Annotated in this window: 49 protein-coding genes; 23 read left to right on the top strand and 26 right to left on the bottom strand. The window is 70.6% G+C overall.

What is annotated here, in order from left to right:
- Window positions 1-88: 88 nt before the first annotated feature.
- Window positions 89-295, top strand: a complete 207-nt coding sequence (locus G4Z16_RS13135; protein WP_197350958.1) for a hypothetical protein — start codon at window positions 89-91, stop codon at window positions 293-295.
- 87 nt (window positions 296-382) lie between these two features.
- On the opposite strand, the gene argS is transcribed toward G4Z16_RS13135, so the two are convergent.
- A complete protein-coding gene (gene argS, locus G4Z16_RS13130; RefSeq protein WP_197350957.1) occupies window positions 383-2158 on the bottom strand; it encodes an arginine--tRNA ligase in 1776 nt (591 codons plus the stop codon).
- Window positions 2159-2810: 652 nt separating this feature from the next.
- Here argS and lysS point away from each other — a divergent pair.
- Window positions 2811-4556, top strand: a complete 1746-nt coding sequence (gene lysS, locus G4Z16_RS13125; RefSeq protein WP_197350956.1) for a lysine--tRNA ligase — start codon at window positions 2811-2813, stop codon at window positions 4554-4556.
- Between the two features lie 25 nt (window positions 4557-4581).
- Here lysS and G4Z16_RS13120 read toward each other — a convergent pair whose 3' ends face one another.
- The 3 genes from G4Z16_RS13120 to G4Z16_RS13110 all read right to left on the bottom strand — a co-directional run bounded on the left by G4Z16_RS13120 (window position 4582) and on the right by G4Z16_RS13110 (window position 8001).
- Window positions 4582-6204, bottom strand: coding sequence for a DUF2637 domain-containing protein (locus tag G4Z16_RS13120; RefSeq protein ID WP_197354477.1), 1623 nt, complete (start codon window positions 6202-6204; stop codon window positions 4582-4584).
- Between the two features lie 109 nt (window positions 6205-6313).
- A complete protein-coding gene (locus tag G4Z16_RS13115; protein WP_197350955.1) occupies window positions 6314-7027 on the bottom strand; it encodes a DUF3558 domain-containing protein in 714 nt (237 codons plus the stop codon).
- Between the two features lie 26 nt (window positions 7028-7053).
- Complete coding sequence (locus tag G4Z16_RS13110; protein ID WP_197350954.1) at window positions 7054-8001, bottom strand: hypothetical protein; 948 nt, start codon at window positions 7999-8001, stop codon at window positions 7054-7056.
- A gap of 199 nt (window positions 8002-8200) precedes the next feature.
- Here G4Z16_RS13110 and G4Z16_RS13105 point away from each other — a divergent pair, with 199 nt between their 5' ends.
- A complete protein-coding gene (locus G4Z16_RS13105; protein ID WP_197350953.1) occupies window positions 8201-9394 on the top strand; it encodes an RtcB family protein in 1194 nt (397 codons plus the stop codon).
- A 179-nt stretch (window positions 9395-9573) separates the two neighbouring features.
- On the opposite strand, the gene G4Z16_RS13100 is transcribed toward G4Z16_RS13105, so the two are convergent.
- From G4Z16_RS13100 to G4Z16_RS13080, 5 genes are all read right to left on the bottom strand, one after another.
- Window positions 9574-10368 carry an SDR family NAD(P)-dependent oxidoreductase gene (locus G4Z16_RS13100; protein WP_197350952.1) on the bottom strand — a complete coding sequence of 265 codons (795 nt, stop codon included), beginning with the start codon at window positions 10366-10368 and terminating at the stop codon, window positions 9574-9576.
- Between the two features lie 56 nt (window positions 10369-10424).
- On the bottom strand, window positions 10425-10760 hold the full coding sequence (locus tag G4Z16_RS13095; protein WP_197350951.1) for a YnfA family protein: 336 nt from the start codon (window positions 10758-10760) through the stop codon (window positions 10425-10427).
- 70 nt (window positions 10761-10830) lie between these two features.
- Entirely contained in the window at window positions 10831-12417 is a 1587-nt protein-coding gene (locus G4Z16_RS13090) for an FAD-dependent oxidoreductase (protein ID WP_197350950.1), read from the bottom strand.
- A 319-nt stretch (window positions 12418-12736) separates the two neighbouring features.
- Window positions 12737-13441, bottom strand: coding sequence for a helix-turn-helix domain-containing protein (locus G4Z16_RS13085; RefSeq protein WP_197350949.1), 705 nt, complete (start codon window positions 13439-13441; stop codon window positions 12737-12739).
- A 55-nt stretch (window positions 13442-13496) separates the two neighbouring features.
- Window positions 13497-15278 (bottom strand): L-lactate permease, encoded by a 1782-nt coding sequence (locus G4Z16_RS13080; RefSeq protein ID WP_197354475.1) that lies wholly within the window; start codon window positions 15276-15278, stop codon window positions 13497-13499.
- Between the two features lie 207 nt (window positions 15279-15485).
- Here G4Z16_RS13080 and G4Z16_RS13075 point away from each other — a divergent pair, with 207 nt between their 5' ends.
- The 3 genes from G4Z16_RS13075 (at window position 15486) to G4Z16_RS13065 (ending at window position 17636) form a co-directional block, all read left to right on the top strand.
- The gene (locus G4Z16_RS13075) at window positions 15486-16229 is read left to right on the top strand and encodes a FadR/GntR family transcriptional regulator (protein WP_197350948.1); all 744 of its coding nucleotides are present in this window, start codon (window positions 15486-15488) and stop codon (window positions 16227-16229) included.
- A gap of 85 nt (window positions 16230-16314) precedes the next feature.
- Entirely contained in the window at window positions 16315-16965 is a 651-nt protein-coding gene (locus G4Z16_RS13070; protein ID WP_197350947.1) for a TetR/AcrR family transcriptional regulator, read from the top strand.
- Between the two features lie 227 nt (window positions 16966-17192).
- Complete coding sequence (locus tag G4Z16_RS13065) at window positions 17193-17636, top strand: SRPBCC family protein (RefSeq protein ID WP_197350946.1); 444 nt, start codon at window positions 17193-17195, stop codon at window positions 17634-17636.
- Window positions 17637-17846: 210 nt separating this feature from the next.
- Here the strand turns inward: G4Z16_RS13065 and G4Z16_RS13060 are convergent, their stop codons facing one another.
- A complete protein-coding gene (locus G4Z16_RS13060; RefSeq protein ID WP_197354473.1) occupies window positions 17847-18401 on the bottom strand; it encodes a hypothetical protein in 555 nt (184 codons plus the stop codon).
- Between the two features lie 198 nt (window positions 18402-18599).
- Between G4Z16_RS13060 and hemL the strand changes: the two genes are divergently transcribed.
- The 6 genes from hemL to ccsB all read left to right on the top strand — a co-directional run bounded on the left by hemL (window position 18600) and on the right by ccsB (window position 25283).
- On the top strand, window positions 18600-19916 hold the full coding sequence (gene hemL, locus G4Z16_RS13055; protein WP_197350945.1) for a glutamate-1-semialdehyde 2,1-aminomutase: 1317 nt from the start codon (window positions 18600-18602) through the stop codon (window positions 19914-19916).
- A gap of 107 nt (window positions 19917-20023) precedes the next feature.
- Entirely contained in the window at window positions 20024-20668 is a 645-nt protein-coding gene (locus G4Z16_RS13050; RefSeq protein ID WP_246531284.1) for a histidine phosphatase family protein, read from the top strand.
- A gap of 150 nt (window positions 20669-20818) precedes the next feature.
- Window positions 20819-21421 (top strand): TlpA family protein disulfide reductase, encoded by a 603-nt coding sequence (locus tag G4Z16_RS13045; RefSeq protein WP_197350943.1) that lies wholly within the window; start codon window positions 20819-20821, stop codon window positions 21419-21421.
- A gap of 7 nt (window positions 21422-21428) precedes the next feature.
- A complete protein-coding gene (locus G4Z16_RS13040) occupies window positions 21429-22241 on the top strand; it encodes a cytochrome c biogenesis CcdA family protein (protein WP_197350942.1) in 813 nt (270 codons plus the stop codon).
- 1 nt (window position 22242) lies between these two features.
- Window positions 22243-24141 (top strand): cytochrome c biogenesis protein ResB, encoded by a 1899-nt coding sequence (gene resB, locus G4Z16_RS13035; RefSeq protein WP_197350941.1) that lies wholly within the window; start codon window positions 22243-22245, stop codon window positions 24139-24141.
- A complete protein-coding gene (ccsB, locus tag G4Z16_RS13030; protein ID WP_197350940.1) occupies window positions 24138-25283 on the top strand; it encodes a c-type cytochrome biogenesis protein CcsB in 1146 nt (381 codons plus the stop codon). Before resB ends, ccsB begins: the two co-directional genes overlap by 4 nt.
- Window positions 25284-25367: 84 nt before the next feature.
- On the opposite strand, the gene G4Z16_RS33255 is transcribed toward ccsB, so the two are convergent.
- Window positions 25368-25913, bottom strand: coding sequence for a PLD nuclease N-terminal domain-containing protein (locus G4Z16_RS33255; protein WP_425508073.1), 546 nt, complete (start codon window positions 25911-25913; stop codon window positions 25368-25370).
- Between the two features lie 220 nt (window positions 25914-26133).
- Between G4Z16_RS33255 and G4Z16_RS13020 the strand changes: the two genes are divergently transcribed.
- Both G4Z16_RS13020 and mqnP read left to right on the top strand, forming a co-directional pair.
- Window positions 26134-27585: a menaquinone biosynthesis decarboxylase gene (locus tag G4Z16_RS13020; protein WP_197350939.1), complete on the top strand. Its 1452-nt coding sequence runs from the start codon at window positions 26134-26136 to the stop codon at window positions 27583-27585.
- Window positions 27582-28508: a menaquinone biosynthesis prenyltransferase MqnP gene (gene mqnP, locus G4Z16_RS13015; protein WP_425508072.1), complete on the top strand. Its 927-nt coding sequence runs from the start codon at window positions 27582-27584 to the stop codon at window positions 28506-28508. Before G4Z16_RS13020 ends, mqnP begins: the two co-directional genes overlap by 4 nt.
- Window positions 28509-28568: 60 nt before the next feature.
- Here the strand turns inward: mqnP and G4Z16_RS13010 are convergent, their stop codons facing one another.
- From G4Z16_RS13010 to G4Z16_RS13000, 3 genes are all read right to left on the bottom strand, one after another.
- Entirely contained in the window at window positions 28569-29201 is a 633-nt protein-coding gene (locus G4Z16_RS13010) for a rhomboid family intramembrane serine protease (protein ID WP_197350938.1), read from the bottom strand.
- A gap of 116 nt (window positions 29202-29317) precedes the next feature.
- Complete coding sequence (locus G4Z16_RS13005; protein ID WP_197350937.1) at window positions 29318-30565, bottom strand: hypothetical protein; 1248 nt, start codon at window positions 30563-30565, stop codon at window positions 29318-29320.
- A 50-nt stretch (window positions 30566-30615) separates the two neighbouring features.
- Entirely contained in the window at window positions 30616-31299 is a 684-nt protein-coding gene (locus G4Z16_RS13000; protein ID WP_197350936.1) for a UbiX family flavin prenyltransferase, read from the bottom strand.
- Between the two features lie 196 nt (window positions 31300-31495).
- Here G4Z16_RS13000 and G4Z16_RS12995 point away from each other — a divergent pair, with 196 nt between their 5' ends.
- From G4Z16_RS12995 to G4Z16_RS12985, 3 genes are all read left to right on the top strand, one after another.
- Window positions 31496-31951 carry an Lrp/AsnC family transcriptional regulator gene (locus G4Z16_RS12995; protein WP_197350935.1) on the top strand — a complete coding sequence of 152 codons (456 nt, stop codon included), beginning with the start codon at window positions 31496-31498 and terminating at the stop codon, window positions 31949-31951.
- Between the two features lie 115 nt (window positions 31952-32066).
- Window positions 32067-33233 (top strand): aminofutalosine synthase MqnE, encoded by a 1167-nt coding sequence (gene mqnE, locus G4Z16_RS12990; RefSeq protein ID WP_197350934.1) that lies wholly within the window; start codon window positions 32067-32069, stop codon window positions 33231-33233.
- A 73-nt stretch (window positions 33234-33306) separates the two neighbouring features.
- Window positions 33307-34008: a UdgX family uracil-DNA binding protein gene (locus G4Z16_RS12985; protein WP_197350933.1), complete on the top strand. Its 702-nt coding sequence runs from the start codon at window positions 33307-33309 to the stop codon at window positions 34006-34008.
- An 86-nt stretch (window positions 34009-34094) separates the two neighbouring features.
- Here the strand turns inward: G4Z16_RS12985 and G4Z16_RS12980 are convergent, their stop codons facing one another.
- Window positions 34095-35444 (bottom strand): NAD(P)-binding domain-containing protein, encoded by a 1350-nt coding sequence (locus tag G4Z16_RS12980; RefSeq protein ID WP_197350932.1) that lies wholly within the window; start codon window positions 35442-35444, stop codon window positions 34095-34097.
- The gene (locus G4Z16_RS12975; RefSeq protein ID WP_197350931.1) at window positions 35429-36829 is read right to left on the bottom strand and encodes a carboxylate--amine ligase; all 1401 of its coding nucleotides are present in this window, start codon (window positions 36827-36829) and stop codon (window positions 35429-35431) included. The genes G4Z16_RS12980 and G4Z16_RS12975 overlap by 16 nt, the downstream gene beginning before the upstream one ends.
- 143 nt (window positions 36830-36972) lie before the next feature.
- Here G4Z16_RS12975 and G4Z16_RS12970 point away from each other — a divergent pair, with 143 nt between their 5' ends.
- Window positions 36973-38292 carry a glycoside hydrolase family 26 protein gene (locus G4Z16_RS12970; protein WP_197350930.1) on the top strand — a complete coding sequence of 440 codons (1320 nt, stop codon included), beginning with the start codon at window positions 36973-36975 and terminating at the stop codon, window positions 38290-38292.
- A gap of 65 nt (window positions 38293-38357) precedes the next feature.
- Here G4Z16_RS12970 and G4Z16_RS12965 read toward each other — a convergent pair whose 3' ends face one another.
- The 9 genes from G4Z16_RS12965 to G4Z16_RS12925 form a co-directional block, all read right to left on the bottom strand.
- Entirely contained in the window at window positions 38358-39515 is a 1158-nt protein-coding gene (locus G4Z16_RS12965) for a GNAT family N-acetyltransferase (protein WP_197350929.1), read from the bottom strand.
- Complete coding sequence (locus G4Z16_RS12960; protein WP_197350928.1) at window positions 39512-40975, bottom strand: hypothetical protein; 1464 nt, start codon at window positions 40973-40975, stop codon at window positions 39512-39514. The genes G4Z16_RS12965 and G4Z16_RS12960 overlap by 4 nt, the downstream gene beginning before the upstream one ends.
- Before the next feature lie 8 nt (window positions 40976-40983).
- Window positions 40984-42177 (bottom strand): glycosyltransferase, encoded by a 1194-nt coding sequence (locus G4Z16_RS12955; RefSeq protein ID WP_197350927.1) that lies wholly within the window; start codon window positions 42175-42177, stop codon window positions 40984-40986.
- Window positions 42174-42974, bottom strand: coding sequence for a polysaccharide deacetylase family protein (locus tag G4Z16_RS12950; RefSeq protein ID WP_246531282.1), 801 nt, complete (start codon window positions 42972-42974; stop codon window positions 42174-42176). The genes G4Z16_RS12955 and G4Z16_RS12950 overlap by 4 nt, the downstream gene beginning before the upstream one ends.
- Before the next feature lie 109 nt (window positions 42975-43083).
- Window positions 43084-44988: a lipid II flippase MurJ gene (locus G4Z16_RS12945; RefSeq protein WP_197350926.1), complete on the bottom strand. Its 1905-nt coding sequence runs from the start codon at window positions 44986-44988 to the stop codon at window positions 43084-43086.
- On the bottom strand, window positions 44985-46340 hold the full coding sequence (locus G4Z16_RS12940) for an O-antigen ligase family protein (protein WP_197350925.1): 1356 nt from the start codon (window positions 46338-46340) through the stop codon (window positions 44985-44987). The genes G4Z16_RS12945 and G4Z16_RS12940 overlap by 4 nt, the downstream gene beginning before the upstream one ends.
- Window positions 46341-46552: 212 nt before the next feature.
- Window positions 46553-48094, bottom strand: coding sequence for a sugar transferase (locus tag G4Z16_RS12935; protein ID WP_197350924.1), 1542 nt, complete (start codon window positions 48092-48094; stop codon window positions 46553-46555).
- The gene (locus tag G4Z16_RS12930) at window positions 48091-49257 is read right to left on the bottom strand and encodes a glycosyltransferase (protein ID WP_425508071.1); all 1167 of its coding nucleotides are present in this window, start codon (window positions 49255-49257) and stop codon (window positions 48091-48093) included. Before G4Z16_RS12930 ends, G4Z16_RS12935 begins: the two co-directional genes overlap by 4 nt.
- A 63-nt stretch (window positions 49258-49320) precedes the next feature.
- Window positions 49321-50409, bottom strand: coding sequence for a DUF3344 domain-containing protein (locus G4Z16_RS12925; protein ID WP_197350922.1), 1089 nt, complete (start codon window positions 50407-50409; stop codon window positions 49321-49323).
- A 176-nt stretch (window positions 50410-50585) separates the two neighbouring features.
- On the opposite strand from G4Z16_RS12925, the gene G4Z16_RS12920 reads away from it, so the two are divergent.
- The 3 genes from G4Z16_RS12920 (at window position 50586) to G4Z16_RS12910 (ending at window position 53143) form a co-directional block, all read left to right on the top strand.
- Window positions 50586-51110, top strand: a complete 525-nt coding sequence (locus G4Z16_RS12920; RefSeq protein ID WP_197350921.1) for a GNAT family N-acetyltransferase — start codon at window positions 50586-50588, stop codon at window positions 51108-51110.
- 185 nt (window positions 51111-51295) lie between these two features.
- Window positions 51296-51586 carry a DUF4229 domain-containing protein gene (locus G4Z16_RS12915; RefSeq protein ID WP_246530824.1) on the top strand — a complete coding sequence of 97 codons (291 nt, stop codon included), beginning with the start codon at window positions 51296-51298 and terminating at the stop codon, window positions 51584-51586.
- Window positions 51587-51796: 210 nt separating this feature from the next.
- Window positions 51797-53143, top strand: coding sequence for a dicarboxylate/amino acid:cation symporter (locus G4Z16_RS12910; RefSeq protein WP_197354461.1), 1347 nt, complete (start codon window positions 51797-51799; stop codon window positions 53141-53143).
- Window positions 53144-53393: 250 nt separating this feature from the next.
- Here the strand turns inward: G4Z16_RS12910 and G4Z16_RS12905 are convergent, their stop codons facing one another.
- Window positions 53394-54077: a GntR family transcriptional regulator gene (locus G4Z16_RS12905; protein ID WP_197350920.1), complete on the bottom strand. Its 684-nt coding sequence runs from the start codon at window positions 54075-54077 to the stop codon at window positions 53394-53396.
- 101 nt (window positions 54078-54178) lie between these two features.
- Here G4Z16_RS12905 and G4Z16_RS12900 point away from each other — a divergent pair, with 101 nt between their 5' ends.
- Window positions 54179-55345, top strand: a complete 1167-nt coding sequence (locus G4Z16_RS12900) for a mandelate racemase/muconate lactonizing enzyme family protein (protein WP_281393688.1) — start codon at window positions 54179-54181, stop codon at window positions 55343-55345.
- A gap of 157 nt (window positions 55346-55502) precedes the next feature.
- On the top strand, window positions 55503-56846 hold the full coding sequence (locus G4Z16_RS12895; protein WP_197350919.1) for a cation:dicarboxylate symporter family transporter: 1344 nt from the start codon (window positions 55503-55505) through the stop codon (window positions 56844-56846).
- Window positions 56847-56863: the final 17 nt, after the last annotated feature.

Genomic DNA, 56863 nt, shown 5'->3' with positions numbered 1-56863 from the left:
TCAGCTTTCGGCCTCGCCGCCGCCGGGAACGCGTGGTGAAGAGTCCGGAACGACCAAGGACCAAGAAGTACCCAGGGGGAATGAACAGATGGTCGTGTTCGTCGCGTTGGTTGTCTGCGTAGCGCTTCTCATCGGCATGGCCGCCGTCGTCTCCAGGCGGAGGAAGCGGGGGACCGGTCTGAGCGCGGATGGACGGGTCGCCGCCGGCGTGGACCCTTACAGCAACCAGTGGAAGTACAAGGCCCAGATGGGCGGTGGCGGAGGCCACCAGGGCGACAACCTTCCCTACAGCTGAAGCATTTCGCACAGCAGGAACGCCTCCGCCCCGGCCGTCGGCCGGCCGCCTCCGCCCCGGCCGTCGGCCGGCCGGGGCGGCGCGTTCTCAGAGCCGCTCGGGCGTGCGGATGCCGAGCAGCGACATGCCCTGGCGGAGCGTGCGGGCCGTGAGGTCGCACAGGAACAGCCGGTTCTGCACCAGCTGCGGCGTCTCCGCCTTCAGCACCGGGCAGTTCTCGTAGAACGGGCTGTAGAGCGTGGCCAGTTCATACAGGTACGCGGCCAGCTTGTGCGGCTCGTAGCTCTCGGCCACAGCCGCCAGGGTGTCGCCGAACTCGTCCAGGTGCAGCGCCAACGCGCGTTCCGGCGGCTCGAGTTCCAGCGTCGGGTGCACCTGTGGCTTCTCGCCGCCCGCCTTGCGGAAGATGGACTGGATGCGCGCGTAGGCGTACTGGAGATACACGCTCGTGTCGCCCTGGAGGGAGACCATCCGGTCCAGGTCGAAGACGTAGTCGCGCGTCATCGAGTTGGACAGGTCCGCGTACTTGACCGCGCCGATGCCGACCTGGGCGGCCCGCTCCTGGATCTCGTCCTCGCTGAGGTCCTGGGCCTTCTCCCGTACGACGAGGGCCGCGCGCTGCGTCGCCTCCTCCAGCAGGTCCACCAGCCGCACCGACGCGCCGGCCCGCGTCTTGAACGGCTTGCCGTCCTTGCCGAGGACCGTGCCGAAGGCGAGCTGCCGGGCCGCGCCCTCGGGGAGCCAGCCGGCACGCTGCGCGGTCTCGAAGACCATGCGGAAGTGCAGGGCCTGCCGGGCGTCCACGACGTACAGGACGGTGTCGGCGCCGAGTTCGCCGATGCGGTCCCGGATCGCGGCGAGGTCGGTCGCGGCGTAGCCGAAGCCGCCGTTGGACTTCTGCACGATCAGCGGTGTGGGCGTGCCGTCGGGGCCCTTCACGTCGTCGAAGAAGACGCACAGGGCGCCCTCGGAGCGCACCGCGACGCCGGAGGACTCCAGATCCTTCACCACGGCCTGCAGACCGTCGTTGTAGGCGCTCTCGCCGACGATGTCCTCGTCCCGGATCTCGACGTCGAGCACCTCGTAGACGCCCTGGAAGTACGTCTTGGACTCGTCGACGATCTTGTGCCAGAGAGCGAGGGACTCCTCGTCGCCGGACTGGAGCGAGACCACCCGGTCCCGGGCCCGCGCCTTGAACTCCTCGTCCGTCTCGAAGACCGAATAGGCGGACTTGTAGAGCCGGTTGAGGCGCGTCATCGCGGCCTCGCCCTCGTCCTTGGCGTCGGCCGAGTCCGACTCGTGGTCCAGCTCGTGCGGGTGCTCGACCAGGTACTGGATGAGCATGCCGAACTGGGTGCCCCAGTCTCCGATGTGGTGGCGCCGGATCACCTTCTCGCCCTGGTGTTCCAGGATCTGGGTGATCGCGTCACCGATGACCGTCGAGCGCAGATGGCCGACGTGCATCTCCTTCGCCACGTTCGGCTGCGAGTAGTCGATCACCGTGGTGCCGGGCTGCTCGCCGTACGGGACGCCCAGCCGCTCGTCGTCGCGCCGGGCCGCGAGATTGCGGAGGACGGCGGCGTCGGTGACGTCGATGTTGAGGAAGCCGGGGCCCGAGACCTCGGCGGAGGCGATCTCCTCGTTCGGCGGCAGACTTTCCACGACCTTGCCCGCCAGATCACGCGGGTTGGCCTTGACGCGCTTCGCGAGCGCGAGGACGCCGTTGGCCTGGAAGTCAGCCCTGTCGCTGCGTCGCAGCATGGGGTCGATCCACTCTCCGGGAGTGTCCTCCGGCAGGGCAGCCGAGAGGGCCTCCGCGAGGCGCTTGTGGAGCGTGGCGGCGAGCGACGGGACCGAGGGCATGAATGCGAGCCGTTCCGTACGTGGGTGTTGGGTCGGAATACGAGTATTTCACGCGGGCCCCCCGGCCGTCGCCGCGGTATTACGTGTCAACTTCCCGGCCCTGAAGGGTCGGGGCTGGTCCGCCCGGTCGCTGCAAGCCGGGTCGTGCGCGCAAGCCTGCGGTCGGCCGAGCGCGTGCGCCTGGCTTGCGACCCGGCTCGCGTAAGGAAACCGCGCAGCCGTCCTGGAACCGTCCAGACACTCACCGTGCATGCGTCGTGCTGCCACGACGAACACCGGTCGTCAAAGGGCTGAGCTGCCTGGCTGCGGAAGGTGATCGGCTTCGACCCGGCTTTCACTCGCCGCTCGGATGCGGGCTTGCCCAGGTCCCCCGCAGGCACGATTGCCTCCAGCCGCTGCTTGTTCCGGCGACGGAAGAAGCTTCACGTGCACGACCGGCTTCACCCCGCGAACCTGGCTGAGGCCACTGGCAATCGCCCTGACCTGCGATACAGCGACACGACGGCCGTACGCCCCGCCGACCTCAGGAGTCGATTCCTCCCTGGCGTGGACGCCCGGGCTTCCTTGCCATAAGCCCCGTGAAACCGTGCTCGGCGCAGTGGGAGAATGGGCCCCGCAGACATGGCAGCGCAGAGAGAAGGAAGTGCCGGACGTGCCTCAGACCGCCGTCGAGACCGACTGGGTCTCCCGCATCGCCGATGACGTCATCGCCGAAGCGGAGCGTCGCGCGCCCGGGAAACCAGTCGTCTGCGCGTCCGGGCTCTCACCGTCCGGCCCGATCCACCTGGGCAACCTGCGCGAGGTGATGGTGCCGCACCTGGTCGCCGACGAGATCAAGCGTCGTGGCGTGGCGTGCGAGCACATCATCTCCTGGGACGACTACGACCGGTTCCGGAAGGTGCCCGCCGGCGTCGAGGGCGTCGACGCCTCCTGGGACGAGCACATCGGCAAGCCCCTGACCTCCGTGCCGGCGCCGCCCGGCAGCCCGCACGGAAGCTGGGGCGAGCACTTCAAGGCGGCGATGGCGGACTCGCTCGCCGAGCTCGGCGTCGAGTACCGGGGCATCAGCCAGACGGAGATGTACACCTCCGGCGCGTACCGCGAGCAGATCCTTTTCGCCATGCGCGAACGGGAGCGCATCGACGCGGTGCTGGACCGCTACCGCACGCTCGACAAGGCCGCCTCCGCCTCCGGCGGGAAGAAGCAGAAGCAGAGCGAACCGGACGCCGCGGAGATCGAGGCCGAAGAGGGCTCGGGCGCCGCTGCCGAGGACGACGGCTCGGGTGCGGGCGGCGGCGCGTACTACCCGTACAAGCCGTACTGCACGGCCTGCGAGCGTGACACCACCACGGTCACGGCCTACGACGACGCGACGACCGAGCTGACGTACACCTGCGGCAGCTGCGGGCACAGCGAGACCGTGCTGCTGCGCGAGTTCGACCACGGCAAGCTGGTGTGGAAGGTCGACTGGCCGATGCGCTGGGCGTACGAGGGCGTGATCTTCGAGCCCAGCGGCGTCGACCACCAGTCGCCCGGATCGTCCTTCGTCGTCGGCGGGCAGCTCGTGAAGGAGATCTTCGGCGCCGAGCAGCCCATCGGCCCGATGTACGCGTTCGTGGGGATCAGCGGCATGGCGAAGATGTCGTCGTCGAAGGGCGGTGTGCCCACGCCGGCCGACGCGCTCGGGATCATGGAGGCTCCGCTGCTGCGGTGGCTCTACGCGCGCCGCCGGCCGAACCAGTCCTTCAAGGTCGCCTTCGACCAGGAGATCCAGCGCACCTACGACGAGTGGGACGCCCTGGAGCGCAAGATCGCGGCCGGCACCGCGCAGCCCGCGGACCTTGCCGCGCATCTGCGCGCCTCCTCCACGGCCGCCGGGCCGCTGCCCTCGACGCCGCGCCCGCTGCCGTACCGCACGCTCGCGTCCGTGGTGGACGTGACCGCGGGGAACGACCAGCAGACGCTGCGGATTCTGAGCGAACTGGATCCTGAGCGTCCCGTGCGCTCCCTCGACGAGGTCCGCCCGCGCCTGGACCGCGCGCAGCGCTGGATCACCACACAGGTCCCGGCGGAGCAGCGCACGCGGGTACGGGACGAGCCCGACACGGTGCTGCTGGAGTCGCTGGAGGACGAGCAGCGCGAGTCGCTGCGTCTGCTGCTGGACGGGCTGGAGGACCACTGGTCGCTCGAAGGCCTGACGCAGCTCGTCTACGGGGTGCCGAAGGTGCAGGCGGGCATCGATCCGGACGCCAAGCCGACGCCCGAACTGAAGGTGGCGCAGCGGTCGTTCTTCGCGCTCGTCTACAAGCTGCTCGTGGGCAGCGAGACGGGGCCGAGGCTGCCGACGCTGCTGCTGGCGGTGGGGTCGGACCGCGTGCGCAAGCTGCTGGGCGCGTGACGCGGGGCTGCCCTGAGCGGGGCGTTCAGCCCGCGAGCCCCATCTCCGTGTTGTAGCGCTCCTTGAACTCCCGCATGTAGGTGCGCAGATAGGCCTCGCTGAGGAGCGATCCGTCGACGTTGGTCACGCCGTGCCGCTCGTGCAGGGCACGGGAGAGCTGCCGCGCGTTCGGGAAGCTGGCCTGCGCGGCGACGAACTGGCGGTAGGCGAGGAAGTAGAACTCGTCACGGGGCACGCCGTCCGGTATGCCCACAGGCTCGGCCTCGTCGGAGGCGGAAGGCGCGGGTGGTGCCGGATCGCGCTCGGGTACGAAGTCGTACTCGTCGCCCGCGCCGCCCGCCGGCGGCGGTTCCATGAACAGCTGCTGTTCCTGGGCCCGTTGGGGAGGGAGATAGGCGGGGCCGCTGCCGCCGCCGGGCGCGTTGGAGTTGCCCAGCGCGCGGCGCCGGCCGGGGCCCACGGGGACGGTGACCTGGGGGCCGGAGGGCTGTGTCTCCGAGGCGTAGGTGTAGTCGCGGGAGGGTTCGGATTCGCGGGCGGCGGCCGGTTCACGGGCGGACGCAGGTTCACGGGCGGGGCCGTCGTCGGCCTGCGTCCGCTGCTGTGCCTGCTGTGCCTGATGGGGCTGTGCCGGTGCGGCGCCGTCGTTCCGCTGCTGCGGCTGCTCCGGTTCCACCGCCCCGAACTGCCCGTACTGAGCCTGCTGTTCGTACCCGTGCTCGCCGTACCCGTCCTGCTGCTCGTACGCGTACTCCCCGTACCCGTCCTGGTCCTCGTGCGCGTGCTCCACGTACTGCTGCGGCGGTTGCGACTGCCCCTGTGCGACCCCCGCGGCGCGTCCGTCATGGCGCTCCCTGCGGCTCTCCGCGCCCTCCGGCTGCTCGGCGCCCGCGGTGAGTTCGGCGCGCTGCCGCCCCTCGGCCTTGGACGTGAGTGCCGGCGCCGCGCCGCTCGTACGCGTCAGCGTCGCGGGTGCGTCGATGCCGGCAGCCGCCAGACCCGAAGGCCCGGTCTCGGAGAGCGGCACGCCGTAGCGCGCGAGCTTGAGCGGCATCAGCGACTCGACGGGGGCCTTGCGCCGCCAGTTGCGCCCGTAGTGGGCATGCAGCCGGGCCTCATAGACGAGCCGCTCCTGTTCCATGCGGATGACCTCGTCGTAGCTGCGCAGCTCCCACAGCTTCATCCGGCGCCACAGCCGGAAGGTGGAGGGGAAGGCGAGCAGCCAGCGCGAGATGCGCACGCCCTCCATGTGCTTGTCGGCGGTGATGTCCGCGATGCGTCCGATCGCGTGCCGCGCGGCCTCGACCGCCACGACGAAGAGGACGGGAATCACCGCGTGCATCCCCACGCCGAGCGGGTCGGGCCAGGCGGCGGCGCCGTTGAAGGCGATGGTGGCCGCGGTCAGCAGCCACGCGGTCTGGCGCAGCAGCGGGAAGGGGATGCGGATCCAGGTGAGCAGCAGGTCCAGCGCGAGCAGCACGACGATGCCCGCGTCGATGCCGATCGGGAAGAACGGCGCGAAGGCACCGAAGCCCTTCCGTTCGGCGAGGTCGCGCACGGCGGCGAAGGACCCGGCGAAGCCGATGGCGGCGATCGTCACGGCACCGATGACGACCACCGCGACCAATATGCGGTGTGTACGAGTCAGTTGAACGGCCTGCACTGGAGTTGTCCCCCACCCTTGGAAACCTGCGCGGCGCACCAGACTGGCACATGCGTCAAGTCCTTGCCGCACGGGTGCGCCGCGGGGCGGGGCGTCACTTCAGGGAAGCGACCGCTTCCTTGGCCGCCTTCTCGGCGTTCTTCTTCAGGTCGTCGGCCTTGGGGGTCTTGCCGCTCTCGAAGCCGGCACCGGCGTAGTCGACCGTCACGACGACGTTGGCGCTGCGCGCCACGATTCTGTGCTCACGGAAGTCCTCGGACTTCTTGCCGTCCTTCTTCTCGACCTTGTAGCTGAGGGACGTGGCCTTGTCGCCGATCCCGGATGCGGCGGAGGACTTGACGTCGGAGATGGTCTTCTCCGCCTTGACCGCGTCGGCCTGTTGCGTCAGGAAGGTGCCGGCCAGCTCGTCGCCGGAGCCGCGCGAGGCGTCGGACTCGAAGCGCTTGAGGGAGACGGTCAGCTGCTTGTAGTCGAACTTGTCCAGGCCGCTCCACAGGCAGCTGCCGGAGTCCTTGGTGTTGCCGGAGCCGATCCGCTTGCCGGAGGCGTTGTCCGTCTTCGGGGTCAGCTTCTTGACCGTGTCACGGGAGACGGTCTTGCAGGCGTCGGGCAGCTCCTTGATCTTCACCGGAGCCGCGCTCGCCTCACCGCCGCCGTCGTCGGAGGAGGCCGAACCGCCGGTCCCGCCGCCGGAGTCGGAGGAGCAGCCCGCCACCAGCAGCGCGGGGACCGCCACTGCCGCGCAGGCAAGCGTCCGGGCGAGACGCGGTGAGCGTCGCTGTGATGTTCGCTGAGTGCTACGGGACATGATTCCTTCGCTTCCAGTCGTTTGCGTCAGTTGTCGTCGAAGTCCCCGGCGAGTTCCTCGGCCACGCTGCGAGCCTTCTCCTGCAACTCGGCGCTGTCCGGGGTGCGCCGCTTGTCCGTGAGCCACTGGTCGTACCGGATCGTGGCGATCACGTTCGCGCTGCGGAAGACGAGCGTGATGTCACGGTGGACACCTGAGTCCGCGGTGTCCAGTTGGTCGTCGATGTAGGCGTTGTCGCCGATGCCGTCGAGAGTACGAGGAGAGAGATCCTCATCCGGGGACTGGGACGCGTCGGGGTCCTTGTCGGATTCGCCGTTGGCGCCGCTGTCGGATTTCTCACTCCCGTCGTCGCCCTTGTTCTCCGCGTCCTGGCTCCCGGCGTCCTCGCTCTTGTCGCCGCCCTTGGCGTCGCCGTTCGCGTCGCCGTTCTCGCCCTCGTCGCCGTTGCCGTCCTCGGACGGTGAGCCGCTGTCCTCGCCGGTCGGGATCTCGGCCTGGCCCGCGCGCTCGTCGTAGAGGAGCTGCGCGCGCTTGTCATCGCTCACGGCCGGGTCGTAGGAGACGACGCGTTCCAGGTCGACGGCGAGATGGCGGGTGGCGAGGCTCGTCGCGCTCTTCCAGCGGCAGCCCACGCGGCGGTCGGTGTCGTAGGTGACCGTGGCCTCGCCCTTGTACGGGGAGGAGTCCGGACCGGCCTCGGCGTTCTTGCCCGACGTGGTGCTTCCGGAGGTGCTCTCGGCGGCCTCCGCGCCGGGGAGCAGCTTCTTGAGGGTCTCGATGCCGACGGCTCCGCAGGGCTCGGGGAGCGTGCGGTACTTGCCCGGTTCGGCCGGAGGCGGGGCGGAGGAGGAGTTGCCTGCCTTGGTGTCCTCGCCGTTGCCCTCGTCGGGCGATCCGGTGCAGGCGGTGAGACCTCCGGAGAGCATGACGGCCAGCGCGACGCCGGTCAGATACGTCCTTGCCCTCCGCTGCACTGTCTGCCTCCTGCTCGGCGCTTCTGCCGCCGGGTCGAAAACGAGTTGAAGCCGTGACGGGGCCACGGAAGACAATGTCTACCGCACGCACGCCTGGGCCGTCCGTCCAGGGGGTGCATATGTTGCGCGAAGTCCAGCTTTTCCGTTTCGTGGAATCGGTGGGCCTTTTTGTTTTCCGTCCATGGGGGAGTCGAGAAACATGCCTTACACCGAGGTGCCGGGCGCCCGCGTCCCGATCCGCATGTGGGCCGATCCGGCGGGCGTCGAGGACGTCGCCATGCAGCAGCTCCGCAACGTCTCCACGCTGCCGTGGATCGAAGGGCTCGCGGTCATGCCTGACGTGCATTACGGCAAGGGGGCCACGGTCGGTTCGGTGATCGCCATGAGGGGCGCGGTGTGCCCGGCCGCGGTCGGCGTCGACATCGGCTGCGGCATGTCCGCGGTGAAGACGTCCCTGACCGCGAACGATCTGCCCGGTGATCTCTCCAGGCTCCGCTCGAAGATCGAGCAGGCGATCCCGGTGGGGCGGGGGATGCACGACGAGCCGGTGGACCCGGGCAAGCTCCACGGGTTCCCGACCGCGGGCTGGTCCGACTTCTGGAAGCGCTTCGACGGCGTCGCCGAAGCGGTCAAATTCCGTCAGGAACGGGCCACAAAGCAGATGGGAACGCTCGGCTCGGGCAACCACTTTGTCGAGCTGTGCCTCGATACCGACGGCGCCGTGTGGGTCATGCTGCACTCGGGCTCGCGGAACATCGGCAAGGAGCTGGCCGAGTTCCACATCGGTGTGGCGCGGGAACTCCCGCACAACCAGGGCCTGGTCGACCGCGATCTCGCCGTCTTCGTGGCGGACACCCCGCAGATGGAGGCGTACCGGCACGACCTGTTCTGGGCGCAGGAGTACGCGAAGCACAACCGCGACGTGATGACGGGCCTGCTCAAGGACGTGCTCCGCAAGGAGTTCAAGAAGGCGAAGCCCCGGTTCGATCCTGTGATCTCCTGCCACCACAACTACGTGGCGGAGGAGAGCTACGAGGGCATGGACCTGCTGGTGACGCGGAAGGGCGCCATCCGGGCCGGTGACGGGGAGTACGGCATCATCCCGGGCTCGATGGGCACCGGCTCGTACATCGTGAAGGGGCTCGGCAACCCGGCCTCCTTCCAGTCGGCCTCGCACGGCGCGGGCCGGAAGATGAGCCGGAACGCCGCGCGGAAGCGCTTCTCCGCCCGTGACCTGGCGGAGCAGACGCGGGGCGTGGAGTGCCGCAAGGACTCGGGGGTCGTGGACGAGATTCCCGGTGCCTACAAGCCGATCGAGCAGGTCATCGACCAGCAGCGCGACCTCGTCGAGGTCGTGGCGCAGCTGAAGCAGGTCGTCTGCGTCAAGGGGTGAGCGGGCCGGGTGGTGCCGCGGGCCGTCGAGGCCGGCGGTACCGCCCGGTCGTGGCCGCCCGTGCCCGCTCGTGGCGGGACGTCCGGACGGCCGTCACGGCGGACCGGACGGGCCCTCGCGGCAGGCACGACCAGGGCACGGGCCGGGACGTGTCCGCCCGCGCGGCTCCGGGGCTCGCGTCAGCGTTCGCGGTGGACCTTCGTGTTCGAGGCCTGGGCGCGGGGACGGAGGACCAGGAGGTCCACGTTGACGTGCTTGGGGCGGGTCACGGCCCAGGTGATCGTGTCAGCCACGTCCTCCGCGGTGAGCGGCTCGTCGACGCCCTCGTAGACCTTGGCGGCGCGCTCGGCGTCTCCGCGGAAGCGGGTCAGCGCGAACTCGTCGGTCTTCACCATGCCGGGCGCGATCTCGATGATGCGTACGGGCTCCCCGCACAGCTCCAGGCGCAGCGTCTCGGCCAGCACGTGGGCGCCGTGCTTGGCTGCCACGTAACCGCCTCCGCCCTCGTACGTGGCCAGGCCCGCGGTGGAGGAGACGACCACGACCGTCCCCTCGCCGGAGTCGGGGGTACCACCCTGGCCGTCAGGCCCAGGGGGAGACTGGCACAGCGCCGGCAGCAGCGCCTGCGTGAGGTGCAGTACGCCGAGGACGTTGACCTCGTACATGCGGCGCCAGTCGGCCGGGTCGGCGGTGGCGACGGGGTCCGTGCCGAGCGCGCCGCCCGCGTTGTTGACCAGGACGTCGCAGCGGTCGAGCCCGGCGGCGAAGGCGTCGACGGCGGCGCGGTCGGTGACGTCGAGCGTGTGGGCCACGGCTTCGTGGCCCGCGTCGGTCAACTCCGCGGCCAGGGCGTCGATGCGGTCCTGGCGCCGGGCTGTGAGCACGACCCGGTAGCCGGCGGCGGCCAGTTGGCGTGCGGTGGCGGCGCCGATACCACTGCTGGCGCCGCTGATGACGGCAGTACGGATGCTCATGGCGCAAAGGCTACGTCGTACGGGCCACTTGTCTCCGGGGCGGTCGCGGGCCCCGCTCATTCACCACGGGGTGCATACATGATCAGCGCGACTCCGGCGAGGCAGACCAGCGCCCCCGTCACATCCCAGCGGTCCGGCCGGAAGCCGTCGACGACCATGCCCCAGGCGAGCGAGCCGGCGACGAAGACGCCCCCGTAGGCGGCGAGGATGCGGCCGAAGTGGGCGTCGGGCTGGAGGGTTGCGACGAATCCGTAGACGCCCAGGGCGATCACACCGGCGCCGATCCAGGCCCAGCCGCGGTGTTCGCGCACTCCCTGCCAGACGAGCCACGCTCCGCCGATCTCCATCAGCGCCGCGAGCGCGAAGAGGGCGACGGAGCGCGCGATCAGCATGTCCGCAGGGTACGTGAGAGCGCCGCGCGTGGACGGGGTGCCGGAGCACGGGCGCCGCCGCCCGCAGGCCTCAGTCCGCCACGCGCAGGGCCGGTGATCCCGTCCACTCGGCCAGCGCCTGGCGCATCCCCCGCGGGTCGGGCCTGTCGCTCGCCCAGGCGATGTAGCCGTCGGGGCGCACCAGCAGGGTCCGCTTGCCGACGGCTGCCGAACGGACGTGCACCGTACGGTCGTCGGCCTCCTCGCTCGTGTTCGGGGGCGGAGCGGCGAGGGGCGAGACGAGGACGAACGCGCCCTTGCGCAGCGTCTCGTAGAGCCGTCCCGAGGTGAGCGGCAGATCGGGCGCGCGCTTCCCGGCGAGCGGGTGGGAGCCGCGAGGCGACGGGTAGGAGATGCCGATGCCGGAGACCATGCGCACCGCGCGGTTCGCCAACGGCCGTACCCGGTTGACGACTTCGGCGCCGGTGGAGCGCAATGCGCGGCCCGCGGCGGAGCGGGCGAGGGCGAGCCTGATGATCGCGCCGCTCATGCGCAGCACGAGGGTGCCGACCGGGTGCCGTTCCTTGTCGTACGTCTCCAGCAGCGTGACGGGGGAGTGGCCGCGCAGCACCGCCGAGAGCTTCCAGGAGAGGTTCGCGGCGTCCTGGAGCCCGGTGTTCATGCCCATCCCGCCGGCCGGCGAGTGGACGTGCGCGGCGTCGCCCGCGAGGAAGACGCGGCCCACCGTGTAGCGCGGCGCCTGCCGTTCGTCGCTGTGGAAGCGGGAGATCCAGCGGGGGTCGTGCATCCCGTGGTCGGAGCCCAGCGCGTTGAGGGTGAGCTCCCGGACCTCTTCGAGGCCGGCGCTCTCTCCATCGGGCCGCTGCCGGTGGCGGTTCCAGCCCATGACCCGGTACCAGCCGCCGCCGAAGGAGGCGATGAGCGCGAAGGCGTCCTCCGTCGCGTTGACGAGGAAGGGCGTGTCAGGGGGGTCGGACAGCCGCACATCGGCCAGCACGATGGAGCGGATGACGGACTTGCCGGGGAACGGCAGCCCGAGGAGGCGTCGGACGGTGCTGTGAACGCCGTCGGTGCCGATGAGATACGGGGCGCGCAGCGTGCGGACCGCTGCGGGGACCTTGTCTTCCGCCGGGCGGTCGTCGTGGGTGGGTGCGTCCGGGTCCTGGCCGGGCCGCCGTGCCTCGGTGACGTCCAACTCGACGCCGGCCGCGTCCTGTCGGAGACCGAGGACCTCCGTGCCGTACAGGAAGGTCACTCCGGCCTTGCGGGCGCGCCGCTCCAGCAGCCTCTCCACCTCGAACTGGCCGGTGATCAGCACGAACGGGAAGCGCCCCGGCAGCTGCCCGGGACGGAGCACCGCCCGTCCGAAGAAGCCGAGCGTCTCCATCCGCGCGCCGGTGCCGATCAGCTCGTCGGCCAGCCCGCGGGCGTCCAGCTGCTCGAGGGTGCGGGCGTGCACGACGAGCGCGCGGGAGAGGTTGCTGATCGACTCGTCGCGTCGCTCGACGAGGGTCACCCTGTGGCCCGCCTCGGCCAGGTCGCCGGCGGCCATCAGCCCTGTGGGCCCGGCGCCGACGACGAGCACGTCCGACGTGCCGGGGGTCTCTGCGTGCGGGGTGCCGGTGGGAGCCGTGCCGTCCGTGCCGCTGCGAGCCATGGAATCCTCCCGGGAATGCGGATGCCGGCGCACGTTGGTCAACGCCCGTTGGCACAACGGTAGGACGGCCCGCAGGGGGTGTCAACGCACGTTGGCCTACGGGTGTTGGCATGACTGTGAAGGGGTGCGAGGTCGCCCTTTGAGGTGCGAGGTCGCCCTTCGAACGGCCGCGGGTCAACGAGGTCGGCATGGGAACGAGGTCGGCATGGGCGGGCCCCGTCCTCACGCGGCCTCTCACGGGAGTCTCCGGCGTGCCGGCTCGGGTCAGGCCCGGACGCGGGGCCGTCCGCCGGCGGCGCCGCTCGCGGGAGGTGCGCGCTCAGGCCTCCAGCCGCGCGCAGAAGACGTCCACCAGGCGCTCGAGGAAGGCGTGCCCCTCCTCGCCGGGCTCCATGGAGATCGTTCCGCCGCCCCAGTCCACTGTGCCGACCATGTCCTGGTACTCGGAGTGCAGGTGGTGCAGGATCCCGCCGACGCGTGCCCTGGGCAGGTCGAGCAGCTTGCACACGGGCTGCACGTACGGCTGCCAGCGGGTCGTGACCGCACGGCGCAGCAGCTCGCCGACCTGGGCGTCCCTCCCGGTGATGTCCAGCCGGGCGCGCAGCGGCAACGCCAGCGCGTCCCCGAGCAGTTCGGCCTGCCGCTTGGTCAACTGCCAGCGCCCGCTCCGCTCCATCTCCTCGTACTCGGCGGGGGAGAGGCCCAGGCGCAGCGCCATGTCGAAGGTGGAGACCCCGCGGGCGAGGCGGTGCTGGTGCACGTTGCTGAGCGACCCCATCAGATCGCCGACGGAGCACCACAGCACGCCGGCCAGGGCGGTCAACTCCCGCTCCCCGGGGCTCTGGTCGCCGGACTCCCAGCTCAGGACGGTCAGCGGAGTGACCTGCACTCCGTAGGCGCTGAGCATGGTCGACGCGACGTCCTCGGCCCGCATCCCGAGCGCCTGGCGCGTGCTGCGCGCCGCCTCACGGTTGAACGCGGGCCTGCGGGGGTCGGATGACGTGTACGGGGACAAGCGGTCCACTTCTCAGGTCTTCCTCACGGCAAGCCACGGGCCGGGGCAAAGAATGTCAAACGACCTAGGGCAGCGTCCAGGCCAGGATGCCCGACTGTGCATAGATCAACACGCAGAGAATCAGCAGCAGTCCGAGGCTCCACTTGAGTGTCGAGCGCAGCAGCTCGGACTCCTGGCTTGCACAGCCGACGGCCGTGGCGGCGATGGTCAGGTTCTGCGGGCTGATCATCTTGCCCAGCACACCGCCCGAGGCGTTGCCCGCGACGAGCAGTGACGGATCGAGACCCGCTCCCTTGGCGGCGGTGTGCTGAAGGCTGGCGAACAGCGCCTGCGAGGACGTGTCGGACCCGGTGACCGCCGTTCCGAACCAGCCGAGCACCGGCGAGAGCAGAGCGAGCGCGCTCCCGCTCCCGGCTATCCAGGTGCCGATGGTGATGGTCTGGCCCGAGAGGTTCATGGCGTAGGCGAGTGCGAGCACGGCCGCGACGGTCAGGAGGGCCGTGCGCAACTTGACGATCGTGGCCCCGAGTTCCCTCAGCGCCACCTGCGCGTCGATGCGGAGGACGAGCGCGGTGAGCACCCCGGAGAGCAGCAGCAGGGTCCCGGGCGACGACAGCCACGCCAGGTTGTAGACGGTGGCGTCGACCTCGTCGCCCGCGACGGTCAGGAGCTTCCCGTCCAGTCCCGGCCAGGGGACGGAGATGCTCATGCTGCCCAGGAACTCCTTGGCGGGGGTCCACAGTTGGGCCACGGAGAAGACGGAGATGACGATGATGTACGGGGCGAAGGCCGTGGCCAGCCGCTTGCTGTCGGTCTCCGGCCGTGTCTCATGTCCCGCGTGCCCGGCGTGCGTCGATTGGCCGGCCTGATCCCCGCCGTGGGCGGCCCGCGACGCCGGCACCGACTGACCCCCGTGGCTGCGGCCGCCATATGTGCGCCCGCCGGGACCTGGCTGCCCCTGGCCCCCGGGGCGGCCGCCGGCTCCGGATCCGCCCCCGGCGGCGAGCAGTTCCGCCCTCGCCTGCTCGCTGCCGCGCGGCTGCCAGAACCGCAGGAAGACGACGGCGGCCACCAGGCTGGCGAGGGAGGTGATGATGTCCGTGAGTTCGACGGATATGTAGTTGGAGCTGACGAACTGCACGACGGCGAAGGTCACTCCGCACACCACCGCCACGGGCCAGACCTGGCGCAGCCCGCGGAAGCCGTCCACGAGCACCGTCAGCAGCAGCGGAACGATGAGCGCGAGAACGGGCACCTGGCGGCCGACGTACGAGCCGAGCTCGGTGTACGGGATCTTCGTCAGCTCGCCTGCCGTGATGACGGGAATGCCCATGGCGCCGAAGGCCACGGGAACGGTGTTGGCGACGAGCACCGTCACGGCCGCGCGGAACGGCGGGAACCCCAGGGCGATGAGCATGATGCCGGTGATCGCCACGGGTGCGCCGAAGCCGGCGAGCGCCTCCAGCAGGGCGCCGAAGCAGAAGGCCAGCACGACCGCCAGGACGCGCGGATCGTCGCTGATGAGCCGCAGCGACCGGCGCAGGTCCTCGAACGTGCCGCTGACGACGGTGAGTTGGTACAGCCAGATGGCCGTGACGAGGATCCAGCCGATGGGGAAGAGGCCGAAGACCGCGCCCTCGCTCGCCGACAGGGCGGCCAGCTTGAACGGCATCCCGTACACGAGGACGGCAATGCCCAACGCGACGGCCAGTGCGGAGAGGCCGGCCCAGTGCGCCTTGACCCGTGCCGCTCCGAGCAGAAGGAAGAGAGTCACCAGCGGCAGAGCGGCGACGAGGGCCGAGAGGGCGAGGCCGCCGGCGAGAGGGGAGAGGGCGGGCTGGTACAAGGGCATCCCCGTACGGATTGGTCAGACCATGCGTTCGAAGCTGCCACACACTATGAAGAGCCCAACTCCCTGTCCAGAGACAGCACATGACTGCCAAAACTTGGTCGGACCAAAGTACGGGCGATTGGGTTACGCTCACCGCCACCGCGTGATCCCCTGTCAGCTGCACCGGGGAGCGGACCGACGTCGCGGATCTGGGAGGTTCTCATGGCCGGACCGGACGACTGGGAACCCGTGACCCGCTCACGTACGTACGAGCTGGTCCTCACGCGGATCGAGCAGCTCATCCTCGACGGAAGGCTCAGGGTGGGCGACCGGCTGCCGCCCGAGCGGGAGTTGAGCGAGATGCTCGGCGTGAGCAGGGCGGCGATCCGGGAGGCGCTGCGCGTGCTGGAGGCCCAGGGAGCGCTTCGCCCCCGGGTCGGCACCGGCCCGGACTCGGGAAACGTGATCGCCGCGATGCCCGGCGCCGGGCTCACCCAGTTCCTCCGGCTGCACATCGCGCTCGCGCACTTCTCCCTCGACGACGTGGTCGAGGCCCGTGCCGTCCTGGAGCGGTCGAGCGCCAGGCTGGCGGCCGAGCGGGCCGGGCCGGAGGACCTCGCGCGGATGCGTGAACAGCTGGACCGCATGGACGAAGTGGGGCTCCCGCGCGAGGCGTTCAACGACTACGACACCGACTTCCACGTCGCGATCGCCGAGGCGGCGGGCAACCCTCTGGTGGCCGACCTGACCGTCTCCGTGCGCAACGCGGTCCGGCAGACCCTGCTGACGGTCTTCCACCGGGTGGAGGACTGGGAGGCGGTCGCCGCCAGGCTCCGCGCGGAGCACCGCGCGATCTACGACGCGGTGGAGGCCGGGGAGGCCGAACGCGCGGGTGAGGCGGTCGAGACGCACATCCGCTCCGTGCACCGGGACATCGTGCTCCCCTCCCTGGCCCCCGTCCCCTGAGGGCAGGCCGCAGGCGTCGCATCACCGTCCAGCGGTTCACCCGGTCGTCTGGTGCGTCAACGCACGTTGGCCTACATTCGTTGGCATGGAAGACCGAGCAGAGGCCGGTTCCGCCGCCGGAGACGGCACGGGGGAGGCCACGCACCTCGCGGCCTCCCAGGGGCAGGCGACGGAGGGCCGGGCCCCGCGCCGCTCCGACGCGACGCGGGCCGCGATCCGCCGCGCCGCCCGCGAGCGCTTCGCGACGGACGGATACGAGCGCGCGACCATCCGCGCCATCGCGCGGGACGCCGGCATCGACCCGTCGATGGTCATGCGCTACTTCGGCAACAAGGAGGGCCTGTTCGCCGCGGCCTCCGAGATCGACCTGCGGCTGCCGGACCTGACCGGCGTCCCCGCCGAGGAGGTCGGCACGCGCCTCGTACGTCACTTCCTGGACCGCTGGGAGGGCGACGAGACGCTGAACGCCATGGTGCGCGTCGGCGTCACCAACCCCGCGGGCGCGGACCGCGTGCACGCGGTCTTCCGCGACCAGGTCGCGCCCGCGGTGGCCGCCGTGTGCCCGGACCCGGCGCAGGTCCCCGCGCGCGCCGCCCTGCTTGCCTCACAGATCCTGGGCATGGCGGTGAGCCGGTACGTGCTGAGGCTGCCACCCGCGGTGTCGCTGACCCACGAGGAGATCGTGAACTGGCTCGGGCCCACGGTCCGGCGCTACTTGACGGCCGAGAGCCCTTAGGCGGCCGGAGCGCGCTGCAACCGGGCGACCACGCCCGGCGCGGAAGGCTCAGGCGGCCGGGCTCCGGCGAATCCGGCTCCGAACCCGGTTCCGGCGAACAGAGGTTGGGCGGAAAGCCCCCGCGACCAGGGACCCCGCGAATCGATGCCCGCGAACATGCCTTGGATCTCCGTCCACGGGTACTCAGCGCGCCGTAACGAGCCCCTTTCCCTGAGAGGTGACGAAGAGTGTCGTCCTCCCTCGTAGAGACCGTGGACGTCGAAGCTCCGCTCGCGGTGAGCTGGGCGCTGTGGAGCGACGTGGCCGAGTGGCCGAAGTTCCTGAGCCACGTGAAGGACGTCGTCCGTATCGACAACCGGTCCTTCTCCTGGTGGCTCTCGCTCCCCGGAGCCGAGAAGAGCTTCACCGCCGAGGTCACGGAGCTGATCCCTCAGGAGCGCATCGCCTGGAAGACGACGGACGGCGTCGAGCACGCCGGAGTGGTCACCTTCCACAGGCTCAGCGACACGACGAGCCGGGTGACGCTGCAGATCGAGTACAACCCGCAGGACTTCGTCGAACGCCTGGGAGCCCTGACCAAACTGGACTCCACGCTCACCAACTACGACCTGGGCGAGTTCAAGAAGGCAGCGGAGAACGCGTCCGGCAGGAACGGGACTTCGGGCGCCTGAACGAGGGCGCCATACCGAGGGCGCCTGACCGAGCCGGCCCCGCGCTCCTTCCGCCGGAGCGGGGCGGCTGCGCCCGCGTCGCAGCAGGGTTCGCGCAGCGAGTGCATGAGGGTGAGCCGTGGTCGACGGCGCGGGCCCGGCCGGGCCGCAGCGTCGGGGCCGCAGCGCCGGAAGGTCTTCAGGGCAGCACCGGACGGTACGGACGGTGGCTCAGGGCCACACCAGGCAGTACGGCTGGTGGCCGGCCATGTGCAGGCGGTCGGAGAAGTCCTGCCATTCATGGAGAAGTTGGTACACGTTGAACGCGTCCTGAGGGCCGGACCGGTCCGGCACCGTGGACCAGATGAAGGCCGCCGCGCCCACCGACTCCTCGCCGATGCCCCGCAGCGGGTCCACGACGGTCATCGGCAGCTTCACGACGGCGTAATCCGGGTGCAGCACGACGAGTTCCAGGGGCGGCACCCGGTGGAGAGGTATGCCCTCGATGCCCGTGAGCACCATCGCGGCCATGGTCTCCGGCTTGATCTTGGTGAACATGCCGTGACCCAACTCGTCCCCGCCGAGCTCTTCGGGGCGCATGGAGACAGGAACCCGGGCCGCCGTAGCGCCGTCCGGGGCGCCGAAGTACTTGTAGGTCACCCCCACTCGGCCGCCACCCTTGCTGTTCCCGAAGTCTCTTTCCACCGCGTCTCTGCGATGGCGTCCCCGTGCGCGCTCCGGACCGAGGTCCCCGGTACCCTCTCCCAGTCCACCACCGCGCTGCATGTCACCACCCGACCACTCGCGGCCGCCGCCGCGCAACCCGATCATCGTGTCAGAGACCTCCCCGTCCTGCCGGTCGTGAAACGCCCCGCAGCGCCCGGGTAATCCCCGTGTTACCGGGCCGGTATCCGACCGGCTCCGCATGTCCCGTATACCCACCGACGGGACGACGACGCCGTGCCGTGGGAATGCTCTGACACCATGGCCCTCGTGACTTACTCGTACGAGGCCCCAGTATCGCAGTCGCTCTACGACCGCGCCTCCGTCGTGACGCCTGGAGGCGTGAACTCTCCCGTCCGCGCCTTCCAAGCCGTGGGTGGTACGCCCCGGTTCATGGTGTCCGGTGCCGGTCCGTACCTCATGGATGCCGACGGACGTGAGTACGTCGATCTTGTCTGCTCGTGGGGGCCGATGATTCTGGGCCATTCCCACCCCGAGGTGATCGCCGCCGTACAGGCCGCGGTGAGCCGGGGCACGTCGTTCGGCACGCCCGGCGAGGACGAAGTCGCGCTCGCGGAGGAGATCGTGGACCGGATCGGGCCGGTCGAGCAGGTGCGGCTGGTCTCCTCCGGTACGGAGGCCACGATGTCCGCGATCCGCCTGGCGCGCGGCTTCACTGGGCGCGCGAAGGTCGTGAAGTTCGCGGGCTGTTACCACGGTCATGTCGACGCGCTGCTCGCCTCGGCGGGTTCGGGCGTCGCGACGTTCGGCCTTCCCGACACACCGGGCGTGACGGGCGCGCAGGCGGCGGAGACGATCGTGCTGCCGTACAACGATCCCGAGGCCGTACGTGCCGCGTTCGCCGCGCAGCCGGACGAGATCGCGTGCGTCATCACCGAGGCGTCCCCCGGCAATATGGGGATCGTGCCGCCGAAGCCGGGCTTCAACGAGCAACTCAAGGAGATCTGCCGGGAGTACGGGGCGCTCTTCATCTCGGACGAGGTGATGACGGGCTTCCGCGTCAGCAAGCAGGGCTGGTACGGGATCGACCAAGTCGTCCCCGATCTGATGACGTTCGGCAAGGTGATGGGCGGCGGCTTCCCGGCCGCGGCCTTCGGCGGCAGGCGTGACGTGATGGAGCGCCTCGCCCCGGCCGGCCCCGTCTACCAGGCCGGGACGCTGTCCGGGAACCCGGTCGCCACGGCCGCCGGGGTCGCGCAGCTGCGGCTGCTGGACGACGGGGCCTACGCGGCGGTGGACGCGGCCTCCGAGCAGCTGCGGGGTGCCGTCACCGAGGCACTGAGCAAGGCAGGTGTCGCGCACCAACTGCAGGTCGCGGGCAACATGTTCTCCGTGTTCTTCACCGACGAGCCGGTCACGGACTACGAGGGCGCGAAGGCCCAGGAGGCGTTCCGCTTCAAGGCGCTCTTCCACTCGATGCTGGAGCAGGGCGTCTATCTGCCGCCGTCCGCCTTCGAGTCGTGGTTCGTCTCCACGGCACATGACGACGGCGCGCTGGAGCGCGTAGCCGACGCTCTGCCCGCCGCCGCCCGCGCCGCCGCGGAGGCGACCGCATGAGCGCCGCGGACCGTACGGGTCCGGAGTACGAGGCCGGAAGACGCGAGGGTGCCAGCAGCTTCCGCGATGGCGCCGGCGGCGACGAGACCGTCACCGTCGTGCACGTCATGCGCCACGGTGAGGTCGCGAACCCGGGCGGGGTCCTGTACGGACGGCTGCCCGGCTACCACCTGTCCGAGCTGGGCCGCAGGATGGCCGACCGGGTGGCCGAGCACCTCGCCGACCGCGACATCACCCACGTCGTGGCCTCGCCGCTGGAGCGTGCCCAGGAGTCCGCGGCACCCATCGCCAAGGCGCACGGGCTGGACGTCGCCAGCGACGAGGATCTGATCGAGGCGGACAACGTCTTCCAGGGCCGGACCGTGGGGGTGGGGGACGGCGCGCTGCGCAGGCCCGCGAACTGGCGCCACCTCTTTAACCCTTTCCGGCCGTCGTGGGGCGAGTCGTACGTCCACCAGGTGCAGCGGATGCGCACCGCCCTGGACGCCGCGCGCGACGCCGCGCGCGGCCACGAGGCAGTCTGCGTCTCGCACCAGCTGCCGATCTGGACGCTGCGCAGCTTCGTCGAGCGCCGCCGGCTGTGGCACGACCCGCGCCGGAGGCAGTGCACCCTCGCCTCCCTCACCACGTTCACCTTCAACGGGGACAAGATCGTCTCCGTCGGCTACTCGGAGCCGGCCCGCGACCTGGTGCCTCCCCATCTGCGCGCGGGAGCCAAGTCGGCGAGGGGCGGCGGAGGACGCGGGGCCTGACGTGGCGCTGCGGCCCACCGCGTGCCGCCCGGCCGCCACCGCCGGCCGCGCCCGCCCGACGCCGGGCCGCCGCAACTGCGGACGCCCTGTGCGTTACGGGCACAAGGGGGGCGCGGAAGATCAGCCCCGGGCCCATGCGAAACTTTTCACATGAGTCAGACCCGTGCCTTCCGGCACCGCCCCGCACTGCTGATCGCGTTGCTCGCGGCGGGTGCGTCGGTGCTGGCCGGGTGCACCGACGACAAGGCCGGTTCGTCGTCAGGAGACACGAAGTTCGTGCAGGGCACCGGGAAGATCACCAAGGTCAAGAGAGGCGAACGGCAGAAGGCGCCGGACATTTCGGGCAAAGGTGTCGACGGGAAGCGCCTGGAACTCTCCGACTACAAGGGGAAGATCGTCGTCCTGAACGTCTGGGGCTCCTGGTGCGCGCCCTGCCGCGCGGAGGCACCCAACCTCGCCAAGGTCGCCCAGGACACCGAGGGCAAGGACGTGCAGTTCGTCGGGATCAACACCCGCGATCTGGACCGCGCCAACGCCAAGGCGTTCGAGCGCAACTACGGCATCGACTACCCGAGCTTCTACGACCCCAGCGGCAGGCTCATCCTGCGCTTCCCCAAGGGCAGCCTCTCCCCGCAGGCCATCCCGTCCACGCTCATCCTCGACCGCGACGGGAAGATCGCCGTGCGGGCGCTGAAGGAGCTCGGCGAGAAGGAACTGCGCTCCGCGCTCGACCCGTTGACGGCGGAGAAGTGACCCCGGCATGAGCGCGCTCGCCACCGCCGCGGCATCCCCCGCCGGCGCCGCTCTGGCGGCCGGTCCGGCGGAGGTGAACCACACGGTTCTCAGCGGGGCTCTGCTGCTTGCCGTTCCCGTGGCCGTTCTGGGCGGTCTCGTCTCCTTCTTCTCCCCGTGCGTCCTGCCGCTCGTGCCCGGCTACCTCAGCTACGTGACCGGCGTCAGCGGGACGGACCTGGCGCAGGCGAGGCGCGGCCGGATGTTCCTCGGGGCGGGCCTCTTCGTCCTCGGCTTCACCGCGGTCTTCGTCTCCGGCGGCGCCCTGTTCGGGGGCTTCGGCGCGACGCTGCAGGAGCACCGGGCGGTCATCTCCAGAGTGCTGGGCGCGCTGACGATCCTGCTGGGGCTCGCGTTCATGGGAGCGCTCGGCCCGCTGTCCCGTCTCACCTCGCGCGAACTGCGCATCCAGCGGCGCCCGTCCGTCGGCCTCGCGGGCGCGCCCATGCTCGGCGTGCTGTTCGGCATCGGCTGGACGCCGTGCATCGGGCCGACCCTCGCCGCCGTGCAGACCCTGGCGTTCAGCGAGGCCAGCGCCGGGCGGGGCGCCCTGCTGACGGTTGCGTACTGCCTCGGGCTGGGGCTGCCGTTCGTCGTCGCCGCCGTCGCCTTCCGCCGCACGCTGGGTGCCTTCGGCTGGGTGAAGCGGCACTATGCGTGGGTGATGCGGGCCGGCGGCGTGATGCTCGTCGCGGTCGGCCTGCTGCTCGTCACCGGGGTCTGGGACCGGATCGTGTACGACCTTCAAGTCTGGTCGTCCGACTACACCGTGGGAATCTGAGATGCGTACGACGGACACCGGATCGGACACCGCCGCCGGAGCCGGCACAGGCGGCGGGAACGGCAACCCCGCCGCCGGGGGCCCGGCCTCGGAGGAGGCGCGGCTCGCGCAGGAGGCCGAGTCCCAGCTCTCCTCGCTGTCCACCGCGCCCGGCGAGGAGAAGCTCAACGTCCCCTCGATCGGCGTCATCGGCTGGGCGCGCTGGTTCTGGCGGCAGCTGACCTCCATGCGTGTCGCGCTGATCCTTCTCTTCCTGCTCTCCCTCGCGGCGATCCCCGGCTCGGTGATCCCGCAGAGCAACGTCGACAGGGTCAAGGTCGAGGACTTCCAGAAGAAGCACGACGTGCTCTCGCCCGTCTACGAGAAGCTCCAGCTCTTCGACGTCTACACGTCGGTCTGGTTCTCGGCGATCTACATCCTGCTCTTCGTCTCGCTCGCCGGCTGCATCGTCCCCCGCACCTGGCAGTTCGTGGGACAGCTGCGCAGCAGGCCGCCCCGCGCGCCGCGCCGCCTGGAGAGGATGCCGGCCTACACGACCTGGCACACGGACGCCGCCCCGGACGAAGTGCTCGGCGGGGCCAGGAAGTTGCTGGCGGGGCGGCGCTTCCGCGTCGAGCGCGAGGGTGACGCCGTCGCCTCGGAGAAGGGCTATCTGCGCGAGGCGGGCAACCTCCTCTTCCACATCGCCCTGATCGTGCTGCTGCTGGCGTTCGCCGCCGGCCAGTTGTGGAAGTCCGACGGCGGCAAGCTGATCGTCAAGGGCGACGGCTTCTCCAACACCCTGCCGCAGTACGACGACTTCAAGTCCGGGTCCCTGTTCGAGCCGGACGACCTGGAGTCGTTCGGCTTCAGCCTCAAGGACTTCCACGCCACGTACGAGGAGTCCGGTCCGCAGAAGGGCACCGCACGCAGCTACCGCGCGGACGTCTCGTACTGGAAGGGCGCCGACGGCAAGGAGAAGCAGGACTCGATCAAGGTCAACCACCCGCTGCAGATCGGCGATTCGAAGGTCTTCCTGAACGGCAACGGCTACGCACCCGTCGTCTCCGTCAAGGACGGCGAGGGCCGGACCGCGTACCGCGGCCCCGTCGCCTTCCTCCCGCAGGACGGCAACCTCACCTCCTCCGGGGTCGTCAAGGTCACCGACTACCGGAACGCAAAGGGCCGCAAGGACCAACTCGGCTTCCAGGGCTTCTTCGTGCCGACCTTCGGCGGCTCGGGGACGGGCACGATGTTCTCGCAGTCGCCGTCCCTGAAGTATCCGGTGCTCTTCCTCACCGCCTACCACGGCGATCTCGGGATGGAGTTCGGAGCCGCGCAGAGCGTCTACCAGCTCGACACCAAGCGCATGAAGCAGTTCAAGAAGGCCGACGGAAGCCCGCTGGCGAAGAAGATCCTGCCGGGCGAGACGATGAAACTGCCGGACGGCGACGCCGAGTTGAAGTTCGAAGGCGTGCGCCAGTGGGCCCAGTTCCAGATCGTCCACGAGGTCGGCAACGGCTGGGCGCTGGGCGGTGCGCTGGCCGCGATCGGCGGCCTCGCGGGCTCGCTGTTCATCCAGCGCCGGCGCGTGTGGGTGCGGGCGGTCGCCGGGCCCGACGGACGTACGGTCGTGGAGATGGCCGGGCTCGGGCGCAGCGAGTCGGCCAGACTCCCCGAGGAGCTGGGCGACTTGGCGTACGCCATGCAGGCGGAGGCCCCGCCCGTTCAGGACGGGCCACCGGCCGGCGAGTCCGCGGCCGGTGAGTCCCCGGCTGACGGGGACACGCAGGCGGGGAACGAGCCCGAGAACGAACACCAGAAGGACGACAAGGACAAGGCCGAGAACGAACACCAGAAGGACGACAAGGACAAGGCCGAGGACGGCGCCGAAGCCTCGCCGCGAGGAGACCGCAAGTGAACATCGCCGCTGCCGGAACGAACGAGAATCTCGCCGAGATCAGCAACTACCTGATCTATTCGGCGATGGCCGTCTACACCCTGGCCTTCGTCGCGCACATCGCCGAATGGGTCTTCGGCAGCCGAAGCAAGGTGGCACGTACGGCTGCCGCGCTGAGCCCCGGCCGCGAGAAGGAGGGGGAGAAGGGCGAGGACGCCGCCGGTTCGGAAGCGGGTGCGGCCACCGGGAAGTCCTCGGCGGCGAAGGGCGCGGCGGCCGGCGGCACGTCGGTGCTGGAGCGTCCGCGTCCCAAGGTCGTCGTCCGCTCCTCCGCGGGCCGCCGCGGCGAACTGCCGGACGGCCCCGGTGCCGCCGCCGGCGACGAACAGGGCGACCTGTACGGCCGGATCGCGGTCTCCCTGACGACCCTCGCGTTCCTGCTGCACGTCGCGGGCGTGCTGGCCCGCTCGCTCTCGGTGCAGCGTGCCCCGTGGGGCAACATGTACGAGTTCTCGACGGCCTTCTCCATGGTCGCCGTCGGCGCCTACCTCGCCTTCCTCGTCGCGAAGAAGAACGTCCGCTGGATCGGGCTTCCGCTGGTGGCGACCGTCCTGCTCGACCTCGGCCTGGCCGTGACGGTGCTGTACACCGAGAGCGACCAGCTCGTGCCCGCGCTGCACTCGTACTGGCTGTGGATCCACGTCTCGCTGGCGATCACCTGCGGCGCGCTGTTCTACCTCGGCTTCGTCTCGACGGCGCTCTACCTCTTCCGGGACCGGTACGAGACGAAGCTGCTGAGCGGCGGCACCCCGGGCGGCTTCGCCACGTCGGTCCTGGAGCGGCTGCCGTCCTCGGCCTCGCTCGACAAGTTCGCCTACCGCATCAACGCGGCCGTCTTCCCGTTCTGGACCTTCACCATCGTCGCCGGGGCCATCTGGGCGGGCGACGCTTGGGGCCGCTACTGGGGCTGGGACCCCAAGGAGGTCTGGTCGTTCATCACGTGGGTCGCCTACGCGTGCTACCTGCACGCACGAGCGACCGCCGGCTGGAAGGGCCGCAAGGCCGCCTACCTGGCGCTGATCGCCTTCGCGTGCTTCCTGTTCAACTACTACGGCGTGAACATCTTCTTCAACGGCAAGCACTCGTACGCGGGCGTCGGCTGAGGAACCGGGACCCGTTCGTCCCGCCCGTCCACGCCCCGTCCGCGGGGTTCCGGGCGCCCGCTGGGGTACGGACCTCCTCGGTGCTCAGCTCTTCGGCGGGGTCTCGTCCGGACCGCCCTGGCCGTTGTCGCGCCGCCTCGACTCCTCGTCGCGGCGGCGCAGTTCGGCCTCCTGCGGCTCGGCCCCGGGACGCGGCTCGTGCCCTGCCTCGTCCGTGCTGCCCGTGCCGCCCTCCGTGCCGTCCGTGACGCCGCCCTCGCCGGAGCCCGGGCGGGCGTCGGCTCCGCCCGTGCCGCCCGTGACCTTCCGCTCGTCGCCGGCCTCGCCGTCGTCCTGCGATCCACCGGGCTGCGAACCGCCCTTGATGGACTTGAGGAACTCGGGGTTGTCGTCCGGCGCGACCCAGCGGCGCTCGTCGGGACGCGTCGCACCGTACGGTGCGTTCCTGCGCGGCCGTCCGACGACGAACCATGCGACGGGGCCCAGCAGCACCTGCCCGAAGAGCAGGATGATGATGACCCACACCACCTTCGGCAGCTTCCGTACTTCCTTCTCAGGAGTATTGAGGCAGTCGATGAAGGCGTAGATCCACACCGCCAGGACGAGAAGGAACGGCAGATACCTGAGCATGTGGGACGCCCCCTAGGCGAGCCGACTCGGCACGGTGGGCCGGAAGTGCGGTTTGTGCGGTTCGTCTTGCTTGTCTTCGTTTGTGCGTCCGCGTTCGCGTTCGCGCGGGAGCACGTGCCACGGCTTGCGCGCCGTGCGTACGTAAGCCAGCGTAACGGTGTCCGGAAGGGCCCGGGGGCGGCCGGTGAAGCGGGGGGACCCATACCGGATACTGGGGCGCATGGCATACGACGATCTCCGCTCGCTGCTGCGGGCGCTGGAGCGTGACCGGGACCTGAAGCGGATCAAGGCAGAGGTCGATCCGTACCTCGAGATCGGTGAGATCGTCGACCGGGTTCAGAAGTCCGGCGGACCCGCGCTGCTGTTCGAGAACGTGAAGGGCTCCTCCCTTCCACTGGCGATGAACGTCTTCGGGACGGACCGCCGCCTGCTGAAGGCCCTCGGCCTCGAGTCGTACGACGAGATCAGCGAGAAGATCGGCGGGCTGCTCAAGCCCGAACTGCCGCAGGGCTTCGTCGGGATGCGGGAGGCGTTCGGCAAGCTCGGCGCGATGACGCACGTACCGCCGAAGAAGGTGAAGGGCGCACCCGTCCAGGAGGTGGTCCTCGAGGGCGACGACGTCGACCTGGAGGCGCTGCCCGCGCTGTTCACCTGGCCCGAGGACGGCGGCTCCTTCTTCAACCTCGGTCTGACGCACACCAAGCACCCCGAGACGGGCGTGCGCAACCTCGGCCTGTACCGCCTCCAGCGCCACGACCGCCGCACCATCGGAATGCACTGGCAGATCCACAAGGACAGCCGGAACCACTACCAGGTCGCCGCGCGGCGCGGCGAGAAGCTGCCGGTCGCCATCGCCTTCGGCTGCCCGCCCGCCGTGACGTACGCCTCGACGGCTCCGCTGCCCGGCGACATCGACGAATACCTCTTCGCGGGCTTCACGCAGGGCAAGCGCGTCGAGATGACCGACTGCAGGACCGTGCCGCTCCAGGTGCCCGCCCACGCGGAAGTGGTGCTGGAGGGCTGGCTGGAGCCCGGAAAGACGCTGCCCGAGGGGCCGTTCGGCGACCACACCGGCTTCTACACGCCGCAGGAGGACTTCCCCGCGCTGACGATCGACTGCGTGACGATGCGCAAGCGCCCGGTCTTCCAGTCGATCGTGGTGGGCAGGCCGCCGACGGAGGACGGGCCGCTGGGGCGCGCAACGGAGCGGTTCTTCCTGCCGCTGCTGAAGATCATCGTCCCGGACATCGTGGACTACCACCTGCCCGAGGCCGGCGGCTTCCACAACTGCATGATCGTCTCCATCGACAAGAAGTACCCGAAGCACGCCCAGAAGGTCATGCACGCCATCTGGGGTGCACACATGCTCTCCCTGGAGAAGCTGATCGTCGTCGTCGACGCGGAGTGCAACGTGCGTGATCTGCACGAGGTGGCGTGGCGGGCCCTCGGGAACGTCGACTACTCCCGCGACCTGACGGTCGTCGAGGGGCCGGTGGACCACCTCGACCACGCCTCGTACCAGCAGTTCTGGGGCGGCAAGGCCGGCGTCGACGCGACCACGAAGCTGCCGGAGGAGGGCTACACGCGCGACGGCGGCTGGCCGCACGCCATCGAGTCCGATCCGGACGTCGCGCGGCTCGTCACCGAGCGCTGGAAGGAGTACGGGCTTTGAGCGGCGATGCCGTGACCGGCGACGGCGCACGGGCCGATGTCAGCCCGCCGCGCGGAGGCGTGAAGGCCTTCCTGCGGCTGGTGATGATCGAGCACTCCGTCTTCGCGCTGCCATTCGCCTACATCGCGGCGCTCACGGCGATGTTCCGCGGGAGCGGTGCTGTCCAGTGGCGGGAGCTGCTGCTCATCACCGTCGCCATGGTGGGGATGCGCACCTTCGCCATGGCCGCGAACCGGATCATCGACCGGGAGATCGACGCACGCAATCCCCGCACCGCCGGACGCGAACTCGTCACCGGTGCGCTCTCGGTGCGGTCCGCGTGGACGGGTGCGCTGGTCGCGGTCGCGGTCTTCCTGGGCGCGTGCGCCCTGCTCAACCCGCTCTGCCTGGCGCTGGCGCCCGTCGCGGTGGTGCCGATGGTGGTCTATCCGTACGGGAAGCGCTTCACGGACTTCCCGCACGCCATCCTCGGACTCGCCCAGGCGATAGGGCCGGTCGGCGCCTGGCTCGCCGTGACCGGCGCCTGGTCGTGGGAGGCCGTGGTGCTGGGCCTCGCGGTCGGCGTGTGGATCGGCGGCTTCGACCTGATCTTCGGCTGCCAGGACGTCGCGGCGGACCGTGCGCACGGGGTGCGTTCCGTCCCGGCGCGGTTCGGCATCGCGGCGGCGCTCCACGGGGCGCGCGGCAGCCATGTCGTCACGGTGGCGCTGCTGGCGTGGTTCGGGGTGCTGACCGGGGCGGGCGTCTTCTGGTGGCTGGGCCTGCTGATCGTCGCGGTCGCCTTCGTCTACGAGCACTCCATCGTCAGGCCGGGCGACCTCTCCCGGCTCAACCGGGCCTTCTTCACGGTCAACGGGTTCATCGGCATCGCGCTGTTCGTCTGCGCGCTGCTGGACCTGTCGGTGCGGGGCCTGAGCGTCTGACCATGCCGTCGGGCACGCGTACGGCCGGGCGGTGCTGCGCCGGCAACGAGACGGCCCAGGTCAGTGCCAGGCCGGCTTGCCGCCTCCCGCCGCACGGGCCGTCGAGGTCATGAAGGCTGCCACGATGCCGCCGACCAGGCCGAAGAGGTGGCCCTGCCACGAGATCCCGGCCTCCGTCGGCAGCACGCCCCACAGGATCGAGCCGTAGAACACGGCGACGACACCGCCGAGCGCGACGTCCGTGATCCGCCTGTCCACGAAGCCGCGCACGAGCAGATAGCCGAAGAGCCCGAAGATCAGGCCGGAGGCACCCGCCGTGTTGCTGCCGTCGGGCGCGACGAGCCACACGCCGACCCCGCTCACCACGATGATCGTGAAGGCGACGGCCAGGAAGCGCCCGGTTCCGCGCAGCGCCGCGAGAAAGCCGAGCACGAGCAGCGGCACCGTGTTCGCGATGAGGTGGCCGAAGCCGAAGTGCATGAAGGCCGCGGGGATCACGTCGACCAGCTCGCCCTGCCTGCGGGGGACGATGCCGAAGGTGTCCAGAGCGTTGCCCGTCGCCTGGTCGACGGCTTCGAGGAGCCACAGCAGCCCCGTCCAGAGCAGGATCAGCTTCGCGGCGGGCTTGGCGCCCTGCCGCGGCGATCTGTCACTGTTCGTGCTGTTTATGCCGGAGCCTGATCCGTACGCCATCGAGTCTCCCCCTGAGAGACAGTCGCGGAGCCGATGCCTGTGACCTTGAGAACGTGGCAGTGGGCTCGCGGAGTTCCAGGTCCAGGATCGGGCAGTCCAGGAACTCCAGGATGGCCTCAGAACTTCTCCGTGCCCAGAGCGCCATACATCCAGGTCGCCATCAGGTCCTGCGGCTCGAGCTCCTTGGTGCCGCCGGGAGCGGTCACGGCGACGGCGTCGCCACTGCTGAACTCCAGGCGCAGAGGCAGGTGTGCGTCGCCCCGTGTGAACTGGCCCAGATCGAGGGTGAGCGAGGTGAGCTGCCCGCGCCGGATCGACAGGTCTCCCGCGATGTCGCCCTCGGGTACGCGTGCGGGGTCGATCTCGGCGCCCAGGGGCCGAAGGGCGGCGACGAGATCCTTCGCCGCCGCGCGCCCGGGCAGCGTCATGCGTACGTGCTCCGCGCCCCTCCGCTCGCCCTTGGCTTCGAATTCGGCGTGCTTGCGCAGCAGATCCTGCACGCCGCTGATGAATTCGCGCTGGGACTGACCGTCGAGCGCGGAGCCGATGGTGACCGCGTCCCGGATCTCGCGGCTGCGCCTCGCATCGTCGCTCTCGCTGCCGTGGTCCTTTTCTTCCCTTTTGTCCTTCTTGCCCTTGTCGCCCTTCTCGTCCTTGCCCTTCTTCCTCTCCTTCTCCTTCTTCTTGTCCTCCTGGATCTGCTTGTCCCGCTCCCGTTCCGCGAGCGTCACGGCCACCCGCGCGAAGTCGTCGAATGCCTCGGCGTCCGCGCGCACCCACTCGCCGTTGAGCGCGTCCTCGGCCGCCGCCATCGTGGGCGGGAGGTCGTCCGCGAGAGCGACGATCTCCGACGCCGTCTCGCGCGCGTCCTTCGAGCCGACGGTGTGCTTGACCAGGGCCCGCAGGCTGGCCCGCAGATACAGCTTGTCCTCGACGGACTTGACCGCCGCGACGTCCTTGCCGCCGAAGTTCAGCGCCGCCGCCACGTTCGCGGCGTCGGACTGGGGCATCTCCTTCAGCGGAGTCTTCTCCTCCTCGTCGTCCGTACCCGCCGATACGGTCAACTCGGCGTGAGCCAGCATGTGCGCGGCCTGCTTCGAGGCGCGGTGCTTCCCGCCGGCCCGTGCGGTGAGGAACTCGCGGGCCTCGCGGGGTGATCCGTCCACGGACACGATGACGGTCGCGGCGGGCTGGTCGCCGAGCTTCACGACGGAGTTGCGCACCTTCATGCCGGTCGTGAGGCGCTGGGCCGAAGTGCACGCCGACACGGAGGTGGCGAGCAGCAGCGCACAGGTCGCGACGGCGGCGACGCGGTGCGCAGTGGTGGGACGGAGCTGCCCGTACGGCGGACGGAAGAACTGCATCCCCCGAGCCAATACCAAAACCGGCATGCGACGCCAGTCGTGGGCCGGACCTACGCTCCGGAGGCGCGGCCTCCCAACTCGCCCTCCCAGCGCCGGTAGAGCTTGTGCGGCACACCCGCCGCGTCGAGCGCGCGGCCCGCGACGAAGTCGACGAGGTGCTGCGCGGTACTGCCGCCCGCGTAGAAGGCGGGCGACGCGGGCAGCACCACCGCGCCCGCGTCGTCCAGCGAGACGAGGTGCCGGAGCGTCTGCCCGTGCAGCGGCGTCTCCCGCACGGCGACGACGAGCGGCCGACGCTCCTTGAGCGTCACGGAGGCGGCCCGCTGGAGCAGGTCCTTCGACAGCCCGAGCGCGACACCGGCCACGCACGCGGTGCTCGCCGGCACGATGAGCATCCCCCGCGCCGGATACGAGCCGGACGAGGGCCCCGCCGCGAGGTCACCGGCGGGCCAGTGCCGCACGGCCGAGACGTCCGGGTCGAACGCGTCCGGTGTGCCGTCGGCGCCGAAGGAGAGCCAGCGCCGCAGATCCTCCTGGGCGTGCGCGTCGCGGAACGGATGCCCGGTCTCGTCGAGGATCGTCAGCCGCGCCGCCCGGCTCACCACGAGGTCCACGGACTCCCCGGCGTGCAGCAGGGCACGCAGCACGGCGGCCGCGTACGGCGTGCCGGAAGCGCCGGAGACACCGACGATCCACGGCGTACGAGGCGTGCTGGTTCCGGTCGTGGAAGTCACGCGACCGAGCCTACGCGCGGCCTCGGGGGACGGGTCCGCGGGTGACGGAAGGGCCCCGGGGCGACTAGAGGAGAGGTGTCTGAGGGCGAGCAGTCCCCATGCCTTAGATTCGTTACCGGAGATTTCGCGGAGCCCACGGTTCCCCTGCCGCCGGCGGGGAGCCCCCAAGCATTCGGCAACGGAGGCACCAGGACCCATGGACGCGGTGGACAGGCAGCTCATTCAGGCGCTGCGTGAGAACGGCAGGGCCTCCTACGCCGAGCTGGGCCGGCTCGTCGGTCTCTCCGGCCCCAGCGTCACCGACCGCATCAACCGTCTCGAGACCGCGGGTGTCATCACCGGCTACCGGGCGACGGTCGACGCGCCCTCGCTCGGCCTGGGCGTCACGGCCCTCATCGGCATCCAGCTCACCGACGCCACCGACCACGAGGACGTGGCGGCGCGGCTGCGCGAGCTGAGCGAGGTCGAGGACTGCTGGTTCATCGCCGGGGACGACTCCTTCATGCTCAAGGCCCGCGCCTCGGACGTGGACGCGCTGGAGAGCCTCATCCGCCGCCTGTCCGGCACCAAGGGTGTCTCCCGAACGCGTACGACAGTGGTGCTCTCGACGAAGTGGGAGAACCGGGTCACCGACCTGCCGAACGAGACCTGATCCCCGGGCCCCGCAAGGCCGTTCGGGGAGCCGGGACCGGCCGGTCCCGCGGCCCCCGGGCACGGGGAGTAGGCTCAAAAAGGCGCTCGAAGCAGAAATCCTAGGAGGGCGACGCATGGACTCTGGGCTCAAGCGCGAGCTGGAGGAGAAGGTCCGCGCAGGTGTACGGCTGACGCGTGAGGACGGCATCGCCCTGTACGACTGCGACGACCTCGCCTGGCTCGGAGGTCTCGCCCACGAGGTGCGAACGAGGAAGAACGGCAACGTCGTTCACTTCAACATCAACCGCCACCTCAACATGACGAACGTGTGCACCGCCTCCTGCGCGTACTGCTCCTTCCAGCGCAAGCCGGGGGAGAAGGACGCGTACACGATGCGCATCGAGGAGGCGGTGAAGCTCGCCAAGGCGATGGAGGGGGAGAACCTCACCGAGCTCCACATCGTCAACGGCCTCCACCCGACGCTGCCTTGGCGCTACTACCCGCGTTCGCTCAGCGCCCTCAAGGAGGCGCTGCCCGACGACGTCTCGCTGAAGGCGTTCACAGCCACCGAGATCCAGCACTTCGAGACGATCTCCGGCATGGACGCGAGCGAGATCCTCGACATCCTCATCGAGTCGGGCCTGGAGTCGCTGACGGGCGGCGGCGCCGAGATCTTCGACTGGGAGGTCCGCCAGCACATCGTCGACCACGACACCCACTGGGAGGACTGGTCGCGCATCCACCGCCTGGCGCACCAGAAGGGCCTCAAGACTCCCTGCACGATGCTCTACGGGCACATCGAGGAGCGCCGCCACCGCGTCGACCACGTGCTGCGGCTGCGTGAACTGCAGGACGAGACGGGCGGATTCCAGGTCTTCATCCCGCTGCGCTACCAGCACGACTTCGTCGACATGCAGGACGGCAAGGTCCGCAACCGGCTCCAGGCGCGCACCACGATGGCCTCGGGCGCTGAGGCGCTGAAGACCTTCGCGGTCTCCCGCCTGCTGTTCGACAACGTGCCGCACGTGAAGGTCTTCTGGGTCATGCACGGCGTCCAGACCGCTCAGCTGGCGCTCCAGCACGGCGCCGACGACATGGACGGATCCGTGGTCGAGTACAAGATCACGCACGACGCGGACAACTACGGGACGCCCGACAAGCTGACGCGTGAGGACCTGCTCGACCTGATCCGCGACGCCGGCTTCCAGCCCGTCGAGCGCAACACCCGCTACGAGGTCATCCGCGAGTACGACGGGCCGGACCCGGAGCGCCGCGAGTCGCCCCAGCCCATGCGCATCTGAGTCCCCCGACCGAGTCCGGGGTCCACACCTTCGACCCCGTCTGGGGGCGTCCGCCGCGGGTACCCGCGCGCGCATGCCCCCAGACCGGAACAGGGCCGCGTCCGGCGGTCCCGAGGACGACTACACCGCCGAGCCCTTCCTCCCCTCCGGGAGCAGGAGCGGCAAGGCGGGTCTCGACGCACTTCGCAGGGCGGCCGCGGACTGCCGCGGCTGCCCTCTGCACCGTGACGCGACACAGACGGTCTTCGGGAAGGGAAGTGCGCCCGCCCGTGTGCTCCTCCTCGGCGAACAGCCCGGCGACCAGGAGGACCGGCGCGGCGAACCGTTCGTCGGACCCGCGGGCCGGATCCTCGACGACGCGCTCGAGGAGGCGGGCATCGACCCCGCGCAGTCCTACGTCACCAACGCGGTCAAGCACTTCAAGTGGGAGTACCCCTCGGGCGGGCGCGGGAAGCGGCGCATCCACAAGGCCCCGACGCTGCGGGAGATGACGGCCTGCGGCCCGTGGCTGGCCGCCGAGGTGGACCTCGTCCGGCCGGAAGTGCTCGTGGTGCTCGGCGCGACGGCCGGCAAGGCGCTGTTCGGCTCCTCGTTCCGTGTGACCAAGGAGCGCGGTCTCCTGATGGAGCGGGAGGTGTACGGAGAGGAGAGGCGCATCGTCGCGACGATCCATCCGTCCGCGGTGCTGCGCACCGACCCCGAGGACCGCGAGGACGTGCGGAACGGCCTCGTCTCCGATCTGCGTGTGGCCGCCGCCGCGCTCGGCTCCTCCTGATGCGTCCGCCCCGGGGCGCGCCGGCCCGGGATACCCCGATCTCCTGCCTCAGGGTTCCGGGCGGGGCGCCCCCGGGCGCGCCCGGCTCAGCGGCGCACGGCCGTCGGTCCTCGCCCTCCCTGCGTGCGGCGCCGGCCCTGCCCGGGTGCCTGGCCCTGGGCGTAACCCGTCAACTGCCCGTTCCTGCCGGGCTGTTCGATCGCACGGGAGCGGGCGGCGTGCGGCACGGTCGCCAGCCGTGGCTCGGCCAGCCGTCGCTGCACGCCCTGCACCACGCGGTGCGCGGCGAATGTCGCCCCGTACACGAAGCGCATGGACGGGCCGAAGGACGGTGTCGCCAGCAGCCCCGCGAAGAACAGCCCCGGGTGCGAGGACTCGAACCGTGCGTTCAGCTCGGGTGCGTCGCTGGTGCCGACGCGGTGCAGGATGCTGCGTACGGACTCGTCCAGCATCGCCAGCCGGGCCAGCCGCGGAGAGAAGCCCGTCGCCGCCACGACATGGTCCGTCTCGACGGTGCGCACGGCGCCGTCGTCGGACTCCAGGCGCAGACGCACCTGGTCGCGCACCTGCTCCGCCGAGCTGAGACGACTGCCCAGCAGCACCGGCACGGCGAACTCGAAGCGGTCGCGCAGCCACCAGGCTCCGGCAGGGCCGAGCGCAGTGCGCGCGATGTGCTGCCGCAGTGCCCCCGGCAGCTTCCGTACCGCCCACGGCATCTCGGAGAAGACCCAGCTCGGCCAGCCGGTGCCGAGTCCGCAGTGCGGGTCGCGGAGCGACTTGAGCAGCGAGCGCTGAAGCGGCTGGGGCTGCGAGTTCCAGTTGATGCGGTCGGTACGGGCCACGACCCTCACGTGTGCGCCCGCCTCGGCGAGCAGCGCCGCGGTCTCCAGCGCCGCCTGCCCGGCGCCGACCACGGTCACGTCCTTGTTGCTGAAACGGCTCAGATCGCGGTGGTGGCTGCTGTGCGAGACGAGCCCCGGCGGCAGTTTCCGCAGCGGGCCCGGCTTGTGCACGAACGGCATGACACCGACGGCGACTGCGACGGTGCGGGTCACCAGCACGTCCCCCTCGGCTGTCTCGACGCGGAACCCGCGGGCGCACGGAATGATCGACGTCGCCGTCTGCTCCTCCGCCGCCGGCGCCGCCTTGTTGCCGAACCACTGCCCGTAGTCGGTGAACGTGCCGATCGGCAGGGGCTTTCCGTGCTCCACCGTGATGCCGCGGGCGGCGCAGTACGCGGCGAGCGTGTGCGTACCGGCCGGGTCGGAGAGGTTCGAGGACCAGGGCTCGGACTTGAGGAACATGCCCTTGGGCATGTGGTCCCGCCACGAGGCCATGGGACGGCCCAGGACGCGCAGGTTGAGTCCGGCGGCCGCTGCGTGCGAGGCGATGGAGAGGCCGTAGGGACCAGCGCCCACCACTACGAGGTCGTACATGCGTTTCCTTCTCTCTGATCTTTCACTGATCGCTCATCACGGGTGGAGCGGAAATGCCTTGCTGACGGCAGGCCCGGAGCCGACGCCGGAAGCGCCGCCCGGACGGATCTGACGCGCTGCCAGACCTTGAGAGCGCCTCGGGCGAACCAGGCCGCGGCCATGGCGAAGAACGGACGCGGATCGTCGGCCGCGAACCAGGCGCGCTCCACGGCGCGGGAGCCGCCCCCTGCTTCGGGTCCCTGCTGCCGGCGACCGCGGTGACCCCTCCGTTCACCCCGGTCACCTCGCTCCGCCCACTCATGCGGCTCCTCCCGCCGTCCCGGGCCGAGCGAAGCCGCCGTGACCAGGGCCGACAGCAGGGCGTAGTTCTCGGCGACGAAGACCCGCCCCTGCCCGCCGGACGGGGCGGGAACCTCACGCCCCGTCAGATGCAGATGCTGTGCGCGTACGACGTCGAGCCCGCCGTCATCGGTGAAGAGCCGGAACTGCGCGCCGGGCCTCGGGTTGAAGTCGAGCAGGTTGTAGCTGCCCGTCACGGGGTCGAGCCGGAAGTCGAGGTCGAGGATGCCGCGGTATCCGACCCGCGCCGCGAGCCGTGCGGCCTCCTCCTCGACCTCACGGTTCGCGATCCAGGTGCCGACCGCCGTCAGGCCCGTGCGCGGGGGCCATGAGCGCTCCTTGCGTCCCGCGCCGCCGACGAGGAAGCCCCGGTCGCCGTCCGCGTAACCGTGGAAGAACCAGTCCCTTCCGCGGCCCCCGGCCAGCCGTTGCTGCAGCAGGAGCCGGCTGCCGGCGTGAGCGCTGCGCTCGTACAACTCGCATGCCTCGGTGGGGGTCCGTACGAGCGTGGTGCTGCGCATCCCCTTGGGCAGCAGCCACGGCCTGCTCCACTTGGCGATCACCGGGGGTCCCAGCAGCGTCGCCTCGCGTGCCGCCTCGGCGGCGCTGTCCGGTGCCACGGTGACCGGGTGCGCGATGCCCAGGTCCGAGCAGAGTCGGGCGAGTTCGGCCTTGTCGGCGACCCGGGCGGGCAGGTCCGGGGCGACGTCCGGGAGCAGGAAGCCGCGGTCCCGCAGGCGCCCGCTGAGCGAGGCGACGCCGATCGCGCCACGGTCGTCCAGCGCGATGAGCACCGCGGGCCTGCCGATGGCGTCCGCGATGCGCGAGAGTGCCCGTTCGAGTTCGGTGTCCGAAGTGCCGCCCGGGGGCAGCGAATGCACCCGGTGGACGAACCGGGAGCGGTCCACGGGGCCCGGCGCCGCCTCCGCCAGGTGGACCTCGATCCCCGTGCGCCCGAGGGACCTGATGGCTCCGAGTGTTCCGTGGTGGAACGGATTGGGGTCGAGCCGGAGCAGGAGGGCGGGGACTTCCGTGTCGAACGGCATTGATCTGTCCTTGCGTCATGAATAGTGCGAACAGGGAGAAAATATCCCCATTGGCCTATCAGACCGCACCGAGCCGTGCCGAACGGTTAGGTCTGAAATGCGTGTTTTGTGACCACTGAGGTCACCGGAGGACAGGAGAACGGATGCGGAGCCCCAAACGCCGCGGATACAAGGAGGTCTGCGGCCTCGTCATCGCCGGCGGGCTTCTCGCTTCCTGTACGGTCCTGCCGATGAATCTGCCCGATTTCGAGACGGAATCGTTCATCCGGAGCGTCACGTCGAGCGATGTCGTACCGACTTCGGGCCCCAGCTCCGAACCGACGGGCGCCGGCTCGTCCGCCCGGCCCGCCTCCCTGACCAGCGTCCAGTCCGCCCAGGCTCCGCTCGCCCCGCTCGGCGCGTTCCTCCGTGCCGATCCGGAGGGCGTACAGCACATCCCGCAGCTGCAACGCTGGCTCGGCGGTACGGAGCTGAAGGTGGGTCACACGTACCTTCCGGGCGACCGATGGTCCAACATCGAGGGCCGGCCCGGCTTCCTCGAACCGTGGACGAAGTGGCGGCGGGCCCAGCAGGACCGGATGTTCGTGCTCAACGTGCCGATGCTGGAACGCAACGAGGAAGGCCTGTCGGACCGCGAGGTGCGCGGGCTGCTGCGTGCCGGTGCGGACGGCCGCTTCGACAGCCACTTCCGGACCCTCTCCGAACGCCTGGTCCAGCTGAAGGCGCCGGACACCGTGATCGTGCTCGGCTGGGAGATGAACGGCACGACATACTCGCACCGTTGCGGACCCGACGCCGATGCGTGGAAGAAGTACTGGCGGCGGATCGTCACATCCATGCGCTCGGTGCCCGGACAGAAGTTCCGCTTCGACTTCGCGCCGAGCCGCGGCCGCGACGCCTACCCGTGGACGGAGTGCTACCCGGGCGACGACGTCGTCGACATCATCGGCATGGACGCCTACGACCAGCCGGAGGGCCTCTCCTTCGACGAGCAGGTGAGCGAGCCGTACGGTCTCCAGGCCCAGGTCGACTTCGCCAGGAAGCACGGCAAGGCCATCTCGTACCCGGAGTGGGGTCTGTTCCGCAACGGCGACAACCCGGAGTACGTGCGCCGGATGCTCGACTGGTTCGCCCGCCACAAGCCGCTGTACCAGACCCTCACCGACTACTGCCCGCACGGCGTGTGGCAGTGCCCCCACAATCCCGATTCCGCCGAGACCTACCGTGCAGTGCTCTTCGGCCGGTCCGGCAGCACGCCCGCGCCGTCACCCGGCGCCGGAGCGACCACGGCGCCCTCGCCCGCACCGATGCCTTCGCCCTCACGCACGGCGGTCCCCGTGCCGACGGGATCGGGGGCGCGGATCCCGTGGTACGAGGACTGCTTCGCCGTCGGCAAGTACTGCCTGCGGTTCGACAAGGTGCCGCGGAATTCGTGGATCTCCCGGGCGGGGTTCTACGACTGACGGCCGCCGCCCGGAAGGCGCGTCGGGCTCCTCCGCCCCCGAGACGGAGGAGCCCGACGCGACGTTCACGACCGTTGCTTCTCCGGCTCCGCGGCCGCGTCCGCCCCTGGCCGCCCGGCACCGCCCGGACGGAACCGCTCCGTCCAGCCGGCGTTCCTGGCTCGCCGCACGGCCGCGGCCGCCAGCTCGCGCCCCTTGGCCTGCGCGAGATGCACTCCCATCGCGGGCGCCATCTCCCTGCGGGCCATCACAAGTCGCTGACTGGCGACGGATTCGGCCTGCCACCTCAGCTTGTGCGGCTCCGCGCCGCGCAGCAGATTGAGGGTGTCGGCCCCTGTGGATGCCGCGTGCGCGGCGGCGTGCCGCAGCAGCATCGTGGTGATGTCGACGCGCTGGGAGCGCAGCTTCGGGTGTGCGCCGTAGAGGTAGCCGCAGACCATGTCCCGGCTGGTGAAGGTGATGTCCGAGGCCACGACCTCGTCGTCGACGCGGTATTCGGTGATGGTCGCGTCGCCGCTCTCCGTCATGCGCTCGACCGTGCTCTCCAGGTGGGCGCGGAAGCGCGGCCGCAGATGCTCGGGTGTCACCCCGCGGCCCTCCCACTGCATCGCGTGCAGCTTCAGGAGGGTGCGGACGGCACCGGCCGCCTCCGAAGGCAGCACGTCGTGCTCCTTGATCCCCATCTTGTCGATCTTGCGTAGCTTCTGGCGGGTGCGCTTCGCGCTGCCGACGGGCAGCCGTTCCAGCAGCTTCTCCATGGGGACCCCGGGCAGTTCGAGGCACACGGAGTCCTTCAGCTTCCGGCGCGGACCGGGCCAGGCGTCGTACAGCTGCTCCGCCGCGGCACCGTGGCGCACCTCGCGCAGGTCGACGACCGCTCCGCGTGCGGCCAGGTGCATCGCCCTCGCGAGAGACGTGGCCGCGTCCGGGAACTCGCCGTCCAGCAGCACGTCGCAGAAGTCGGTGATGCCGCCGCCGAGTGCGACCAGCGTCGGCAGGGGCCGGTGCGTGAGCATCATCGGTGCTGCGGCGACGAGCCGGCCCCTGTCGCGTACGAGCACGACCCGGAGCCACCCCGTCCCGCCGTACGACTGCCACCAGGAGTTCAGCCAGGTGTGGGACTGGAACGGTGTGGAGCCCTGGCTGCGCCCGCGCAGTTCGTCCCACTCCCGGGCGAGGGCGGTGAATTCCGACGGGTCGCGGCAGACACTGGCAGTGGTCATCGTCCCGCCTCCGTCAGGGAGTTGGCGCTCGTGGCCTCCGGCGTGGGACCGGAGCCGGTGGTCTCCTCGGGCACACGGCCGCCGCCGGCTGCCACGGGGCTGTCCGTGTACTCGGGGCGGCGACGGAACTGCGGGCGGGCGAGCAGTGCCAGCCCGCCGAGCAGCCCGCCCGCGCACGCACCCACGGCGACCGTGACCTCCCGGGACGGTGAGACGGGCGTCGCCGGTGCCACGGCCTGGGAGAGGAGGGTCAGGCGGGCGCCGGTCCGCTTCACCGACGCCTTGGCCGTGTGCGTGAGCGCCTTCGCGACGGCGTCGGCGTTCTTCGCCGCCTGCGAGGCGCTGGAGGAGGTCGCGGTGATCTGCACCATCGGGGCGTCGGGTGAGGTGGTGGCCTGGATGCCCTGCCGGATCGTGCCCCGCCTCAGGCCCGCCCGTTTCTCGGCGTCGGCGAGGATCGCGGGATCCGTGGCGATCTTGCCGAACGCCTGCGCGTAGCCCAGCGCGCCCCCCGCCTCCGCCGGGCCGGACGGCGAGACGACGACGTAGCTGATGGCGGCGTACTGCGGGGGTGTGATCTCCGAGTACGTGGCGCCGGCACCGGCACCCAGTACGAGGCAGAGGGGCAGCGGCCACCATCGAGGCGCGCGGCGCAGCCACGCCCTGAGACGGACGGACAGCCGCGGCCCCGAAGGCACCGAGGGCTCAGGGACGGGCGGGTTCACGCCCGCCCGCGCGGAGGAGCCGCCCCCGGCAACGGCGTTGCGCCGAAGGGGAGTCGTCCTGGTCAGAGCGGAGGCCTTGCTTCTGCCGCTCATCGGCGGCGCCGAGGCCGCCGGCTTCCCGCCCCGGAACCTGCGCTTTCCGTCTCGTCCCGCCTTGGCGTCCTTGGCGGTGCCGTCCGCGCCGGTCCCGCTCTTGGCGCCGGACTGCGTCTTCGGCCCCGCCTCCGGCTCGGTCACGGTCTCGGCCTTCGTGCCGGTCTCGGTCTTCGTGCCCGCCCCGGTCTTGGTGCCGGCCTCGACCTTGGTACCGGTCTCGGCCTTCGTGCCGTTCTTCGGCTCGGTGACCGGCTGCGCCTTCGCGTCCGGCTTACCGCCGGAGTCGGCGTCGCTCCTGTCTTCCCGCCCGACGTCCTTCTTGCCGTCCGTCGTGGTGCCGGACTTGGGGCCGGGCTTGGAGCGGGACTTGGTGTCGGCGTTGGTGCCGGCCCCGGAGTCCGTCTTCGGGTCCGTCGTGGTGCCGGGCCGGGCGTCGGCCGCGTCGGCCTTCGCCGCTTCGCTCCCCGACGTGCCGGCCGGGCTCTTCTCCGGGGTGCTCTCCGCGCTCTCGCGGCCCGCGGCCTTCGCACCGTCGCCGGTGCCGGAGTTCGACGAGCGGTCGTCGTGCCGGGACTGCGTCGTGCGCGCCGAGCCGTCCGCGGTGGGGTTGTTGGCCGATCCCTGTACGGCTTTGGGCATGGCAGGACTCACCTCGTTGTCAGGGGTAGGGATGTCGGTGCCGGTACGGGAGTCGCCGCGGCCGGCGCCGTTGCGGGCAGTTGCGGTGCGCCCGTCGCGGCGCGATAAACGGCCATCAGCCGCTCCGCGCTGCGGGCGATGTCGTAGCGCTCCACGACGGGCGGTACGGGCAGCCGTACGGGCCCCGCGTTCTGGTACTCGCAGAGGAGCGCGGTGAGTTCCGGCACGCCGGTGCCGATGCGGCGGGCGCCGGGTGCCTCCTCCGGCGGCAGGTCGTCGATGGCCGGGCACGTCACGTGCAGTGCCGGCAGTCCCGCCGCCAGGGCTTCGAGAACCGCGAGCCCGAAGGACTCCTCGGACGAGGGCGAGACGAACACGTCCATAGCGGCGAGGAGGTCCGGGATCTCCCACGCACCGACGCCGGCCGAGGCGACCGTCCCGTCGCACTCGCCGAGCATGTGGATACGGTCGAGCGCGCCGAGCGCCGTGGCGATGCCGTGGAGCGTCTCGCGTTCGGGGCCGTCGCCCACGAGCACCAGCCGCGCGTCGGGCAGTACGGACACGGCCCGTACGAGCGTCTCGAAGTGCTTGCCCGGCACCAGCCTCCCCACCCCGCCCACGACGAAGGCGTCCTGGGGGATGCCGAGCCGCCCGCGTGTGGTGGCGCGGGCCAGGGGGTCGAAGCGGAAGCGGTGGGCGTCGATGCCGTTGGGCACGGTGTGCAGCCGGGAAGCCGGCACCCCCCACCGCCGCAGGCGCTGCGCGACGGTGTCGGAGACGGCGATGGTGGCGCAGCCCAGCCGTTCGGAGGCCAGATACAGCGCGCGGATGCCGGGCCCGAGCCGCCTCCCCTCGATCGTGTCCTCGCCGAGTGAGTGCTCCGTGGCGACGACGGCACGCACACCGGCGACCCGTGCCGCGAGGCGGCCGTACAGACAGGCCCGGTAGAGGTGTGTGTGGACGAGGTCGTAGTGGCCCTCACGGAGCATGTGGACCAGCAGCGGCATGACCGTCGCGTCGAGGTTGCCGGTCATGCCCAGGTGGGTGACGCGGTGGCCGTCGGCGAGGATGCCCTCGGCCACGGCGCCCGGTGCGGTGAGCGTGAACACGTCGCAGCGGACGGGCAGATGGCGCAGCATCAGCCGCAGTTGCTGCTCGGCGCCGCCCACGCCGAGCCCGGTGATGATGTGTGCGACCTTCATCGGCCGCCGCCGGTTCTTCCGCTGCCGACCGCTCCCTCGTCCTCTCCGGCCTCCGCACCGGCGTCACTCGGCACCTGCGGCTCCGGGGGCAGCGCCTTGCGGCGGAGCGGGTTCAGCGTCCGCTTCAGGAACAGCCGTACGGAGGTGTCGGAGGCGTCGATGTGCACCCTCGGCAGGGCATGCATGCACGTGAGCGCTCCGGGGTCGATCGCGCAGGCGTAGCCGTAACCGGCGTTGCGCACCGCCTTGATGGCCCTGGGATCGACCGTCCCGTACGGGTAGCAGAAACCCTCCGGATCGGTGCCGGTGATGTCCGCGAGCATCTCGCGGCTCTGCTTCGTCTCCCGCTCGACCGTGGTGTCGTCGGCCGTGGTCAGATCGGTGTGCATCATGCCGTGCGAGCCGATCTCCATGCCCTCGGCGGCAGCGGTGCGGATGCCCTGGGCGTCCAGGAGGGGCTTGCGGGGGCCGAGTTCGTCCCAGGCGTTCTCGCCGCCGAGCCGCCCGGGCAGTACGAAGACGGTGGCCGTGCATCCGTGCCTGCGCAGCAGCGGCAGCGCGCCGTCGACGAAGTCGGTGTAGCCGTCGTCGAAGGTCAGCCCGACCAGTCCGGCGGCGCGTCCGGCGGCGCGCGCCCGCATCAGCTCACCCACGCTGACGCCGGAGAGCCCGCGTCCGCGCAGCCAGCGCAACTGCCGGTCGAGGCGGTACGGAGAGACGGTGATCCGGTACGGGTCGTCCGTGCAGCTGGAGACCGAGTGGTACATCAGCACCCAAGGCGGCCTCTGCCGCCGCATGCCTGTGCGAGCGGTTGCGGGGGCGGTCACCGCCTCGCGTGTGGACGCCGGTACGGGCACCCGTCGCTGGGGCGATGGCAGCGGCAGAGCGGGGACGCGGGCACGGAACTCAGCGGACATGAGCGAACCTTCGTTTGACGGTGGCGAACAGCTGAGGCACCTCCGGGGCCCTGACGAGGCGGGCCACGGCTGCGAAGACGACGAGGACGGTCACGCCGCCGGCCGCGGCACCCGCCAGCGGATCGGCGACGAGCCGGGCCGCACCCCAGCCCGCGGCTGCGGCTACGGCCGCCGCCAGCAGCAACCGGACCAGCCCGGCGGCGACCCGGCGTACATCGATGGCGACCACGCGGGCACCGAGGCCGTGCAGCAGGAGCAGCGCGGTGGTGAGGATCCCGGTGGCGTTGGCGGCGGCGATGCCGTGAACTCCCCACGGGCGCACGGCGACCGCCCCCGCGACGACGGTGACGAGGAGTCCCACGGCCATCGCCGCGGCCGGATACCAGGTGGGCCGCGTACCGGAGAAGAACGGACGCACCAGGGCGCCCACCAGGCTGTGACCGAGCAGCCCGAAGCTGTAGACCCGCATCACGGACGCCGTGTCGGCGGTGTCGCGGGCGTCGAACGCGCCCCGTTGGAAAAGGAGTTGGATGAGCTGCGGCGCGCAGGCGATGACGTAGGCGGCACCCAGCAGCACGACGATCCCGACCAGCGCCAGGTCGCGCTCCACGCGCAGGCGCGCCCGCTGCTTGTCGCCCTCCGCCATGGCGCGTGCCACGACGGGGAAGGTGACGGTGCACACCATGAGCGAGAGCACCATCGGCATCTGCGCGACCTTCTGCGCGTAGTTGAGGTGCGAGATGGCGCCCGCGGGCAGGGGCGAGGCCAGATAGCGCTCGAAGAGCACCTGCGCCTGGCGGCTGATGGCGAAGCACACGACGGGAGCCAGCACGCCGAGGCCGAGCAGCGCGATGCGGCCGGTGTACGCGGAATGCCCTGCTGCGGCAGTGGCCGGGGGAGCGGTCGCCTCCGGAGAGTCCGGCACGGGAGGGGCGGCGACGGGGCCGGTGCCGTCGGACGGCACGGGGCTGCCGGACGTCGTGGCCGGGCCCCCCGGGCCCCCCGGGACCTTCGCGGACGCCGTCGCAGTCGCGGGGGCATCCGTGGCAGTCACGGCCTTGCGGAGCCCGGCTGCCGTCCTGCGCTTCTCTCGCGACGGCAACTGCTTGATGAACGAGGGCAGTTGGACCAGCACCATCAGGCCGCCGCCCACCGCGACCCCCACGGCCGCAGCCCGCACGCCCCACAGGGTGTGCCCGGCGAACATGACCGCGATGATCGCCGCGTTGTACGCGACGTAGATCGCCGCGGGTGCGACGAAGCGCCGGTGGGCGCGCAGCGCGGCGCTGAAGTAGCCGGCCAGCCCGAAGGTCACCACGGTCAGGGACGTCAGACGCATGCAGTCGACGGCCGTACGGGCGTCCGGCAGACCCGGTGCCAGCACTCGCACCAGCAGCGGAGCGGCGAGCAGCATGAGCGCGGCGGTCGCGGTGAGCCCCAGCAGCAGCCGCGGCAGGGTCCGCCTCACGACACCCAGCACCGGGTCGAGTCCGTCAGCTGCTTCCGCGTCGAGCAGGGCGCCGCCGTCCGCGGCGCCCGAACGGGCCGCCGCCCGCCGGGAGAGGGCGAGGCTGAAGGCGGGGACGAGGATCAGCGCCATCGCGTCCTCGATGAGCAGCGTCGCGGCCAGTTCAGGGACGGTCCATGCGACGAGGAAGGCGTCGGTGTCGGCGTCGGCGCCGAAGAGGCTGGCGATCGCCTGGTCCCGGAGCAGGCCGAAGAACGCGCCGGCCGCCGTGAGGGCAGCGGTGATCACGGCGGCGCGGGCGAGGAACCTGCCCAGTGGCGGAGGGCCTGCGTCGCCTGCCCTGCCGTTGCCGTCGCTCCCGGCGCCGGTGCCCGTGAGCGTCGCCGCGTCCTGAGTGGTGGTGCGGGAGGCGTGCGTTTCCGTCATCGGGCGGATGCCTCTGCCTTGTCGTCGGCGCTCGTCGCGGGGGAGTTCGGGAGGGGAGCGGCGGCCGCGGGGGAGGGGGCCAGGGCCCACCAGGCGACCGTTCCGAGGAGGACCGCGGTCAGCACGGTCGACGGGCCGCCGATGTCGGCGTAGAGGAAGTCGACGCCCTGCCAGACCAGCAGTCCGACGGCCGCCAGCCCGCAGTCGGCGGCGCCGGGGGCGTCCGCGGGACCGCCGCCGAAGTGCGCCCGGCGGGCGGCGTGCAGGCGCCGCAGACCGCACACGAGCAGCACGCCTCCGCTGCCGACGACAGCCACGGCCCCGATCAGGCCCTGCTCGCTGAGGACGAGCAGATACATGTTGTGCGGGGAGAGCAGCGGTTCCTTCTGGAACTGCATGCCTGCCCCGGCGGTGTCGCTGCCCGAGGAGAGCCCCAACGAGGCGTGCCCGTCGCGGTGCGCGGGAAAGTTCTTCAAGCCGACGCCGGTTGCGGGGTCGTCCTGCCACATCGCGGTGGCGGCCGACCAGAGGCTGTAGCGGTCGGTGACGGACCGGTCAGGGGCCGCGCTGATGTCGGTGATGCTCGTCAGCCGCTCCTGGACCATGGACGATCCGACCCCGAAGCCCCCCACCAGCACCACCGACGCGGCGGCCAGCGCGAGGAGGATGAGCGCCGCTCTGCGCACGCCCGCCAGCAGCAGTACCACGACGCACGCGACCGCCGTGGCGATCCACGCGCCGCGGCTGTAGGAGAGGCCGAGCGGAGGAACCAGCGCCGCGGCGCACCACATCGCGGTGACGCGCTGCCGCCGTGAAATGGCGCGCCGGTCCGCGAGGCCGAGCGCGAAGGCGGTCACCAGCCCCAGCGAGACCACCGTGGACATCCCCATGACGTCCAGCGGCCCGAACGTGCCCACGGCGCGCACGTCCTGGCCCATGTACGAGGCGCCGGTCCGGGTCAGGTTCTGTACGACGCCGACGGCTCCCTGCACCAGGGCCAGCAGGATCAACGCCCAGGACAGCAGCCGGAAGTCGCGGGTGCCGCGCAGCAGGAGCAGCAGCGCACCCGGGACCAGCACGAAGATCTGCAGATACCGGACGAAGCCCGGGAGGCTCGCCATCGGATCGGCGGACGCGGCGGTCGCCACCGCAAAGGCGACAGCCGGTGCCCCGAGCACCGAAGCCGCCGTGGGTGTAAGCCGACCGCCGCGTCCGCGCAGCAGCCTCACCAGGCACCACACCACCAGCACCAGGGAGGCCGCGTCTGCGGCAGTGATCTTGCCCGAAGTGGTCACGTCGCCGGTCTGCACCGGCACGCACAGGATGAGAACGGTGGCCACTGCGGGCACCATCGGGGCCCATCGGCGCCAGAACGCCGGGCTCGTCACGGGCGGCCCGCGCCGCGTATCCCGCTCGCCGTCCGGACCTTCCGGACCTTCCGGCCCGGCCGCCGGCCCGTTCGTGCCGTACCTGCGTCCGCTCGCATCCCGGTCATGTCCCGGCAGATTCCGGCCGCCGTCGCCGGGTGGACGCCGGCTCTCCGGTAGTGCGACCGTCACCCCGATCACCGGCCTTCGAGGCGGAAGAACGAGGTCACCGTGCGGAACATGATCCGCACGTCCTGCCACAGCGACCACGTCTCGATGTAGTGGTTGTCGAAGCGCGCCCGGTCCTCGATGGACGTGTTGCCGCGCAGCCCGTAGACCTGGGCGAGGCCGGTGATGCCGACGGGCGAACGGTGCCGCTCGGCATAGCCCGGGAGGTCCTTGCTGAACTGCTCCACGAAGTAGGGGCGTTCGGGTCGCGGCCCGACGAGGCTCATGTCTCCGCGCAGCACATTCCACAGCTGCGGCAGCTCGTCCAGGGAGGTGCGGCGCAGCATCCGCCCGACGGTGCTCATCCGGTCGTCGCCCGCGACGCTCCACAGCGTCGCCGACTCCGTCTCGTTCTCGGGCCGCAGCGTGCGGAACTTCAGCAGTGTGAACGGACCGCCTCCGAGCCCCACGCGCTCCTGCCGGAAGATGACCCCCGGCCCGTCCGAGATCCGTACGGCCAGCGCGCAGGCGGCCAGCAGCGGGGTGGCCACGACCAGCGCCGGTACGACGAGCGCCAGGTCGAGCAGCCGCTTGCGCCAGCTCCATCCGGAACCGGGGCACTCAAGGGACAGACGCCTGCACGAGAACCCCCACACGTGGGAGGGGCCCGTGTCGTGGGTGCCGTGCACGCCGACCGCGCAGCCGGGCCGAACCAGCCAGCCGGCCACTCCACGTTCGCCCAACGCCCTTGCCAGCAGCGCGTTCTGCGTCTCCTCCCAGGGCGAGCGCAGGAACACAACGTCCCGGACGGTGTTCTGGATGACGGCTCTCGTCACGTCCTCCAGCACCATGACCACGGGCAGCGGCGCGCCGTCGTCCTCGCCGGCCTCGTCGCCGTCCTCGCCCTCCGCTTCGCCGACGAGGTCGACGAACCCGACGGGCTGCAGCCCGTAGCGAGGGTGCTCGGTGAAGACGCCCGCGACCGTACGGGCGAGCCGCCCGCTGCCGACGATCAGCGCCGGACGCGGCCGGCGCCGTGCCTTGATCCGCCGGAAGCAGTGCACCAGGGCGCGTGCCATACCCGCCAGGGCGGCGTTCGCGGCGACGGCGGCGAGCAGGACGCCCCAGTTCAGTGCCGCCGGACGGTCGAAGGACGCGAGGAGCGCTGCGGCCACGCACCAGGCCAGCGCCGCACGGGCGGCCAGCGCGGGAAGCTCGTCGAGCGCGTACGCCCGCAGCCCCGGCCGGTACAGGCCCGCCTGCGCGTTGAGGGCGAGCGCGCCGAAGACGACGGGCCCGAGCAGCAGGCTGTCCGCGTCGGCCCCGCCGACGGCCGCGACGACGGAAACGGAGGCGGCCGCGTCTGCGACGGCCAGCGCCGCAGCGCCACGGTGCCGAAGCCGCAGGAGGTTCCGCCGCTTGCGCAGGCTGCCGACGGGCGGGGGTACGGTCCGGTCGCCCGCCTGCTGCGGGGGCCGCACCACGACGCCCCCGTCCGGTCCCGCCACAGAATCCGGACGGGTCGCGACGCGCGCGTTGCTGGATCTCTCGTCCGTGCCGTCCGTCGTCATTGTCCCGCCCGCCAACTGCCCCTGGGGGCCGGTACGTCGAGCAGTTCCCGGTACAGGCGCAGCACGGATTCCGCGGTCCGGCGCACGTCGAAGTCCGCCCGTACGTGCTTGCGTGCGGCCTCACCCATGAAGTCCCGCAGCTCCGGCTCGCCCAGCAGGCGTGTGACCGCGTCGGCCAGTGCCTGTGCGTCGCCCGGCGGTACCAGGCACTGCTCCTGCTGGCCGGGGGGCAGGCACTCCCGGGCGCCTCCCACATCGGTGACGACGACGGGGCGCCCGCAGGCCATCGCCTCGAGCGGAGTGAGCGCCATGCCCTCCCAGCGGGAGGGCAGCACGACCAGATCGGCCGCCGCGTACCAGCGGTCGACCTCGTCGCTGGCGCCGGCGAACAGCACCCGGTCCGGGGCGGCCGCCGTCAGCTCACGGCGGTCCGGGCCGTCGCCGACAAGTACGAGCCAGGCACCCGGCACGCGCTCGGCGACAGTCGCCCACGCTTCCAGCAGGATCCGCTGCCCCTTCTGGCGGCACAGGCGGCCCACGCAGACCACGAGCGGCGCCTGCGCCGGCACCTCGCTCAGCAGGGGCGACGCGGCACGCGCCTCGTCCCGTCCCTCGGTCTCGGTCTCGGGCACGCCGTTGTGCACGACTGCCCAGCGCGCCGTCACTCCGGCCCGCTCTCCGGTACGGCGTTCGGCCTCGCTGACGCACAGGACGCGGTCCGTCCAGCGCGCGGCGCAGCGCTCCCAGGCGCGGGCGAGCCGTGCCGTGAGTCCTCCGACGGCTTCGAACGACCATGCGTGCGGCTGGTACACGGTGGGGACCCTGCCGCGCAGGGCCAGCCGGGCTGCCAGTCCGGCCTTCGCGCTGTGGACGTGCACCACGTCGGGGTCCACGCGCCGGATCAGCCGGTACGCCCGCCGGGTCTCGGCGGCGACGTGGGGGCCGAGCTCTCGCTCGGCCGCCCACACTTCCACTTCCGCACCCGCCGCCGCGGCCTGCCGGGAGAGGCTTCCGCCCTCCGGGCAGCCCACGACGACGCGTACGCCTTCCTTCGTCTGGGCCCCGACCAGGTCGGTCACGACCCTGGCCACCCCGCCTTCGACCGGTTGTGCCAGATGAAGGACCGTGAGCCGGTCTCTTCGTTCTCTGCGCTGGGAAAGCACCCGAACGTCTCCTCAACGTCACTACCGGACGGAATTCTTCGCGGAATGGGGGAATCGCGGATTTCAGCGGCGGGCGTCGACCTGCGTGTAGAGAGCGCCGAGCAGGTAGTCGTCCTTGCCGGGTGTGAACCGGAAGAGGAGGCTGTTCCCGCCGGGGCGCAGAGCCTCCCGCGCGTCGAACCGGTCGGAGTCGTATCCGAGCGTGTTGCGGTGGGCGGGAACGCGTCCCGGTACCTGGCGCCCGCTGTTGGTGATCGTCGAGTTGAACGCGTCGGCCTTCGGGTTCGCCGAATTGGAGAGCGGCGTGCCCTTGCGCTTGTTGGCGGAAAGGAGGACGGAGTCTCCGGTGGAACCGCGGTCGCCGTCGTAACCGACGACACCCACCGCCCCCTTGGCGCCCGGGGCGAAACTCGTCGGGCGCGTCGCGATGGGCACGCCGTCGGAGCGGCTGTCCGACGCGGCGAATCCGTCCCACACGCTCAGGTGCCGGACCGGCGACTTGTCGTGCTCGTACGCCACCACGAGCGTCCAGCCGCCCCAGGCACCGGCCTTGGAGTGGCCCTTGGCGACGTTGAGCTGCGCCACCGTGTAGGTGCCGGGGCCGCTGTTCCTCACCAGGTTCGTCACGTTGGCGGAGGCCTGGTAGGCGTCCGGCCCGCCCGTGCGGCTGTGCTTGCTGACCGTGTCGGCCTTGAGCGCGCGGTACGAACCGCGGGGCTCGGCCATCAGCACCCGGCCGTTGTCCTTGGCGGGCTTGATCTCTCCGACGCGGAGATTGCCGCCCCAGTACAGGCGCGCGTACCTGACCCGGGAGTTCTCGGGCATGCGCAGGGACGCCCGCGTTGAGTTGTACGTGTTCGGGTCACCGTCGACGTCGGAGTAGAACATGTCGTATTCGCTGTTCCGGCCCGGACCGCCGTTCTGCACCGAGTTGCAGGGAGCAGCGTTGCCCACCGGTTTGCGGCATGTGATCGACGCGTTCGCGGCAGTCGCGATTCCGCCGTGGAACGTCGCGTGATAGCGCTCCTTGAGCGCCTGACGCGGTTCGGGTGCCGACTGGGATGTCGCCGGGGGCGACAGCGACACCGTCGCGGCCGCGCAGAACACCACGCACCACAGCCCGCGCACCGCTGACTTTCTCTTGTCCACCATGGATGCCTCCGCCTCCCGTCACGAAACAGAGAGACCTTTACAAAGGCGATCATCCAAATTCTGGCGGCGCGCCGGTCATCTTTACCTTTTCACTGACTAGCGGACACTCGGAGGTGCGCATGAGACCGAATGGGTCACGGAAAATCCCCGTCGAATACTCGGATATGGTCGGTCCCATGCCGCTCACGTTCGAACTCGACCCGCCCGTCAACGCTCAACTGCGAGACGAACTGTGCACGTTGTGGGCCGACGTGACCAACGCCGGAGGTGCCGTCGGCTTCGTGCCACCGGTGACACCGGAGGCGATACGCCAGGACCTCATGGCCCACCTCGTCTCCGTCGATGCCGGCCGGGCACGGATGCTGGTCGGCCGCGACGAGCAGGGCTCGGTCGCCGCCGGCGCGTTCCTGCTCCTCAACGCGCACCGGCTCAAGCGCCACTGGTGCTCCGTCTACACCGTGATGGTGCGTCCCTCACTCCAGGGCAGGGGTCACGGGCGGGACCTGATGTCCGCGATCGAGAAGACGGCCAGGGGAATGGACGACATCACCGCCCTGCGCCTGACCTGCCGCGGCGGTCTCGGCCTGGAGCGGTTCTACGAGGCCTGCGGATACCGCGAGGTCGGGCGCCTGCCGGACGCGATCAAGGTCGCGGACGATGACTTTCGCGACGACGTCACGCTCTGGATGGACCTCGCATAGAGCCCGGACGTTCGGCGGCCACCGCCGAGGGGAGCGGCGGTCGGGGGAAGGGGCCGGAGTGATCGTCTCCGGCGCTGTGTTTGACTGGATGGGGCCGCCCGGTGCCAGGCAGCAGCCGCACCGAGCCCCCGGCGCCGGAGAAGGAACGGCGCACGTGTCACCCGAGAAGTCCGGAGAAGACCCTCGTGAGCAGCAAGTCGCACGCAACGCTCCGCTACACCGCCATGCGGGCCGGCGTCTTCGCCGGCTGCCTCCTCGTCGTCGCCGTTCTCGCGTACACCGGGATCATCCCCGAGGGCATCGGCAGGTCCAACCCGCTGTGGGTCGTGCTGCTCGCGCTCGTGGTCTCGGCCCCGCTCAGCTTCGTACTGCTGCGCAAGCAGCGCGACGCCATGTCGGAGCAGCTCGTCAGCGGCGTGGACCGGGCCAAGGAACGGCTCTCGGCGAACCAGAGCCAGGAGGACGGCGTCGCGTAACGGCGCGATCGCCGGCGCCCGGCGCACCGGGCCTCGCCTCGTACGAGGCTCGTCACACGCTCTTAACAGCCGCTGGGAATGGCGCCTCCACCGCGCGGCGTTGTGGGTGCTCGTAACGCCCCGGTGGAGTTCTTTCCGGGGACCCGAAGACCCACTTTCCAGCGGGAGTCGACCGTGCCCTCGTCCTCAGAAACCCCCGGCTCGTCGGAAATCACCTCAGGCACCTCGGCCCGTGATTCCGCTGGGCCTCCGTCCCCATCCTCGTCGTCGCGCGGACGGATACCCGGAGTCCCGTTCTGGGCCCAGATCCTGTTGGGGCTCCTCCTGGGCGTGCTGCTCGGCTGGGTCGCGCGCAGCGGCGACATCAGCTGGCTGGCAACGGCACTCACGAAGACCGGCGAGATATTCGTCCAGCTGCTGAAGCTGGCGGTCGCTCCGCTCGTCTTCTTCGCGATCATGGTCTCGATCACGAACCTGCGCAACGTGCACAACGCCGCGCGGCTCGCCACGCGGACCCTGCTGTGGTTCATGGCCACGTCGCTGATCGCCGTGGCCATCGGCCTCCTCATCGGCCTGCTCACGAACCCCGGTGCGGGCACGGGCCTCTCGACCGACGACGCCGGGAAGCCCGAGGAGTCGGGTTCGTGGCTGGACTTCCTCACCGGGATCATCCCGACCGACATCATCACGCCGTTCACCGAACTTCAGGTGCTGCAGATCGTCTTCATGGCCGCCGTGGTGGGCGTCGCCGCGCTCAAGCTCGGAGAGAAGGCCGCACCGCTGCTGTCGGTGGGCGAGGCCGTGCTGGCCCTGTTGCAGAAGGCGCTGTGGTGGATCATCCGGCTCGCGCCGATCGGCACCGTCGGCCTCATCGGCACGGCGATCAAGGACTACGGCTGGGATCTCATCGGCAAGTACGCCACGTTCACCGCCGACATCTACATCGGCTGCGCCCTCGTCCTCTTCGGTGTGTATCCGCTGCTGCTGGCCACCGTCGCGAAGGTCAACCCGCTGCAGTTCTTCCGTGGCGCGTGGCCGGCGATCCAGCTGGCCTTCGTCTCCCGCTCGTCCGTGGGCACCATGCCCCTCACGCAGAAGGTGACCGAACGGCTCGGCGTCCCCCGCGAGTACGCGTCCTTCGCGGTGCCCTTCGGCTCGACGACGAAGATGGACGGCTGCGCCTCGGTCTACCCGGCGATCGCGGCCATCTTCATCGGCGAGTTCTACGGCATCGAACTGGGCCTGCGCGAATACCTGTTGATCGTCTTCGTCTCCGTCATCGGCTCCGCCGCCACCGCGGGCCTCACGGGCGCCACGGTCATGCTCACCCTGACCCTCTCCACGCTGGGCCTTCCCCTCGCGGGCGTCGGCCTCCTCCTGGCGATCGACCCGATCCTGGACATGATGAGGACGGCGACGAACGTGGCGGGCCAGGCGGTGATTCCGGTGCTGGTCTCGGCGCGGGAGAAGATCCTGGACCGCGACAAGTACGCGAGCGCGCGGGGGGCGAGGCTGGATGCTTTCGAGCCTGAGGTGCAGTCAGCCGCGGCGGCGTAGCTACCCCGAGGGATCGGCGGCTGCCCGCCTGTCCGCGGCGGCGCGTCGAGACACCCTCGTTGCAGACCGGACTCGTCGTTCGCCGAGCGCGGCTACGACCACGGCATCCACCGCGATCAGGTCCGCGCCCGCGGGCTCTGCTTGAGGCTCGAGCGGAGCCTGCAGGTGCCGTGTCACCGCGCTGAATGCCACCGAGGCTGCACGCGCGAGGGCCGCGTGGCCCTCGCTGCGGCTGATTCCCATGGCGGGCTCAGCCTGCCTGGGTACCTTCGCGGTCTTCGAGCGCGGTGATGGCGGAGGCGGTCAGGCTGTGGATGATGTGGTCGCGCATGAGCTGGGCTGCGTCCCCAGCCTGGCCGGCCTTGATGAGTTCAACGAGGTCGTGGTGCTCCTGGAGGTCCCGCGTCCGGGGTTCGTCGCCGGGCGGAAGTTCGAGGCCGAGGCGGCGGTAGCGGTCGGACTTGTCCCACAGGTCGTCCAGGAGGCGGATGAGAACGTCGTTGTGGGAGGCGCGGTACAACGCCTGATGAAAGGTGCGATGGGCGGTGAGCGCATCCTCGCCCCACTGGCGCGTGACGGGGAGCAGGTTGTCGACCGCATGTTGCATGGCGGTGATGTCCTCGGGAGTGCGCCGTGTCGCGGCGAGTTCGGCCGCCGTGGGATCCAGCGAGAGCCGTACCTCGAAAAGTTGCCGCGCCTCCTCGGAGTTCATGGAGGACACCCGGACGTCGCGGTGGGTCTCGACGTCGACCAGCCCCTCGCTGCTGAGCCGCCTGATGGCCTCGCGCAGGGGCGTGATGCTCATGTTGAGGGAGCCGGCCAGTTCGTACTGGGCCAACCGTGAACCGGCCGGGATGGCGCCGGAGAGGATCTGGCGACGGAGCTCCGAGTAGGCAAGATCGCTCTTGCTGAGGAAAAGGTTCGTGCCTTCCATCGCCCCTGCGGATCCCTCCCGATGTCCTAGCCCTTGACAGCGCCTCTTCGGTCGTCTCACTCTAACATCCTCGCAACTTATAAGATATTAGAGAGGTCCGAGTGAAGATCACTGCTGTCTACGAAGGCACCGTCCCGATCAGCTCCTCAATCCGGAACGCCTGGATCGACTTCAGCTCCATGGACTGCTCGATCGTGGCGATCGTCAGTGACGTCATCCGCGACGGAAGGCCCGTCGTGGGGTACGGCTTCAACTCCAACGGCCGCTACAGCGCGGGGGAGATCCTGCGCCGGCGCATCCTGCCGCGGCTGATGGACGCCGAGCCCGGCAGCCTGCTGGACGAGCAGGGAGAGCTGGATCCCGCCAGGGCATGGGAGATCATGCTGCGCAACGAGAAGCCCGGTGGACACGGGGAACGTTCGGTCGCGGTCGGTGTGGTGGACATGGCACTGTTCGACCTCGCTTCCAAGATCGCGGACAAGCCGCTGTACCGGTGGCTCTCGGATCGCTACGGCGACGGCGAGCCCGACGACTCGGTCTTCGTCTACGCCGCTGGTGGCTACTACGCCCCGGGCAAGTCCCTGGGCGATCTGCAGGACGAGATCCGCGGCTTTCTCGACCTGGGGTACGACGTGGTCAAGATGAAGATCGGCGGCGCCGGCCTGGCGGAGGACCTGCGGCGAATCGAGGCCGTCATCGACGTCCTGGACGGGGACGGGTCCCGGCTTGCCGTCGATGTCAACGGCCGCTTCGACCTGGCCACCGCGCTGGAGTACGGACGGGCGATCGAGCCCTACGGCCTCTTCTGGTACGAGGAGATCGGCGACCCACTGGACTATCGCCTCAACGCCGTGGTCGCCGAGAACTACTCCGGCCGGATAGCCACCGGCGAGAACCTCTTCTCCCTGCAGGACGCCCGCAACCTCATCCGTTACGGCGGCCTCCGTCCTGACCGTGACGTCATCCAGGTCGATCCGGCGCTGAGCTACGGCCTGGTGGAGTACCTGCGCATACAGGACATGCTGCGTCAGCACGGTTGGTCCTCACGCCGCTGCATCCCGCACGGCGGACACCAGTTCTCCCTGCACATCGCCGCCGCTCTCAAGCTCGGCGGCAACGAGTCCTATCCCGGCGAGTTCCAGCCCACCGGCGGCTTCGCCGACGGCGCAGTCGTCGAGAAGAGCCAGGTCGGCCTCACCGACACCCCGGGAGTTGGCTTCGAAGGCAAGGCCGCCTTCCACAGGGTGCTGCGCGAGCTGCACACCTGACCGCATCGAGCCCAAGCCGCCCGAACGACCCAGGAGTTCAGGCCACCAGCGCACAACTGCATCTGCGCACCACACATCACCCGGGACGCGGACTGCCTCTCGTCCCCTGCACTTCACAGGACAGGGACTTCAGCATCATCGCAAGGGAGCACGAACCATGACCTCCACCACCACCGCCTCCGATCGCCCGCTGCGATCGCGGCTGAACCGACTCATCCGTGAGCTGTGGTTCCAGGTGGTGCTGGCGGCAGTCCTCGGGATCGCCGTCGGCACCGCCGCACCCGGCTTCGGAGAAGCCCTCAGCCCGCTCAACGACTGGTTCATCGCACTGGTCAAGATGATCGTGATACCCGTCGTCTTCTGCGTGGTCACCACCGGCATCGCCTCCATGGACAACCTGCGCAAGGCCGGCCGGATCGGCGTGAAGGCGATCGGCTACTTCCTCGTGCTGTCGCTGGCATCGATGCTGATCGGCCTGGTCGTCGCAAACGTCTTCCAACCCGGCGCCGGGCTCGACGTCGACCCCTCGACGCTGAACACTGACGATGTCCCCAAGACGAGCGAAGAACACGCCACCTTCACCGGGTTCATCTCTTCCCTGATCCCCACCTCGCTGTTCGGTGCGCTCACGGGGGACGCGATCCTGGCTGCCCTGCTGGTCTCGATCGTCTTCGGGATAGCGCTGAACATGGCCGGGGAGGAGGCGGCCCCACTGACCAACGGCATCCGCGCCCTCTCGGACGTGGTGTTCCGGATCGTTGGCTGGGTGATGCGGCTGGCTCCTGTGGGCACCTTCGGTGCCCTGGCAATGGTGGTCTCCACCTACGGTGCCGAGAGCCTGAAACAACTCGCCTATCTCATCGTCCTGTTCACCGCCACCTGCATCGTCTACGTCCTGGTGCTGCTGGGCGCCATCATGCGGATCTGCGGCCTCGGACTGTTCGCTCTCATGCGGTTCCTCAAGGCCGAACTGCTCGTAGCGCTCAGCACCTGTTCCAGCGAGGCCGTCCTGCCGCAGCTCGTACGCAAACTGGAGACCCTCGGCGTCGGCCGGCCCGTGGTCGGCATCGTCATCCCTTCCGGCTTCTCCTTCAACCTTGACGGCTCCGCGGTCTACCTGACGATGGCCTCCATGTTCATGGCCCAGGCCGTCGGCATCGACCTGTCCTGGCAGCAACAGCTGGTCATGGTGGGGGTCATGATGCTCACCAGCAAGGGCACTGCCGGCATCGCGGGCGGCGCGTTCATCGTTCTCGCCAGCACCGTCACCGCAGTCGGCCACATCCCCCTGGCCGCCCTGTCACTGATCGTCGGGATCGACCGCATCCTCAACGAGGGCCGGGTCTTCATCAACGTCCTCGGCAACGCCATCGCCACCATCGTGATCGGCAAGTGGGAGAACGATTTCGACAGCACCCAGGCCCGCTCCATGCTCTATCCCAAGAACACGCCCCCATCGCCGGAAACAGCCGAAGAGACCAAGGCCCCTGCCGGCACCTGACCAAATCGGCTCTCCAT

The organism is Streptomyces bathyalis, assembly GCF_015910445.1.
GTDB classification, from domain to species: domain Bacteria; phylum Actinomycetota; class Actinomycetes; order Streptomycetales; family Streptomycetaceae; genus Streptomyces; species Streptomyces bathyalis.
Note: the sequence above shows the minus strand (reverse complement) of the source record. Positions and strands in the feature narration are given on the sequence as shown.

Bases quoted from the DNA above. Each gene is read 5' to 3' on its own strand.
- G4Z16_RS13050 (WP_246531284.1), top strand. From the start codon at position 20,024: ATGCGCCACGGTGAGGTCGCGAACCCGGGCGGGGTCCTGTACGGACGG.
- mqnE (WP_197350934.1), top strand. From the start codon at position 32,067: ATGGACTCTGGGCTCAAGCGCGAGCTGGAGGAGAAGGTCCGCGCAGGT.
- G4Z16_RS13010 (WP_197350938.1), bottom strand. From the start codon at position 29,201: ATGGCGTACGGATCAGGCTCCGGCATAAACAGCACGAACAGTGACAGA.
- G4Z16_RS12955 (WP_197350927.1), bottom strand. From the start codon at position 42,177: ATGAAGGTCGCACACATCATCACCGGGCTCGGCGTGGGCGGCGCCGAG.
- G4Z16_RS13045 (WP_197350943.1), top strand. From the start codon at position 20,819: ATGAGTCAGACCCGTGCCTTCCGGCACCGCCCCGCACTGCTGATCGCG.
- G4Z16_RS12995 (WP_197350935.1), top strand. From the start codon at position 31,496: ATGGACGCGGTGGACAGGCAGCTCATTCAGGCGCTGCGTGAGAACGGC.
- argS (WP_197350957.1), bottom strand. From the start codon at position 2,158: ATGCCCTCGGTCCCGTCGCTCGCCGCCACGCTCCACAAGCGCCTCGCG.
- G4Z16_RS12985 (WP_197350933.1), top strand. From the start codon at position 33,307: ATGCCCCCAGACCGGAACAGGGCCGCGTCCGGCGGTCCCGAGGACGAC.
- G4Z16_RS13100 (WP_197350952.1), bottom strand. From the start codon at position 10,368: ATGAGCATCCGTACTGCCGTCATCAGCGGCGCCAGCAGTGGTATCGGC.
- G4Z16_RS12965 (WP_197350929.1), bottom strand. From the start codon at position 39,515: ATGACCACTGCCAGTGTCTGCCGCGACCCGTCGGAATTCACCGCCCTC.
- resB (WP_197350941.1), top strand. From the start codon at position 22,243: ATGCGTACGACGGACACCGGATCGGACACCGCCGCCGGAGCCGGCACA.
- G4Z16_RS13090 (WP_197350950.1), bottom strand. From the start codon at position 12,417: ATGGCTCGCAGCGGCACGGACGGCACGGCTCCCACCGGCACCCCGCAC.
- G4Z16_RS13040 (WP_197350942.1), top strand. From the start codon at position 21,429: ATGAGCGCGCTCGCCACCGCCGCGGCATCCCCCGCCGGCGCCGCTCTG.
- G4Z16_RS13095 (WP_197350951.1), bottom strand. From the start codon at position 10,760: ATGCTGATCGCGCGCTCCGTCGCCCTCTTCGCGCTCGCGGCGCTGATG.
- G4Z16_RS12980 (WP_197350932.1), bottom strand. From the start codon at position 35,444: ATGTACGACCTCGTAGTGGTGGGCGCTGGTCCCTACGGCCTCTCCATC.
- G4Z16_RS33255 (WP_425508073.1), bottom strand. From the start codon at position 25,913: ATGCTCAGGTATCTGCCGTTCCTTCTCGTCCTGGCGGTGTGGATCTAC.
- G4Z16_RS13135 (WP_197350958.1), top strand. From the start codon at position 89: ATGGTCGTGTTCGTCGCGTTGGTTGTCTGCGTAGCGCTTCTCATCGGC.
- G4Z16_RS12925 (WP_197350922.1), bottom strand. From the start codon at position 50,409: ATGGTGGACAAGAGAAAGTCAGCGGTGCGCGGGCTGTGGTGCGTGGTG.
- hemL (WP_197350945.1), top strand. From the start codon at position 18,600: ATGGCCCTCGTGACTTACTCGTACGAGGCCCCAGTATCGCAGTCGCTC.
- G4Z16_RS13005 (WP_197350937.1), bottom strand. From the start codon at position 30,565: ATGCAGTTCTTCCGTCCGCCGTACGGGCAGCTCCGTCCCACCACTGCG.
- G4Z16_RS12950 (WP_246531282.1), bottom strand. From the start codon at position 42,974: ATGCGGCGGCAGAGGCCGCCTTGGGTGCTGATGTACCACTCGGTCTCC.
- G4Z16_RS13020 (WP_197350939.1), top strand. From the start codon at position 26,134: ATGGCATACGACGATCTCCGCTCGCTGCTGCGGGCGCTGGAGCGTGAC.
- G4Z16_RS12895 (WP_197350919.1), top strand. From the start codon at position 55,503: ATGACCTCCACCACCACCGCCTCCGATCGCCCGCTGCGATCGCGGCTG.
- G4Z16_RS13105 (WP_197350953.1), top strand. From the start codon at position 8,201: ATGCCTTACACCGAGGTGCCGGGCGCCCGCGTCCCGATCCGCATGTGG.
- G4Z16_RS12940 (WP_197350925.1), bottom strand. From the start codon at position 46,340: ATGGTGCCCGCAGTGGCCACCGTTCTCATCCTGTGCGTGCCGGTGCAG.
- G4Z16_RS13075 (WP_197350948.1), top strand. From the start codon at position 15,486: ATGGCCGGACCGGACGACTGGGAACCCGTGACCCGCTCACGTACGTAC.
- G4Z16_RS12905 (WP_197350920.1), bottom strand. From the start codon at position 54,077: ATGGAAGGCACGAACCTTTTCCTCAGCAAGAGCGATCTTGCCTACTCG.
- G4Z16_RS13070 (WP_197350947.1), top strand. From the start codon at position 16,315: ATGGAAGACCGAGCAGAGGCCGGTTCCGCCGCCGGAGACGGCACGGGG.
- G4Z16_RS13060 (WP_197354473.1), bottom strand. From the start codon at position 18,401: ATGCAGCGCGGTGGTGGACTGGGAGAGGGTACCGGGGACCTCGGTCCG.
- G4Z16_RS12920 (WP_197350921.1), top strand. From the start codon at position 50,586: ATGCCGCTCACGTTCGAACTCGACCCGCCCGTCAACGCTCAACTGCGA.
- G4Z16_RS12945 (WP_197350926.1), bottom strand. From the start codon at position 44,988: ATGACGGAAACGCACGCCTCCCGCACCACCACTCAGGACGCGGCGACG.
- G4Z16_RS12935 (WP_197350924.1), bottom strand. From the start codon at position 48,094: ATGACGACGGACGGCACGGACGAGAGATCCAGCAACGCGCGCGTCGCG.
- G4Z16_RS12970 (WP_197350930.1), top strand. From the start codon at position 36,973: ATGCGGAGCCCCAAACGCCGCGGATACAAGGAGGTCTGCGGCCTCGTC.
- G4Z16_RS12960 (WP_197350928.1), bottom strand. From the start codon at position 40,975: ATGCCCAAAGCCGTACAGGGATCGGCCAACAACCCCACCGCGGACGGC.
- G4Z16_RS13115 (WP_197350955.1), bottom strand. From the start codon at position 7,027: ATGTCCCGTAGCACTCAGCGAACATCACAGCGACGCTCACCGCGTCTC.
- G4Z16_RS12975 (WP_197350931.1), bottom strand. From the start codon at position 36,829: ATGCCGTTCGACACGGAAGTCCCCGCCCTCCTGCTCCGGCTCGACCCC.